Here is a 54350-nt window from a genome sequence, read left to right on the forward strand (position 1 = left end):
GCCTTGCTGACGCAGCTTGACGATGTCCGACATGGCCTTGGCCCCTGAAAATATGAAGTTGCACTTATGTAGCACCTGAAGAGAGGATTTTGAAGGCTCCGAATTTATTCTACCCGTTGCGTTGCTTCACCGCCTGCGGCGTCGCCCGGAAGCTGATGGCGAGGCGGTTGTAGGTATTCATCAGGCCGATGGCGATGGTGAGGTCGGCGAGTTCCCTTTCGTTGAAGATGGCCCGGGCGGCTTGGAACTCCGCGTCGGGCACGGCCGTCTCGGCCACCTTCGTCACCGTCTCCGCCCATCTGAGAGCGGCCCGCTCCTGGGCGGAGAACAACTCGCCGGCTTCGTGCCATACCGGCACGAGTGCAATCTTGTCGATCGAGACGCCATCCTTGATCAGGTCCCGTGTGTGCATGTCGATGCAATAGGCGCAGCCATTGATCAGCGAGACACGCAGATAGACGAGGTCGATCAGGGCCTTGGGCAGGCCGCTCTGGCTGACATAGCCATAGACGCCGCCGAGGGCCTTCATGCCGGCGGGTGCGGCTGTGTTGTAGTCTAGGCGATTGGTCATCTCACTTGTCCCGGTCATAGGTAGTCAGGGTTTTCTCGTCGCTGTCTGCGACGAAGACGGCGAGCAGCGAGGCAGGCTTGGTCTTGCTGGCATTCTCGCTCACCTTGTGATGGGCGCCGGGATCCTCGTACCAGCTCTCGCCGGCACGATAGACCTTGGCCGGCCCGTCATCGACCTGGCTGCGGATCGAGCCCGACAGCACGTAGGCCCAGACGAAGGCCGATCTGGCGTGGGTGTGGGAAGGCGAGGTGCCGCCCGGCTTGTAGGAGACGACGACGGCTGTCAGCGTCTTGCCGGGGATATTGGGGAGCTGGTGTTGGAAGGCAGGCGTAACGATGTCGCCGCCCTTAGTGTCGCTTGCGCTGGCAAGACCTGCGCCTGCAAGGGCGAAGGACACAGCCAGAAGTAACGTCTTGAGGGTCATCATCTTGTTCCCGTTGATGCCGATGGGGCGAAGATGCGCTTCTTTCGGATCATGAAAAAGCACCAAGTCTTGCATAGAATGCTGTACCATGTGAGGCATGACAGACAGGCTCGAGATCAGCATCGACCGAACCGCCCGGCAACCTCTGGCGGTCCAGATTCATCGCGGCATCAGCCAGGCTATCCGTGACGGGCGCCTTGTGGGCGGGGCTCGCCTGCCCTCCTGGCGCGACCTCGCCGCCCAGCTTGGCGTGGCTCGCGGCACAGTGCGCACGGCCTATGAGAAGCTCGCCGACGAGCAGTTGATCGCCGGCATGGGCGCGGCCGGCACCCGTGTCATCTCGCAGGGGGCACCCCGCCGGCCGGCCAACCCGGCCCGTGAGGCGACGCCGCTGCCGATGCTCTTCCACGATTTCGAGCGCCCGCCGGCCGCCTTCCAGATGGGCGTGCCGGCGCAGGATGCCTTTCCCTTCTCGCTGTGGTTGCGCCTGATGGCCCGCGGCGCCCGGGCGGCCGCCGCCGCGCCAGTGAGCTATCCGGACCCGCGCGGTCATCCCGAACTCAGGCAGGAGATCGCCGCCTATCTCGCCCTTTCGCGCGGCATCCAATGCTCGCCAGGGCAGATCCTGATAACCTGCGGCTATGCTGGTGCTCTCAGCCTGATCCTGCGCGCGCTCGACCTCGATGGTTGTCACGCCTGGATGGAAGATCCGGCCTTTCCGCTCACGCGTGTCGGGCTCGAATTCGCCCGCATCGCCATCGTGCCCGTCCCCGTCGACAAGGAGGGGCTCGATGTCGCGGCTGGCCAGCGTCTGGCCCCCAAGGCCAAGCTTGCGGTCGTCACGCCCGGCCAGCAGGCGCCGCTCGGAATCACCCTGTCGCTGACCCGGCGTCTCGCCCTGATCGACTGGGCCGGGCGAGCCGGAGCCTGGATCATCGAGGACGATTATCTCAGCGAATTGCAGTTGAAGGGCCGCGCGGCACCGGCTCTTGCCTCGCTCGACCCGCATGGCCGCGTGTTGCATGCGGGCAGTTTCAGCAAGACCATCAGCCCGGCGCTCAGGCTCGGCTTCCTGGTGGTGCCTCCGGAACTCGCCGCCCGTTTCGGCGATGTCGCCGCCGCCCTCTTCCCTGCGCCCGCGGCCTCGATCCAGCGGGCCGTCGCGGCTTTCCTGGCGGAGGGACACTATCTCCGGCACCTGCGCCACATGAAGCGCCTTTACGCGATCCGGCGCGAGCGGCTCGCCGAGCATATGCGCCAGCGCCAGCGTCCGGGCATGGCCGTGCATGTCACCGGCGGGCTCTCCGTTCGCCTCGACCTGCGCGACACCGCCGACGATCTCGCCATCGCCAGCCAGGCCCTTCCCTTCGGCCTGGCGCCCGTGCCGCTCTCGCCGTGGTACCAGGCATCGCGCCACGCCGGTCTCATGCTCGGCATCACCAACCAGAATGAACAGCGCCTCGCCGCCGATTGCGACCGCCTGATCGGGCTGATCGAGGCGAATGGCGGCTGATGTCCGCCCCGGACGGCAGGGTGTCGCCTGTGGGTAAGACTGGCGGAGGCGAGGGCGTAGCCTTTCCCGGAGGAGGCCCACGGCATGAGCGATCCCCAAGAAGACGACGCGCACGATTTTGCGTCCCCAGCCTGCTTCCTGCACGAACTCTCGCCGGGCGAGGGCGGCATGGGCGATCTCAGTCCGGCCGAGCGGCGGGCCAACATCTTCCGCTGGCGACGGGCCGAGCGCGAACGTCTCCTCGCCCAGCGCATGGCGATCCCCGCCGACCAGCGGGCGGTGGATGCCGAGCGCATCGCCGCGCATCTCGACACGCTCCTGCCGGCGCTGGAGGGCAAGGTGGTCAGCCTCTACTGGCCGATGCGCTGCGAACCGGACCTGCGTGCCTGGTTCGCCGCAATCCTCGGGCGCGGCGCCATCGGTGCGCTGCCGGTGGTGGCCGAGAAGAACGCCCCGCTGGTCTTCCATCTCTGGCAACCGGGCGAGAAGCTGAAGCGCGGCTTCTGGAACATCCCGGTGCCGGAGAAGGAAGAGGCGGTCACGCCCGACATTGCCTTCGCCCCCATCGTCGGCTTCGACGCGGAAGGCTATCGGCTCGGCTATGGCGGCGGCTATTTCGACCGTACCTTGGCTGTGCTGCCGGCGGGCCGGCGGGTGATCGGCGTAGGCTATTCGATGTTCAGGATCCGAACGATCTATCCGCTGCCGCATGATATCAGGATGGATGCCATTGTGACCGAGGCCGGGAGCGCGGACGCCCCAACGACATTCTAGTGAGTGTCGGGGATCCGCTCTTGAAACAGAGCTGTTGAGGACTGGGCGGGTTTGGAGTGGCGGTCTCCGACCGCCATCTTCCTCACCCGCAGACGTACGGTTTTCATGAATGGCGATCAGAGACCGCCACTCAGCGGCTGGCACGCCCTCTCTTCAACCGTTCCAACACTCAAGTGAGTGTCTTGGGGACGTCCGCGCTCCCCGCGAGGCGCGCCATCGCCGCGAGGAGATCCGTCTGCGTCACCAGGCCGACCACTCGTAGCTCCTCCGCTACGATCACCACCGCATGGGCGCTACCGTCTGTCAGGCGCGGGATCAGGCTCAGCGCCGGTGTCTCGGGCGTCGTGGTTACGGCTGCCCGCATCACCTCGCCGACGCGTTCTCCAAACCGTGCGAGTTCGCGCAGGCCCACCGTGCCGGCGAGCCGGCCGGCAGCATCCACCACGGGCAGGGTGCGGATATTGTGGTCGAGCATGAGGTCGCGCGCCGCGTGCAGCTCCGCCTCCGGCCCGACGGTGATCACGTCGCGAGACATGATGTCGGCGCAGGCAATGTCGCCATGGCTACGCAGCAAGGCGCGCTCCTCGACCCGCTGCAGCAGCCGGTCGAGATCGTCGCGATCGATGTCGAAGGCCTCCCCAATATCCTCCAGCGCGGCATCGACGTCCTCTGCCCGGAAGCCGACCCGCCGCGAGGGAGCGGGATCACGCGTGCCGTGATTGCTGGGAAGCAGAGGGGCGGGCACATGCGGATAGGCATGACGGGAGAAGCGGTGGAAGAGCCAGCCGAGCACCACCAGCAGGAGCGAGTTCAGGCCCACCGGTATGAGCGCGAAGCTGAAGCCGGCCGCCGCGACAGCGGGTCCACCGATCACCGCCGTCAGCGCGGCCGCTCCTCCGGGCGGATGCAGGCAGCGAGTGAGCGACATCACCGCGATGGCCAGGCCCACTGCAAGCCCGATGGCGGCGAGCGGCTCGTGCACGAACTGGCAGACGGTGATGCCTGCCAGCGCCGAGAGCGTATTGCCGCCGACGATCGACCAGGGCTGCGCCAAGGGGCTCGCCGGTACGGCGAAGAGCAGCACAGCCGAAGCGCCGACGGGGGCGACGATATAGGGCAGATTCGGATCCCGGCCGAAGACCAGCGTGCAGACAAGCCCGGTGAGGCCGATGCCGACGACGGCACCGAGACAGGCGAACAGCCGGTCGCGCAGGGTGGCGCCGGCGAGGATCGGCACGAAGAGCTTGGAGGGAAGGATCGACATCTTGGACCGGGCGGGACGAACAGGAGCGGCGGGATATATCGCGAAGCGATACTTGTGCTCAAGTATTGGGCATTGTGGCAGTTTGGCGCTGGGAGCGCGACGAGAACGTCCATAAGCGCTGACTTTTCCGACGGGAGAGCCAGATTGGAGTGTCGATCACCGATCGACAATCTTGGAACCGGCATATTTGCGGGTAAGGCAGATGGCGATCGGTGATCGCCACTCCCTGCTTGGCGCGCCTCGGCGAGCAAAGTTAGCGTACATGGACGAGGACGTCCGCGCTCCCAGCGAAAACCCTCGCATCACCGCACTGAATCACCTATCTGAGCAGCATGCCCTCCGTGACCGGCCCCGAAATCGAACGCCTGATCCAGCTTCTTGCCCGCCTGCCCGGCCTGGGACCCCGCTCCGCGCGCCGCGCCGCCCTCACGCTGATCAAGAAACGCGACCAGCTCATGTTGCCGCTCGCCTCCGCGCTGCAGATCGCGTGCGAGCGGGTGGTCGTATGCTCGAACTGTGGCAACATCGACACCGCCGATCCCTGTACGATGTGCTCGGACTCGCGCCGCGACAATTCCCTTCTCGTGGTGGTGGAGGACGTCTCGGATCTCTGGGCGCTGGAGCGGGCCGGCGTCGTCAATGCACGCTACCATGTGCTCGGGGGCACGCTCTCCCCGCTCGATGGGATCGGTCCCGAAGATCTTTCCATAGACAAGCTCATCTCCCGCGTTTCCGAAGGGGGTATCACCGAAGTCATGCTCGCCCTCAACGCCACGGTCGACGGCCAGACCACCGCCCATTATGTCACCGATCTTCTCGCGCCCACGGGCGTCAAGGTGACGAAACTGGCGCATGGCGTGCCGGTCGGAGGCGAGCTTGACTACCTCGACGAAGGCACTCTGGCTGCCGCGATCCGCAGCCGGACGCCGTTTTGACCTGGGAGCGCGGACGTCTCGTCCGCTCTTCCTCCCCGGTAGGCGTATCGTTTCCAAGAGCGGACAAGATGTCCGCGCTCCCAGTGAGGACCCATGCCCCAGCTCATCATCACCTATTGGCGCGACATTCCCACCATGGTGGTGGCCAAGCAGGGCCGCACCAGCGCCAAGCGCGAGTTGAGCTCGCGGTTTGGCGAGGCCGTCGACATGGCGGCCATGCGTTCGGATGCTGCGGCAACCGACGACTACCTCGCCGAATTCCGGCGCAGCGCGCCCGTCGAGTGCGGCGACGACCTCGAAGCGGAAGTTTCGGCAGCGGCGGCCAAGATCGAGGCGGAATATGACAAGGCCAGGCTTGTCGCTCTTGCCAAGAATGGCGGCAAAGAGAGCAGCTAGCTCTTCAACCCGAGTTCTGCCGACATGCGCACGCCCGCCGCCTTTGAAGCCACCGGTAAACAGCCGCGCGATGCGAAGAAATTTGCACTGCGCTTCTGGGCCATCCGCAACTCCGCCGCCATGGAGCGGATGTACAACGCACTGGAATGGACGCTGGTCAAGCTTGCCCCCGCCTTCACCGCCATCGGCTGGGAGCGTATGGAGAAGCCTGTCGCCAAGGTCGAGAGGCTGGTAAAGGGCGCGCTGTTCGACTGCAAGATGTGCGGCCAATGCGCCCTTTCCTCCACCGGCATGTCCTGCCCGATGAACTGCCCCAAGGGGTTGCGTAACGGACCCTGCGGGGGCGTGCGCGCCAATGGCAACTGCGAAGTCTATGCCGACATGCCCTGTGTCTGGGTGAAGGCCTATGAGGGGTCGCAGAAGATGGTGGATGGCGCTGCCATCGCGGTACCGGCCAAGCCCGTTGACCACCGCCTGAAGGGCACCTCCTCCTGGCTGTCGGTGGCCCGCGAGAAATCCGGCTACAACGCCCGCATCGCGTCCGAGAGGGCTGCCGCCGCGGCGGCAGTCAAGGCCAAGGCGGCCGTCACCAAGACGGACACTACCAAGAGCGGGGGAGCCAAGGCATGAGCATGGAAACCCGTCTGCCCCATCCCGATGATTTCGGTCCGCATCCAGCCGCCCCCCTGCCGGCACTGCCTGGCCACTCTTCGCGCGGACGCCTGGAGCGCGTGCTCCGCCGGGGCGAGTTCGCCGTTACGGCCGAGCTCAATCCGCCGGATTCAGCCAATCCCGACGATGTGCTGGAGCGCGTGAAGCCCTTCGAGGGCTGGGTCGACGCCATCAACGCCACCGACGGTTCCGGCGCCAACTGCCACATGTCGTCGGTTGCGATCTGCGCTCTCTTGACGCGTGTCGGCTATTCGCCGGTGTTCCAGATCTCCTGCCGGGACTACAACCGCATTGCCATCCAGGGCAACGTGCTGGGCGCGGCGGCGCTCGGCGTATGCAATGTGCTGTGCCTGTCGGGAGACGGCGTGCAGAGCGGCGACCATCCCGAGGCCAAGCCGGTGTTCGACCTCGACTCCACCGCCCTGCTCTCGACCATCAGGACCATGCGCGACGAAGCGCGCTTCCTTTCGGGCCGCAAGATCACCACGCCGCCGGCGATGTTCATGGGTGCTGCGGCCAATCCCTTCGTGCCGCCCTATGACTTCCGCCCTGTTAACCTCGCCAAGAAGGTCGAGGCCGGTGCCCAGTTCATCCAGACGCAGTACTGCTTCGACGTGCCTCTGCTAGAACGGTTCATGACGCGCGTCCGCGACATGGGACTTCACGAGAAGTGCTTCATCATGGTCGGCGTCGGCCCGCTGGCGTCGGCCCGCACTGCCAAATGGATGCGCTCCAACGTACCGGGGGTGCATGTACCCGACGAGATCATCAAGCGGCTCGAAGGCGCTGCCGACCAGAAGGAGGAAGGCAAGCGCCTGTGCATCGACATCATCCAGCAGGTGCGCGAGATCAAGGGCGTCTCGGGCGTGCATGTGATGGCCTATCGTCAGGAAGAATATGTCTCTGAGATCGTGCACGAATCCGGCGTCCTTGCCGGCCGCACGCCCTGGCGCCGCGACATGGTCGCAGGGCCGATGCCGCATGAGGAGATGGTAGCGGCACAGTAGGAGAGTTTCTGCCGCTGTTGACGTTCCGTCCCTATTTGGAGGCCGATACCTCGCGCCCAACTTACGTAGCGAGGCACAAGATTGCGGCGTCGATTGCCAATCGACATTTGTAGATAATATGAATCCTGCAAACTGCTCGTTTGCTGAAAAAGTAGACGACCCGCCTCTTCAAAAGGGTCGAAGACGCCGAGATCGTCACTCCGTCTTTGGCGCGAGCTAATCGTAGTGGTGCCGGCACGCCAGGATTTCCAACGCCTGTTCTTCGTTGCTTCCTTTCACGCGATATATCAGACGATGCTCCCGAGTGATTCTTCGTGACCACCAGCCCTTCAGATTGCCCGACAGAGGCTCTGGCTTGCCAATACCCTTGAAAGGCGACCGCGCAGTATCCCTGATCACCTCGTTGATGCGAACGAGGATCGCTCCGTCGTTTTCTTGCCAGTAGATATAGTCGTCCCAGCCGTCCGACGAAAAGACAATCTTCATGGATCGATCAGCACACGCTCAGCGCCACCGCCGGCATCAAGCTCAGCAATTGACCGTTGCAAGCGCTCGGCATTGGCGCGCGAACTAAGAAGATGCAGCGTCTCCCGTAGCCCCTCCAATTCCGCAAGCGGCAGGACAACCAGCGGCTCATGATCCTGCCGTGTTACGATCAACTCGGTCCTATCCGCCTCGACCTGATCAAAGTGCTTAGCCATGTTGGCGCGCAGTTCGGTGAAATTGACGTGCCCCATGGGGATAACTCCCTTTTATGTACGTGTATACGTACACCGAGAAAGCATCAATCGCAATTGCGATGGGGTCTCAATCTTCGATGCGATAAGGCCTAACCTTACGCCGCCGCAAACACCCTGAGGCGGTGACCGTCTGGGTCGAGGATCACGAAGGTGCGGCCAAAATCCAGGTCGACGGGCTTCTGCAGCACGCGAATGTCCTTGACGCTCCATTCGACATAGAGCTTGTCGACACTGGGGGCATCCGCCACTTCAATGCCGAGTTCCGCGCCGCCCGGGGCAGCACCCGGCAGGGGTTCGGCGGTGTGCCTCGACCACAGGCCGAGCCTCAGCCCGGATTCGAGCACGAACATAGCGAAGGTGGCCTGTTCTTCAACAGGTTCGAGGCCGAGAAGGTCGCGATAGAAGGCGGCACTGCGGCGCGGACTGTCGACAAAAAACAGCACGTAATGGGCGTTGGGCATGATGGGTTCCTCGGGTTGCGATGACGAGGATGTAGGGCATTGCCCTGCCAGTTTCTGTCAGGAGCATTCCTGAGTGCGCGGACATCGCGTCAGTAAGCCGAAGAAAGCGACATTTGAGCGAAACGAAGGGGTTCAGAAGGCCAACGGATTGTTGGTCAGCGCCTCGCGGTCCGGTGCGTCGAGCCTGATATCGCCAGTGAAGGCGGCGAACAGATCTTCGATGCGGCGCTGATCCAGGCCCTTGGTGATCACGACGATGCGGGTGCACTCGTCCCCATCCGGCCAGGCCGGCAGGCGCTCGGGCGGATGCAGCACATGCTGTACGCCCTGGATCAGCACGGGCCGCGCCGGCTCGTCGGCGAGCTTTACCAGTCCCTTCAGCCGCAGCAGGCCCTCGCCGTGGTGCTCGCGCAACTCGTCGAGGAAGCCGGCGAGGTGATACGGCTCCATAGCCTTGCTGGTGACGAGCACGAAGGAGGCAATCGAGGCGTCGTGGGCGCTGAAGAAGGGGCGGGGCTTCTGCGGCAGGGCAGCCGTGAAGGCTGGGCTGGCGAGCAGCTCGGCCGGCTGTACGTCCTGTACGCTGTCGATCCGGGCCCGCGGATTGAGCGCCGCCAGCCTCGCGATGAAGGGCGCGATGTCGGGCACGAGATCAGCCTTGCTGATGAGGATGCGGTCAGCCACCGCAAGCTGGGCGAGGCTCTCTGGATGCTCGTCGAGCAACGCCCCTCCCCGCTGGGCATCCGCTACGGCGACAACGCTCGCAAGCCTATAGCCGGCGGCGGCGAGCTGAGGCGCGAGCAGGGTCTGTAGCACCGGGGTCGGGTGGGCAAGGCCGGTTGTCTCGATCACCACGCGAGCGAAGGGCGGCAGGCTGCCGCCGGCGCGGCGTGCGGCAAGATCGGCAAGGGTATCGAGGAGATCACCGCGAAGGCTGCAGCACAGGCACCCCGAAGAGAGAAGCACCACGCCGTCACCGGACTTCTGCACCAGGAGATGGTCGAGGCCGGCATCGCCATATTCGTTGATCACAACCGCCGTATCCGCCAGCGCCCGATGCTTGAGCAGCCGGTTGAGCAGTGTCGTCTTGCCCGCGCCGAGAAAGCCGGTCAGAACGAAGGCGGGGATGGCTGTTGCGCTCATGCCGGCCTCGCCTGCTTGCGGCTTTCGGCAAGGACGGAGGCCATCACCGCGATGAGCACCAGGGCGCCGCCGCTAATCTGGACAAGTGTGAGGCTTTCGCGCAGCACCTGCGTCGCCAGGAGGATCGAGGCCACGGGCTCGGCGCAGAAGACAAGGCCGAGAGCGGCCGGCAGCGCCAGGCGGGCGGCGAGGAGATGGAAGCCGAAGGCCAGCACGAAGAGCAGGATATGCATGCCGGCCGGAAAAGCGGCAGCGACCAATACAGAAGGCGGGTTCAGCCTGCCGGCGAAGAGACAGGCGGCAAGCGCAATGGGAATGAGGATGAGCTGCGTCCAGAAGCCGGCGATCAGTGGCGTCGAACCGCGTGTTGCCCGCGCCGCGCAGAAAAACTGCACCGCCGCGGCCGCCCCTCCCACCAGCGCCAGCGCGAGGCCACGCCAGTCGAGCGAAGTGAAGTTCGGGCCAAGGGCGATGAACAGGCCGGCGAAGGCCAAGATGAAGATACCCAGCCGCGCCGGCGTCAGGCGCTCGCCGTCGACGAGCGGAGCCACCAGCAGGATCATCAGCGGGTAGGTGTAATAGAGGATGGTGGCGACACCCACCGGAATGAAGGCCACCGACGAGATATAGCACAGGCCCACGAAGCTGGTGGCGATGCCGAGGCCCAGCACGGGAAGGCGGCTGCCCACGGGCACCTCCAGCGAGCGGCTCTGGGCGAGCCCGAGCCCCCCGAGCAGCACCACCATCAGGAATGCGCGGTAGAGCACGAGCGTCGGGCCATCAGCCCCCGCCTGGGCGGCCAGCTTGGAATAGGGCACATTCGCGCCGTAGCAAAGCGCCGCCGTCAAGCCGATGCCCAGTCCGAAAATGGTGGTGTCACGAGACATGGAGATCCGGTGTGCCGGTCTGTGAACCGGTATCTTGGCAGTGCAAACAAGGGCAGAAAGAAAGCTTGGCCGAAGGGCTTGACCAAAAATCGCAGGCGACGGGACCTTTGTCCGCCACTGAGAGCGAAGCGAAGCAATGACGGTGTCCCATCGACTACTTCGGCTTCGTCGCCTCTTCACGTCAAACTTCGCAGCCCGGCACGCATCACCCTTGCGGCTGTGGCTTCTTTTTCTTCTTGGGATCGACCGGCTTCACGACCTTGGCGGGCTTGGCCTTTACGGCCTTCGTGTTCGCCGCCTTCTTCAGGCTCTTGCGGCCCTTGTTGAGCTTGGGGTCGGTGAGTTGCGGCGGCACGGCCAGGGCCTTGGCGGGGTCGGCATAGCCGGCGGCGGTTACCGCACCCTTCTTGCCGGCAACCTTGGTATTGGCCGGCCTGGCGGGCCTGTCGAGAAGGACCGGCGCGTCGGCGAAGGCGAACAGCGGCCGGCGCGTGCCCAGATAGGGACCGACGGCAATCGGCGGCGCCGTCACCCAACTCGACAGCAGCGGGCTCACCGTCACCGGGGGGCCGCCAGGCTCGCCCGGCAGCACCTCGGCGGTGTCGGCATTCTCGGCGGCGTCCGAACCGCCCTTCTTGCGGGAGCAGGCGACATCGCGGATGTCGGACGGGCCGGGATAGCCGGAGGGAGCGAGATCCGTCAGCAGCGGCGCCTTGCTGAAGAAGCCGCCACCCTGGTTGGTGTAGTTCGATTCGAACAGGGCCACGGCCTGGTTGGTGCGGTCCTTCGGGGTCGCCGCACCCATCACCACCGTGATCAGCTTGCGGCCGCTGCGCGTCGCGGTCGCCACCACATTGAAGCCGGAGGCGCAGATGAAGCCGGTCTTCATCCCGTCGGTGCCGGGATAACGGTAGACCAGGGCGTTGTGGGTGCGCAGCACACGGGCGCCGGACTGGATGGTCTGGATCTGGAACAGCGAGGCATATTGCGGGAACTGTGTGATGATCGCATCGGCGATGATAGCCATGTCGCGCGCCGAGGTGACCTGGCGGGGGTCCGGCAGGCCGTTGGGATTGACCCAATGGCTCTGCGCCATGCCGAGAGCGCGGGAATTGGCGTTCATCTCGTCGGCGAATTTGTCGATCGAGCCCGAAGTGCCTTCGGCGAGCGCCACCGCGATGTCATTCGCGGAATGGACGACCAGCATCTTGAGCGCGTCATCCACGGTGATCAGGGTGCCGACGGGATAGCCCATCTTCGACGGCGCCTGCCTGGCGGCGCGGGGCGTGATGACGATCGGCGTGCCGCCATCGATACGGCCGGCCTTGAGCGCCTTGAAGACGGTGTAGGCCGTCATCAGCTTGGAGAGGGAGGCGGGATACCAGGGCCTGGTCGCATCGCTCTGCTGAAGCACCCGGCCGGTGGCGGCATCGACGACGATGGTGGGGTTGGCGCTTGCGATGCTTCCGGCGAATCCGGAGGCAAGACTTGCCACGGCGATGGCGGCAATGGCGCGTTTCATCATACCCATCAGTTCCCCTTTCGGCTTCGGCGGCGGCCACACATCCTCCGCGAGGGGGGCGATTTGATGACCGCAAGACGGATCAATACATGAAATCCGTCCGCAGGGCGGCAAGTATCGCGGCAAAGAATTAACGGATCAATGGCTAATCGACCTGTGCGAACAGGCTTTTTCAGGTTGCATCATCGAGATTTCGCATCGGGAAATAGTCGGGCCAGCGGCTCATCCCTTGTGGCTGTTGCGTTTACACTGGCGAATGCGAACATTACTGCCAGTGAAGCATTACTTTGCGTGATGTGTCTCGAAATTCTGGCATTCAACCCCGAGACTTTATCTGGAGACGAGGGCTGCGGCCGATTTCTCAAGCCGGGTCCTGCTTCCTCAGCACCGCTTGCAGCACGTCCTTCACGCCGATGGCGCCGACGAAGCGGTTCTGCTCGTCGAACAGGGCCACAGGCGCGGTATCGGCATTGTGCATGGCAAGCATCACCGTCTTCAGCGAGGTGCCGGGGCTCGCCCAGTAGCAGGGCCGCTCGCCGGCCGGAACCGGTGTCTCGCATTCGGAGCAATGCACCCAGGCGCCATGCACGCCGTCCCGTTCGGCCGCCAGGACCTGGCCGTCGGGAGCGACCTTGAAGCGCGTGGTCTTGCGGCTGTCGAGCCAGATCCAGCCATCCTCGCCCTTTTCGAGGTCGCGGGCATCGCGCATCACATGCCAGGCCGTGAGCACGCTGAGCGGGTTCACATTGGCGATGAACTCCTGGACATAGTCATTGGCCGGACGCAGCACGATGTCTTCGGGCTTGCCGGACTGCACGATGCGCCCGCTCTCCAGGATGGTGATGGTGTTGCCGATCTTGAGGGCTTCCTCGAGATCGTGGCTGACGAAGATGATTGTCTTCTTCAGCTCTTTCTGCAGTTGGAGGAGTTCGTCCTGCAGTTTGGTACGGATCAGCGGATCGAGCGCCGAGAACGGCTCGTCCATCAGCAGGATCGGGGCTTCGGTGGCGAAGGCACGGGCCAGGCCGACACGCTGCTGCATGCCGCCCGAGAGTTCATGGGCGAATTTATGGGCCCACTTATCGAGATGGACCAGCTTGAGCTGCTTGTCGACGCGCGCCTTGCGCTCGGCTTCCGGCATGCCGGCGAGTTCCAGGCCGAAGCCGACATTCTCCGCCACCGTACGCCACGGCAGGAGGCCGAATTGCTGGAAGACCATAGCGACAGCGCCCTGGCGGACCTGCCGGAGCGTGGTGGCGTCGCAGGAAACGACGTCGACCATCTTATCGCCCGACTTCACCAGCACGGAACCGCGGGTGACCTTGTTGAGGCCGTTGACTGCGCGCATCAGGGTGGACTTGCCGGAACCCGACAGGCCCATCAGCACGCTGATCTCGCCCTCGTTGACGGTCAGGTTGCCATCGGCGCAGCCGAGCACCGAGCCCGTCTTTTCCAGGATCTCGGCGCGGGTGGAGCCCGCATCGAGCATCTTGAGAGCCTCGGCCTGCTTGGCGCCGAAGATGATATCGACATTCCTGAAATCGACGGCGACGTTCATCAGTGCGCTCCCTTCACTCGGCAGAGGCGGTCCAGCATGATCGCCAGGATAACGATGCAGGCGCCGGCTTCAAAGCCACGCGGAATGTTGAACTGGCCCATGGCGCGCACGACGTCGACGCCGAGGCCCTCGGCTCCGACCAGGCCGGCGATGACGACCATCGAGAGACTGAGCATGATGCATTGGGTGACGCCCGCCATGATGGTGGGCAACGCGTGCGGCAGCTCGACTTTCCACAGCAGCTGGCTCTTGGTGGAGCCGAAGGCTTCACCTGCCTCCTTCAGCGCAGTCGGCGTCGAGGTGATGCCGAGATAGGTCAGGCGCACGGGCGCCGGCAGGGCGAAGATCAGCGTGGCGATCAGGCCGGGAGCGTAGCCAAGACGGAACAGGGCGACCATCGGGATGAGATAGACCAGGGTCGGCAGGGTCTGCATCATGTCGAGAATCGGGTGCATGACGTGATAGAGCCTGGGTCGATGCGCCGCCATCACGCCGAGCGGAATGCCGATCGCCATGGCAACGGCGGCCGACCAGAAAACCAGCGACACCGTCTTCATGGTGTTGAGCCAATAGCCCTGGTTCCAGATGAACAGGCTGCCGAGCAGCACGAAGAGGCATAGTTCCCAAGAGCGCAGGCGCCACCAGGCGAAGGCCATGACGAGCACGATAACGATGATCGGCGGCGGATAGGTGAGGGCCTCTGACGTCCTGTTGACGACGAATTCGATGGCGATACGGAGCGGATCGAACAGCCATGTCGTGCAGTATTTCTGCAAGAACACGATGATCGTATTCATCAGCTGGCCGAATGGCAGCTTGTACGTCGCAACCCAATCGAACATTAAGTCCCCCGCATTCTAGATGGCCAGGCTGGATCGGGTCCCACCCTTGACGGGCATGTCTCTCGACCGACCCCCAGAGCAAAACGCGCTTAGGCGTAAACGCTTCTTTGCTCTAGTTCTTGCTTCGACGCGTCCCTGCGACTCTTGCTGATTCCGTCGCATCGCAAAACGCTTTTGTTTTTCGTCTCTCACCGGCATGGGCCGGCGGGCTGAATCGTCTGTCGCCGACAATGGAGAGGCCCGCTCCGCGATAGACCTGAGTAACGGGCCGAGGGGAAGGGCTATGCAGCCCTCCCCCATGCTGACTGGGATCAGAGACCGAGGCTCTTCTTCACGGCCGGAAGGCCGGGCTGACCGTCGAAGGTGGTCACGCCGTCGAGCCAGGCATCGAGCACGCCCGGATTGGCCTTGAGATATTTCTCGGCCGCCGCGGGGCCGTCCATGCCGTCGCCGGTGATCATCTGCATCACCTGGTTCTCAAGGTCGACGGTGAACTTCAGATTGGCAACGAACTTGCCGGCATTGGGGCAGTCGGTGGCGAAGCTGGCGCGCTCATTGGTGTAGACCTTGGCAGCACCGAAATTCGGCCCGAAGGTGTCGTCGCCACCCGTGAGGTACTGGATCTTGAAGTTGACGTTCATCGGATGCGGCGCCCAGCCGAGGAAGACGATGTCCTCGTTGCGGGCAACCGCGCCCTGCACCTGGGCAAGCATGCCCTGCTCGGAGGACTCGACCAGCTGGAAGTCGCCTAGATTGTCCTTCTTGCCGTCGATCAGGCTCTGCACCAGGCGGTTGCCGTCATTGCCCGGCTCGATGCCATAGATCTTGCTTTGCAGGGAATCCTTGAACTTGGTGATGTCGGAGAAATCCTTCAGGCCCTTGTCATAGGTGTACTGCGGCACGGCCAGCGTGTACTTGGCGCCTTCCGGCAGGTTGGCGCTGATTTCGACGACCGACTTGTCCGCAATATAGGCCTTGCGGTCGTTCTCCATGCTCGGCTCCCAGTTGCCGAGGAAGACGTCGATGTCCTTGCTCTTCATCGAAGCATAGGTGACGGGCACGCTGAGCACGGTGGTGGTGGGGGTATAACCAAGGCCGGTCAGGATGCGCGAAGCGATCGCCGTGGTCGAGGTGATGTCGGTCCAGCCCACATCCGAGAACTTGACCGTCTTGCAGGCATCGGAATCGCCTGCCAGCGCGACGCCCGTCGTGACCCCCATGGTCAGCGCGGCTATCGCGAAAATCTTAGCAAAACCCGTCATTTCATATTCTCCCGGAAAACGACGTAGATTGTGCACGGGCGCAGGCCCGAGCCAACCTGGTTGATACCCCTCTGACCCCATCTTGGTGGATCAAACTCTTGCCACGAGGTAGAACCCCCCGTGGCAATTCAGCACGAATGACGATCATTGTCCCCTTAATTCGCAGCGCTGGATGACGCTGCGGAGCCAATGGCGCCAGCCCCGTTCCGGCCGACTTTCCGGTCTCGAAACGGTGTCGTCTAGATACTTTATTGATTGAACATACAATCAATTAATGCCGCAAGGGCTTTGTATGTGCGCGACGCTCTGTGTCACGGCTGCGCCACTTTCACAGCGCTGTGATGCAACGCAATATCGCGGCTCGCCGGGAGCATCGACCGTTGCACCAGGGCAAGGCGGAGCCTTATGACGGACGGGTGACGGATTGGGGGCAGAACCTCATCCACCCGATCCCGCCCGAAGGAACTGGAACTCATGCTCAAGAACAAGGCGGCCGTGGTGACCGGCTCGACGTCGGGGATCGGCCTCGGCATTGCCCGGGCGCTGGCTCGCGAAGGCGCCTACATCATGCTCAACGGCCTGGGGGACGCAGGCGAGATCGAGAGGATCCGCGCTGGCATCGCGGCCGACTGCGGTGTGAGGGTGATGTTCTCCTCGGCCAATCTGATGGAGCCGGCGGCAGTGAGGACACTGATCGCCGATGCGGAGGCTGCCTTCGGTACCGTCGACATCCTGGTCAACAATGCCGGTATCCAGCATGTTGCGCCGATCGACGAGTTTCCCGACGACAAGTGGGAGGCAATCATCCACCTCAACCTGATGGCCGCCTTTCATGCCATCAAGGCTGCCCTGCCCGGCATGAAGAAGAAGGGCTGGGGTCGCATCATCAACACCGCCTCGGCCCATTCGCTGGTGGCCTCGCCTTACAAATCCGCGTATGTCGCCGCCAAGCACGGCATCGCCGGCCTCACCAAGACGGTGGCGCTGGAAGTTGCGCAGCAGAAGATCACCTGCAACGCCATCTCGCCGGGCTACGTCTGGACGCCGCTGGTGGAGAAACAGATCCCCGACACGATGAAGGCGCGCAACATGACCGAGGATGAGGTCAAGCGCGAGGTGTTGCTGGCGGCCCAGCCAACCAAGGAATTCGTCACAATCGAGGAGGTCGCGGCCATGGCGGTGTTCCTGTGCTCGGACGCAGCCGCCAACATCACCGGCGCCAACATGTCGATGGATGGTGGCTGGACAGCGGCTTGAGACGGAGCGGCCTTCCCCGATTGACTCGCCTGCCATAGGCGCGACACATTCGTTGCGAGAGCAGACAAATTGCTCGGCGACGGGAAGAGCGAGAGGAAGGGCCATGGCGAAGAAGCCGCTGGTGATGATCACAGGTGCGGGGACGGGTATCGGCAAGGCGACGGCACAGGCCTACGCCAAGGCGGGCTATCCGCTGCTGCTGATGGCAAGGCGGCAGGCTCCTCTCGAGGATCTCGACCTGCCCGACAGTGTCTGCCTCTCCGTCGACGTGCGCGACCGCGAGGCGGTGGTCGAGGCCATCAAGACGGGCGAAGCCGCGCATGGTCCCGTCGATTGCCTCGTCAACAATGCCGGCATCGCCGCCCTCTCCAAGCTCGACGAGCAGGACCCGAACGAGTGGCGTGAGCTGATCGGCATCAACTGCATCGGCGTGCTCAACTGCATGCATTCGCTGATGCCGGCGATGAAGGAGCGCCGCCACGGCACCATCATCAACATTTCCTCGATCGCCGGCCGCAAGTCCTACCCGTATCACGACGTCTATGGCGGCACGAAATTCTTCGTCCATGCCATCACCGAGGGTGCGCGGCGCAGCATGGCGCCGCATGACGTGAGGGTGATCGTGGTCTCGCCAGGCCTTACCGAGTCCGACATTGTCGGCACCATGCACAATGATGCCGCCCGCGAATTCTGGCAGGCCGGCAAGGATCATGTCGGCCCGATCAGCCCGGAAGCGGTGGCCGATACCGTGCTCTTTGCCTATCAGATGCCGCAGAACGTCATCCTGCAGGAACTGACGATTACGCCGACCCGGCAGGAATACTAAGTCTCATGCTCGGTGCGGCCCTGGTTGCACCGCCTGGCCGCACATGCGTCTATTCCGGATGTCGCCTCGGGACAAAATATGCAGCCAGCCGGAGACCCGGCCTGACGCAATCGAAAGATCGGCAAGAAAGATCGGCAAAATTGCTTTAAATACTAGGAATATTACTTATAGTACAGTGTCTTATCGAGAACTGAGGATCGGCAAAATTGCTTGAGACACCAGCCCGGATCGAGCCCTGTTTCTTCGAGGATGCCATCCCATCGGTGCTCGCGGACTTGGCGGTCGAACTCCAGCACGCCGCAGACGAACTCGGACGCAGCCTTCATCCCGAATCTGCCGCGGAGTTGGCCGACTTCGTTCGTGTTATGAACTGCTATTACTCGAACCTGATCGAGGGCCACAATACGCGTCCACGGGACATCGAGAGGGCGCTGGCAGGTGCCGAGGCAGATCTCGAAAACCGTCCCCTGGCACTCGAAGCGCGGGCCCATGTCATCGTCCAGCGCGAAATTGATCAGATGCAGGTCGCGGGCGGCATGCCGAGCGCGACATCGACGGCCTTCCTGCAATGGGTCCATCGTCGCTTTTATGAGGAGATGCCGGAAGAGTTCCGCTTCGTCGTACAGGCTGACGGGACGAAGGCTCCCATCATCCCGGGCGAGTTTCGCCGATCGAGCGATGTCGTAGTCGGCAGGCATCAGCCCCCGTCTTCGCATCATCTCGAAGCCTTCATGGCCTATTTTGCCAAACGGTTCGGCGCCGCCGAGCGCTGGGCGAGCACACGCATCATCGCGATTGCCTCAGCACATCATCGCATGAACTACATCCATCCCTTTCTGGATGGCAACGGCCGGGTCAGCCGCTTGATGTCTCATGCAATGGCACAGAAAGCGGGGCTTGGCGGTCAGGGACTGTGGTCTATTTCGCGAGGATTGGCTCGCGGACTGAAAGACAGAACTGAATACAAGCGCATGATGGACTATGCCGATAGCCCCAGGCGCGGCGATCTCGATGGACGGGGCAATCTGTCGGCTTCAGCGCTCAAGGACTTCTGTGAATGGTTTCTCTCAGTCGCGTTGGACCAAATCCGCTTCTCTACGCAGCTCTTTGAGCTCGACCATCTTGAGGAACGCTTTCATACCCTCGTTCGTGACATAAGCGGCGACAAACGAGCGCCGAACCTCATCGTCGCCGTGCTTCGGCATGGCCTGCTCGATCGGGGTGAGGCCGCTTTCTTCTTGAAGACCTCCGAACGGACAGCCCGCAACACCGTAGCCACCCTTGTCACCTTGGGCTTCTTGAAGTCCACCTCACCGAAGGCACCACTGCGCATCGCTTTTCCGCTCGATTATCGCGAACGGCTGTTCCCGAACCTCTTCACAGATGCGCCGATCACACCGCCAGCACCGCGAGAACTCTCGTTCTAGCGGCACTTTTCACATCAGCACCTGCGTGCCGATCTCCACCACCCGGTTGGACGGGATCGAGAAATAGTCGCTCGCATCATCGGCGTTCCGGGCAAGGATCATGTAGAGCCGGCGCTGCCAGCGCGACATCGTCGGCTTGCTGCCGGCGCGCAGATGGCGGCGCGACAGGAAGAACGAGGTGTCCATGATGTCGAAGGACCAGCCGGCCTTGCGGCAGAGCGCCAGCGCCTTCGGCACGTTGGGGCTTTCCATATAGCCGAATTGCACCCGCATCTTGGTGAAGGTGGCCGAGACCTCCTCCATCGAGATCCGCCCGCCGCCGGCGACCTTGGGCTCGTCCGTGGTCTGGATGGTAAGGATCGCCACCTTCTCATGCAGCGCCTTATAGTGCTTGAGGCTGTGCAGCAGGGCGGTCGGCGTGTAATCGGGATCGGAGGTCAGGAAGATCGCCGTGCCTGGCACGCGGGTCACCGAGCCCTTCTCGATGCTCTTCACGATGGTCATCAGCGGCACTTCGGTGCGCCGCGTCTTGTCGAGCACCAGGCGGGTGCCGACCCGCCAGGTGATCATGACCACCATGAGGGCGCCGGCGATCATCAGCGGCACCCAGCCGCCTTCAAAAACCTTCAGCAGGTTGGCCGAGAGGAAGACGAGGTCGATCAAGAGGAATGGCGCAATGATCAGGCCGGCAGCCAGCATCGACCAGCGCCAGACCTTCCAGATCACCAGGAAGGCCATCATGGCGGTGACCACCATCGTGGTGGTGACGGCGATGCCATAGGCCGAGGCCAGGCGCGAGGAGCTCTCGAAGACCAGCACAAGGATGAGCACGCCGATGAGCAGGATGGTATTGACCTGCGCGATATAGATCTGACCGGACTGGTGCTCGGAGGTGTGCAGCACCTTCATGCGCGGCAGCAGGCCGAGCTGGATGGCCTGGCGCGTCAGCGAATAGGCGCCGGTGATCACCGCCTGGCTGGCGATGATGGTGGCGATCGTGGCGAGCACGACCATCGGCACCAGGAAGAGCGGGTTCTGCGGCACCATCATGTAGAAGGGGTTGTCGAGGATCTCGGGCGTCGGGCTTTTCAGCACGAGAGCGCCCTGGCCGAGATAGTTCAGCGCCAGCGAGGGCAGCACCAGCACCATCCAGGCCATCTGGATCGGCTTGCGGCCGAAATGGCCGAGATCGGCGTAGAGCGCCTCCGCTCCGGTGACGGCGAGAAAGACGGCGCCCAGCGCCACGAAGCCGATATGGCCATGGCTGAGCATGAAGGCGACGGCATGCCAGGGATTGAAGGCGGTGAGCACCACCGGTGCGTCCTTGATGTGCCAGAGGCCGGCGAGGCCCATCACCAGGAACCAGACCACCATGATCGGGCCGAAAAAGGCGCCGACGCGCGCCGTGCCGTGGCTCTGAACCAGGAACAGGCCGACGATGATGACAACCGTGATCAGCACCACGAACTCGTTTAAGGCCGGCGTCACCAGCTTCATGCCCTCGACAGCCGACAACACCGAGACGGCGGGCGTGAGGATGGCATCGCCATAGAACATGGCGGCGCCGATGGTGCCAAGGATCAGGAGCGTGGTACCCGAACGGCCGAGCGCCCGCTGGGCCAGCGCCATCAAGGTGAGTGTGCCGCCCTCGCCCTTGTTGTCGGCACGCAGCAGCAACAGCACATACTTGAGGGTGACGATGACGATCAGCGCCCACAAGATTAGCGAGACCACGCCGAGCACGGCCTCCTGGCTCATATTGGCGCCGCCGCTGGTCGCGGCATGCAGCGCTTCGCGGAAGGCATAGAGGGGGCTGGTGCCGATGTCGCCATAGACGACACCGATCGATCCCAGGGTCAACGCCCAGAAACCGGCGCTGCGGCCTTGATCGCTGCTGTCTTCGCCGCTCGAGGCGGCGGTCATGAGCCCCATTCTGGGCCTCCGTTGGTCGTGGTGGGATCGATCGGTCAGCAACCGGCAGACTGAGGTCTCTGGCTCGGATTCAGTCGTTTTGGATCTAGTCTTTCTTGAAGGGACGCGCCATCGAACCTTGGGTGCGATGCAGCAAGCGCGGCCTCATACACTGTTCCTGGTGTACGGCAAAGGGGGACTCGCATTAACTCCGCGCTGGCCTGCCCGGCGAAAATCGCGGGGCTGACACTATCCGAATACGCTCATTCGTGCACATTTCGCACGATACTCTCTCGATGCTGATCCTTTTATGTAAAATCGGCCAAGCTTACTCATCCTGGCGTTCTTTCTCCATCACACTCAAGTGGGGATCGAACCGAGAAACCTTCAGATTCCCGAACAAGCCTCAAGCCAAAGATCAACTCGCTCCACCGTGTCCGCTCGAAGGATAGGCCCTGCCTTTACAGGGGCTTGCATCCTCCACTGCGGCCGTTGGTCGACAAGGAGTATTGATAATGTTCACCTATTTCACGCCAGATACAGCGCCGCCCGAGTCAGGACCACAGATCCAGGCATCGATTGCCGCGTTTGGATTCTTTCCAAAGCTTCACCAAATCCTGGCTGCGGCTCCGGCCACTTACGAAACCTACAATCGGGCCTTCGAGCTGTTCCAGTCCAATACGACCCTCTCGCCACTGGAACAGCAAATCGTGATGATGACGGCGAACTTCGAAAATCGTTGTCACTACTGCACCGCCGGCCATTCCATGCTGATGAAAATGGCGAAGATGCCGGTCGAGATCATCGAGGCGCTGCGGGAGGGGCAACCCCTCGCCGACCCGAAGCTCGAGATACTGCGCAGTTTCACGCGGCAATTGATCGAGACGCGAGGACATGTCGGCGATGACATGCTTCGTCTCTTCCTGGAAGCCGGCTATGATCAACGGCAGGCTCTGGAGATCTTGACAGGCCTTGCCGCCAAACTGATCTCCAACTTCACCAACGCGCTTGCCCATACAGAACTCGACGAACCGATCAAGGCACTGGCCTGGACTCATCCGGCCGACAGGAATCCCGCTGCCGCATGACCAGCGATTGCCGTAGTCTCCGCAGGCGGAGGCAGCACAGGCTGTCGCCGCCTCGCACGACTATTTATTAAGCGCTTGCCCGCTTGGGGACTTCCTCTCTCAAGAAATTGATCATCGCCCTGACCTTGCGAGGAAGGAAAGACTTGCTGGGATAAAGCAGCCAGGCAGCGGTTTCGACCGTAGCTGCAGCAATCTTGTGGTCTGGAAACAGATCCACCAGCCGCCCCTGAGCAATATCCTCATCCACGAGCCAGTCGGCCAGCAAGGCCGGTCCCATTCCGGCGACTGTCAAGGCATGCTGCGCCAGGGCACTGGAAACGACCACGCTTCCGTGGACGGGGACTTCCGCCACGGTACCGGCGAGGTCCGTAAAGACCCATTGCGACCGAAAACTCGGAAGCCTGAAAAGCACGCAATCGCACTTCCCCAACGCTGAGGGCGTCGACGGCCGGCCATGGCGCAGGAGATAGTCCGGGCTGGCACAGACGCGGTAGGCCGTATCGATCAACTTGCTGACCACCATGTCGCCCGAGATGTTAGCCGCCAGTCGGATGGCAAGATCGATGCGGTCGTGGACCAGGTTCAGATTACTGTCGGATAGAATAAGGTCCAGAACGACCTTCGGATGGAGAGCGCGGAACCGAGGCACCAGCGGCATGAGTATCCGCTGCCCGAAGCCGACAGAGGTCGTCATGCGCAACACGCCAGTCGGCCCTGCGCTGACGGCCAGCGCCTCGTCCTTCGCCTGTTCGAATTCCTCCGCTATCGCTTCGATGCGCTGAAGGAAGATCTCGCCCGCTTCCGTCAGGGCGAGACGTCGCGTGGTACGCTGAAACAGCCGAAAGCCGAGATCCTCCTCGATCGCGGCAATTGTACGCGAGACCCATGACGGGTCGGCGTCGCGGCTGCGCGCAACCGCGGCGAAACTGCCCTGATGGGCGACATCGATGACGAGGTCCATGAAGCGCGCATCCATTGATGCGGATTCAACATGAATATGATGCCTCTGCAAGCCTTTATGGAAGAGAGGGTCATGGATATCCACGGAGAGCGCGAAAGACCTCACCGGAACTGCATCCCTTCCAAGGGCGATGGTCGGGGCTGACAACATACGGAAAATGCCATGCGGGACCGACCCATCTCCGAGCCAGGAAGCACGACCGCCCACGGACGGGGTATAGTCTACGCGTGCGGATCGGTGGCTTTGTTCTCCAGCTTCGTCATTGTCTCTCGCCTTGGCCTCACCACCAGCCTGGCGTTACCCGACATTGCCGCGCTGCGTTTCGGCATCAGCGCCCTGGTTCTGTCACCGGTTCTGCTCAAGCACGGCATCGGGCAACTACACCCCTCACAGGCGATCGCGTTGGGGCTTCTCGGCGGCCTTGCGTTCGCCCTGCTCGCCTATGCCGGTTTCGCACTGGCTCCTGTCGCCCATAGCGCCATAGCACTTCACGGCACGCTGTCGCTGACGACGGCCTACCTGCTCTCCCTACTTTCTCCCTCCGGAAGACGAGACCTTCAACGAGTCGGCCTTGGGGTGATCGTTCTTGGCGTGGGGATGGCGACATGGGACGGGCTGGCCCATGCATCGATCGGGCTGCTACTCGGCGACATCTGCCTGCTGCTCGCGTCGCTGTGCTGGTCGGGCTACGGCATCTATGTCCGGCGACTTGGCCTGCCGGCGCCCCACGCCGCCGCGATAGTCGCCGCCGTTTCAGCGCTGTTGTTCCTTCCCGTCTATGCCATGTTGCCCGGTACGCACTTGTTGCGGGCTAGCTGGCCGGATCTTCTGATACAGGCCATCTTCCAGGGTCTTCTGACCGGCGTCGTCTCGATCCTTGTCTACACGAGAGCAGTTGCTCTTCTGGGGCCCACCAAAGTGTCGATCTTCACCACCGCGGTGCCGGCCGTCACCACGATGGCTGGGCTGGCTTTGCTGGGAGAACGGCCCGGCGTGCCTATCCTGGCAGGCGTAGCTCTCGTGACGCTGGGCGCGCTCATATCCCTCCGGGATCAGATCAGAACCTGCGTGCCGATCTCGACCACCCGGTTGGAGGGAATCGAGAAATAGTCGCTGGCGTCGTCGGCATTGCGCGCGAGGATCATGTAGAGCCGGCGCTGCCAGCGCCACATGGCGGGATGGCTGCCGGCGCGCAGATGCCGGCGAGACAGGAAGAAGGAGGTCGCCATGATATCGAATGACCAGCCAGCCTTGCGGCAGAGCGCCAGTGCCCGCGGCACGTTCGGGCTTTCCATATAACCGAACTGTACCCGCATCCTGGTGAAGCTGGCCGAGACCTGCTCGATCGACACCCGTCCTCCACCCGGCACGACGGGATCGTCCGTCGTCTCGATGGTGAGGATTGCCACTTTCTCATGAAACGCCTTGTAATGCTTCAGGCTGTGCAGCATGGCGGTGGGCGCGTAGTCGGGATCCGAGGTGAGGAAGATCGCGATGCCCGGCACGCGGGTCACCGAGCCCTTTTCCAGGCTCTTGACGATGGTCATCAGCGGCACCTCGGTGCGCCGCGTCTTCTCGAGCACCAGGCGCGTGCCGCGCCGCCAGGTTACCATCAGGTTGATGAGGCCCAGAGCGATGAGGATCGGCAGCCAGGCCCCCTCCAGGAGCTTGAGCAGGTTGGCCCCGAGGAAGATGAGATCGATGCACAGGAAGGGCACGATAAGGGCGGCGGCGACCCAGGGCTTCCACAGCCACACTCGCCAGATCACCACGAAGGCCAGGATGGTGTCGACCACCATGGTGGTGGTGACGGCGATGCCATAGGCTGAGGCGAGACGCGAGGAACTCTCGAACACCAGCACCAGCAGCACCACGCCGATAAGCAGGATGCCGTTGACCTGCGCGATGAAGATCTGGCCGGACTGGTGCTCCGAGGTATGCGAGATCTTGACCCGCGGCAGCAGGCCGAGTTGCACGGCCTGGCGCGTCAGCGAGAAGGTGCCGGTGATCACGGCCTGGCTGGCGATGATGGTGGCGATCGTCGCCACGAGCACCATCGGGATCAGGAAGAAGGGCGAAGCCGGTACCAGGCGGTAGAACGGATTTTCCAGCGCGCTGGGATCGCCGAGCACCAGCGCGCCCTGGCCGAGATAGTTGAAGGCGAGGGCCGGCAGCACCAGGCAGAGCCAGGCCATCTGGATCGGCTTGCGGCCGAAATGGCCGAGATCGGCATAGAGCGCTTCGCCACCGGTGACGGCGAGAAACACGGCGCCGAGCGTCACGAAGCCGATATGGCCGTGGGTGAGCAGGAATTGGGCCGCGTAGATGGGGTTGATCGCCGCGATGATGCCGGGGTGGCTGAGGAAGTTGACAAAGCCGATCATGCCGATCAGCACGAACCACAGCGCCATGATCGGGCCGAACAGCGCCCCCACGCGGGCCGTGCCGTGGCTCTGCACCATGAACAGGACGACGATGATCGCGACGGTGGTCGGCACGACGAAGCCACCGAAATTGGGGGCGACCAGCCTGAGGCCCTCGACGGCGGACAGTACGGAAACCGCCGGCGTTATCATGGCGTCGCCATAGAACATCGATGCACCGACGATGCCGAGGAAGACGATGGGGATGCCCGAACGCCCAAGCGCGCGCTGCGCGAGCGCCATCAGGGTAAGCGTACCGCCCTCGCCCTTGTTGTCGGCGCGCAGCAGCAGCAGCACATATTTGAGGGTGACCACAATGATCAGCGCCCACAAAATCAGCGAGATGACGCCCAGAATGGCGGCGGGCGTCACATTCTCTCCGCCCTGGGTGGCAGCATGGGCGGCTTCGCGGAAGGCGTAGAGCGGGCTGGTGCCGATATCGCCGTAAACCACGCCGATGGAGCCCAAAGTGAGGGCGGTGAAGCTGCCGGTGTGTTTATGACTGGCCTCTTCGCTGGTTTCGACGGCGCTCACGAGCCCCATGCGGGCAACTCCGTTTGGTATTGTGGGTGATTGCGATCCAGAGCCTGTGCTCCAAAATGCGGCCGCCTCTTGCAGACCGGATTTCCCGTAGGTCCCATTGATGGAACCCGCAACGCATTACGTCAACGATGCGGCGTCTTACACGGTTCCGCCACAATGTCACAGGGGCCGTCACCTTCATGCACACCCGCGTGATCGGGATCACCGGGAACGTCGCGAAGGCGACACATCCTGCGACGGTTTCGGACAAGCGAATTCGACGTCAATAGGCTACCTATCTGGTATACGACACCCTGTCGTATTCAGGACATTCCCGCCATTTCTTCCTTGGACGCACTATGACCAGGACGGTCCACTGTGAAGAAATTTATTTTCATTCCCGTGAAAATATGTCTCAACTCACCTGAACAAAATCCTCGGGGAAACACCAAGAGTACACCATGGCCCAAGATCCAAAGAAGCCCCTCAGCGACATTGAAATCGCGCGTCAGGCCAAGATGCAGCGCATCGAGGCGATTGCCGAGAAGGCCGGCATTCCCGACGAAGCTTTCGAGCCCTATGGCAAACATATCGCCAAGATCGACCTCGACAAGATCCCTGGCCTGGCTGATCGCCCCGATGGCAAGCTGATCCTGGTCACCGCCATCAACCCGACCCCGGCCGGCGAAGGCAAGACCACCACGACGGTGGGCCTCGGCGACGGTCTCGCCGCCATCGGCAAGAAGACGATGATCTGCCTGCGCGAACCCTCGCTCGGCCCCTGCTTCGGCGTCAAGGGCGGCGCGGCCGGCGGCGGCTATGCGCAGATCGTGCCGATGGAGCAGATCAACCTGCACTTTACCGGCGATTTCCACGCCATCACCTCGGCCCACAATCTGTTGTCGGCGATGATCGACAACCACATCTACTGGGGCAATTCGCTCGGCATCGACACCCGCCGCGTCGCCTGGCGCCGCGTGCTCGACATGAACGATCGGTCGCTCCGCCAGATCAACTCCTCGCTCGGCGGCGTCTCCAACGGCTTCCCGCGCGAAGACGGCTTCGATATCACTGTTGCCTCCGAAGTCATGGCTGTGTTCTGCCTCGCCAAGGACCTCGCCGATCTCGAGGCGCGCCTCGGCAAGATGATCATCGGCTATACCCGCGACAAGAAGGCGATCACCGCCGCCGACATCAAGGCCTCCAGCGCCATGACGGTGCTGCTCAAGGATGCGCTCAAGCCGAACCTGGTGCAGACGCTCGAGGGCAACCCGGCTTTCGTGCATGGCGGTCCCTTCGCCAACATCGCCCATGGCTGCAACTCGGTGACGGCGACCCGCGCCGGCCTCAAGCTCGCCGACTATGTGGTGACGGAAGCCGGCTTCGGCGCCGATCTCGGTGCTGAGAAGTTCTTCGACATCAAGTGCCGCAAGGCCGGTCTCACCCCGGCCGCGGCCGTGATCGTTGCCACCGTGCGCGCCCTCAAGATGCATGGCGGCGTACCCAAGGATCAGCTCGGCAAGGAGAACCTGGAAGCCCTCAAGAAGGGCCTGGCCAATCTCGGCCGCCATGTCGAGAACGTGCGCAAGTTCGGTGTGCCGGCGATCGTCGCCATCAACTATTTCACGGCCGACACCGCCGCCGAGCACGAATTGCTCCAGTCCCATTGCAAGGAGCATTTCGGCGTCGACGCCGTGGTCTGCAGCCACTGGGCCGAGGGTTCCAAGGGCACGGCGGAATTGGCCCGCCGCGTGGTGGCACTGGCCGAAGCGCCCCACCCGCTCGACGGTCGCGGCTTCCGCCCGCTCTACCCGGACGAAATGCCGCTCTGGGACAAGATGAAGACCATCGCCAAGGAGATCTACCGCGCCTCCGACATCATCGCCGACCAGAAGGTCCGCGATCAGTTCAAGGAGATCGAGGCGGCCGGCTACGGCAACCTGCCGATCTGCGTGGCGAAGACGCAGTACTCATTCTCCACCGACCCGAACCATCGCGGCGCGCCGGTCGACCATGTCGTGCCGATCCGCGAAGTGCGCCTGTCGGCCGGCGCCGGCTTCCTCGTCGTCATCTGCGGCGAGATCATGACGATGCCCGGCCTTCCCCGCGTGCCTTCGGCTGAAGTCATCCGCCTCAATTCGGAAGGGCTGATCGAAGGCCTGTTCTGACCGCAGATTCCGTTCCAAGCAGAACCCCGGCCTCTCGGCCGGGGTTCTATTTTTTTGGCCGCACGCGCCTGATGCGGTCACCACACCATCACGCAAGGATCCTATTCTGTGTGCCGTCGCGCACGGCAGGGGGACGATTCGGTGGCTAGGCTTGCTTGCACGTCAGCCCTGCACCTGCCTTGGAAGGATCAACCGATGTTTGCCGCCGCCTCGATCGCACTGCTTGTCGGCAAGCTCATACCCAATCTCGGAGAGCCCGTGCCTTTCGCCCGCTGGCGCCCGGCGCGGCCGACGCTCGACCAAGTGCTCTGGGACGCCATCCGCCAGAAGACCTCGCACGCCTCGTGGCAGCGCCTGCTGAAGCAGCTTTTTTCGAAAGACAAGGGCAAGCGTTGAAGTCCGCTCGCCGCATCGCCTACAGCTTCCCCTTCACGAAACCCAGCAGATAAACCTGCCAGATCACGATCGCGAGCACGATGACCGAAACGATCCATCGGCCATAGACCGGCAGCAACTGGTCGCTGATGATCGGCGAAAAGATCTGGACATAGACGGTGGCCGGCAGGATCAGAGCTATCTGCGCGGGCTTGCCGAGATCGTTGCAGCGCTTGGCGCCGACGAAATAGATGCAGACAGAGATCAGGATCATCAGGACATAGCTGACATCGATCACGAACAGCGAAGCGTAATAGGGCACCGACAGGAAGCCGTTATGGGTCTCGGCCGCCCGGTTGACCAGCGCCTCGGCCGCTTCCGGGGTCTTGGGCAGGAAATCGTCAAGCGCCATCACCAGCCCGCCCATGATTGCCAGCGCAAGCACGAGCACCACCATGGCGCGCCACCAGCTCGCCCTCTCGATGCTGCCCTTGTCGTCGCGAAACAGAAAGCGGGCGCTGTGGGCGCCCAATAGACCAGCCATGGCTCCTCCAGGCGCAGCCTGCGCCGTCAGCCAGCCTCTTTGCATGCCGGGCCTGGCAGGATCAAGGCGCTACTTTTCAACCACGCCCACAAAAGGCAGTTCGCGGTAGGAGTGCGCCACATCCATGCCATAGCCCACGACGAAGACATCGGGGCATTCGAAGCCAACGAAATCGGCATGGATCTGCACGGCGGACTTGCCCGGCTTTTCCAGGAGCACGCAGGTCAGCACCTCCTTGGCGCCCCGCGCGGTAAGCAGGTCCTTGGCGAAGGCCAGAGTGCGTCCGGATTCGAGGATATCATCGACCAGGAGGATATTGCGTCCACGCACATCGCTCTCGACATCATGCATGATGTTCACGGTGCCGGAAGAGACGGTCGAGTCCCGATAGCTCGACAGGTGCACGAACTCCACCTCCGGCGACATGCCTGCCTTATGCATGGCGCGCAGGAGATCGGCGGCGAACACGAAGGAGCCCTTCAGCACGGCGACCACGAGGAGATTATCGAGTTCGCGCGCCTTGATCTCTTCCACCAGTGCGGCATTGCGCTTGGCGATCGTTTCGGCGTCGAACAGTATTTTGATTTTACGCGGCGTGGACATCGAACCTCTCTTCTAGTCCGCCCAGCATAGACATATGGAGAGGGGCGCGACAATGGGGACGCGGCTCGAGGCGCCGGCCCTTCAGGGCCTCGATTTCAGCAGGCCAAAGAACCGGGCTGACTTTTCGGCGATGGTGACGCCCTCGGTTTTCATAATCGCAGCTTCGATGTGATCGAGCGGATGATCGGCGCCAGGCACGATCTGCAGCGTGTAGGTGGCTCCGGAATTCAGGAAGATTCGCCTGGAGCGATCCTCGGAATTGAAGGCGGTGAACGACAGTCCCTTCGACCCCTGGCCACCCGCGACGGGGACATTCTGGTCATTGGCGCCATGAAGGGCCAGGATGCGGGTGCCCCGTGCGGCCGGGCAGCTGGAAACCTGCAGATTGAGCGGTCCGGAAATCGCCACCACGGCCGCAAAGAGGTGGGTTTCGCAGGCCACACGCTGGGACATCATCGCCCCGTTGGAGTGCCCGATGCCATAGACCCGCGCGCGGTCGATGCCATACCATCCCGCCAGGGTGGCGACGGCGCCCTTGATATAGGCGACATCGTCGACATTGTTCGCCGCCGACATGCCGCAGCAACCGCCGCCCGCGTTCCAGCCAAGAAACCGGCTTCCGAACCACCGCGTTACCGGCGTTCCGTTCAGATAGACGACGATGAAACCGTTGCGGTCGGCGACGGCATCCATGTTGAGCCCGCTTTCCGCTTGCCGGCCCGCGATACGCTGAGCGTTGCCCAGCCCGCCATGCAGGACGACGACGAGCGCGCGCGATCCCGAAGGTGGCAATCGATCCGGCACATGCACGATCATCTGCCGTCCGTCGTAACTGTCCATGGTGGAGGCACATGCCTGGGCGATCACGCCGGAAAGGCCAGTCAGCAAGATCCCGGCGGCGAGCATCCAGTGAAGGAGGTTCCTGAATATTGCATTGATCACGACCGAGGTTCCCGATTGGCCGTCGCCGGCGACAAACGTTCGATGTTCGCTCTACCCATAGGACCTGACGGCATACGACAGAAGTGGGGAGAATCTTGCGTGGTCCGGAAGTCCGTGGGCACCGGCCATGCGGATTCCGGCGCGGCGCTGATACCTGGGAGTATCCGTGTTCGGTCAAGCAGCTTTAGGCGTCCAAATCCGATTATCTCGCAAGAGGGCGTTAGCGAGGATGATGAGCTTGCGCATGATGGCGACGATGGCGATTTTTTTGGGTTTTCCGGCGGCGACCATGGCCTGGTATTTAGCGGCGAGGTCGGGGTTCCATCGGATAGCGGCGACCATGGGCATATAGAGGGCTCGTCGCAGAAGGGCTCTTCCCCCGCGAATGAAGCGCTTGCCATTTTTGCTGCCGCTGTCGCGTGGGACAGGGGCGAGGCCGGCCAGGCTTGCGGCTTGAGGGGGAGACAGGGTGCCCAGTTCAGGCATGTGGATGAGCATGGCGTGAGCTGTGATGGGTGCCACGGCGGGGATGGAATCGAGGATTTCGGCTCTGCGCTTGAAGGCGGGATCCTTGTCGGCCCGCCTGGCGATCTCCTCGTCGATGGCGTTTATCTGCGCTTGGGTCAGAGCCAGTGTCTTGGCGAGTTGGCGCTTGATCAGGGGGAGTTCGGCGGTTTGCTGGCGGGTCTGGGTTGCCACTTTGATCTTCATCAGGGCGTCCCGCGCCGCGGCCAATTGCTTCATCTCCTCAAGGGCCTGGCTGACGATGAGGGTCGGCTCGGGCTGGACGGCCTGGCCATAGCGGGCCAGGGTCATGGCATCGATGCGATCGGTCTTGGCCAGCCTGCCAATACCTTCGGCAAAGCGTCGGGCCTGGCGCGGGTTGAGCTTGACGGCCGGCAGGCCGGCCTGGTTGAGCGCGCGTTCGAAGGCGCGATGATAGGCCCCCGTTGCTTCGAACACCACACGCTCGACAGTCCAGGAAGAAAGCCAGGCAAGCAGGGCGCGATGGCCCGCCTGGGTGTTGGCAAAGCGCTTGATGAGGCCTGCCGGGTGGACAGCCACATCCAAATGATCCTTGCCGATGTCGGTGCCGACATTGTGTGCTAGGCTGCTCGTCATCTTTTCCAAGTCCTCTGCTTGTCTCCGGAGCAATGCCGGTATCCGTTCAGGCCTCATGGAAAAGAGAGGGGTGGTCAGACTCCTAAGTCAGTCCTTCGATTATCGCAGGCACGACCCGTCCCCTCCCGCCTCCAGCTCGGCGGCCACCGAGCTGGAGGCATCCAAAAGCTAGGCTTGCACGATGGGATTGAAATAGACAATCGCAGGCATCCTTGCCTGCTCTTGGAAACGACAAGCCTTCCGATAAAGGAGAGCGGGCAGGGATGCCCGCGATCCCAGGGACGGGCGATCCCAGAAAAGTTAAATTCGTTGTCATTTCGTTAACGTTAATACCTCGTTAACCGGCCCCTCTGCACAGTGCTCCGGATGCGGGGAGACTCAAGACTTGGTCCGGTTCGAAAATGTGGGATTGCGCTACGGGATGGGCCCGGAAGTGCTGCGCGACGTCAGTTTCGACGTTCCCGCCAATTCGTTCCAGTTTCTCACCGGCCCGTCCGGCGCCGGCAAGACCACGCTGCTGCGCCTGCTCTTCCTGACGCTGAAGCCCACCCGCGGTCTCGTCCACATGTTCGACCGCGACGTGATGACGCTTTCCAAGCACGATCTTGCCGAGACGCGCAGGCGCATCGGCATCGTCTTCCAGGATTTCCGGCTGCTCGACCACCTCACCACCTATGAGAACATTGCCCTGCCCTTGCGCGTGCAGGGCCAGGACGAAGCACGCTACCGGGCGGAGGTTGTGGAACTCCTGCACTGGGTGGGCCTTGGCGAGCGCATGCATGTGCTGCCCCCGGTGCTCTCGGGCGGCGAGAAGCAGCGCGCCGCCATCGCTCGCGCCCTCATCGTTCGACCCGAATTGCTGCTGGCCGACGAGCCCACCGGCAATGTCGACCCGGCGCTGGCCCGCCGCCTGCTACGCCTGTTCATCGAGCTCAACCGTTCCGGGACGTCGGTGGTGATCGCCACCCATGACGAGAGCCTGATGGAGCTCTTCCCCGCCCGGCGCCTGCGCCTGGAGGACGGCCATGTCACCGTTCAGGAGCCGGCGGCATGGTCATGACAGACCAGAACGGCCAGCATTCGGCGCAGCGCTCGAGCACGCGGCGGGCGGAGACGCTGATCCGCCCCTCGGCGCCGATCGTCCCCTCGGGCTCGATCGCCGGCCGCTCGCTGATGGCGGTGGTGGCGATCATGACCTATCTCGCCGCCCTCACCGCCGGCTGCGTGCTGCTGATCGCTGCCGCTGCCTCCGACTGGGGCTCGCAGGTCTCGCGCGAGGTCACCATCCAGGTCCGCCCGGTGGAGGGGCACGACATCGAGACTGAGATCGGCAAGGCCGTGGTGGCGGCGCGTGCCACCGACGGCATCACCGACGTACAGGTCTACACCCGCGAGGAAACCGAGCGCATGCTGGTGCCCTGGCTTGGTGAGGGGCTCGACATGAGCGACCTGCCGATACCCAGGCTCATCGTTGTAAAGATAGCGTCGGGTGCCTTGCCCGATCTCGCCAGCCTGCGCAAAACCTTGGCCGACAGCGTGGTTGGCGCCAGCCTGGACGACCACCGCTTCTGGATCGCCCGCCTTGCCGCGATGGCTCAGGCCATGGTGCTGGCCGGCCTCGCCGTGCTCATCCTGATGATCGTCGCCACCGCCCTTTCGGTGGTGTTCGCCACGCGCGGCGCCATGGCCGGCAACAAGGACGTGGTCGAGGTGCTTCATTTCGTCGGCGCGCATGACTCCTTCATCGCCAACGAGTTCCAGCACCATTTCCTCTGGCTCGGCCTCAAGGGCGGCCTGATCGGCGGTGGCGCTGCCGTGCTCACCTTCATCGGCGCCCATCTCCTCTCCACGCGCTTTACCGCGACGGCGGCAGGCGATCAGGTGGAGGCCTTGTTCGGTTCCTTCAACATGGATTGGCGCGGCTATGCAGCCATCGTCGCGTCAGTCGTTCTCATCGCCGTCATCACGGGCGTGACCTCCAGGATGACGGTCCATCGCGTTCTCAGCGGCCAGGTATAGAAAGTCAGAGGGACCCATGAGTGTCTGGCAGGGCTCCGTGCCCATACCGCTCCACACCCGCCCCGCCGATCCAATTTTTGCCCAACGCGTGCGCAAGAATTTCTTTCTCGATAAGGCAAGGCGAGTAAATCCCGTGCGGCGGGCATCGGCATCAGATCCGGCATCCCCGTCCATGGCGGAGCAGCCGCCGCATCGCTCGCGCCGCTGGCTGCGCTGGGCCATGGAGATCACCGGTGCGTGCATGCTCTTCCTCACCGCCGCCGTGGTGACGGACTTTGCCTATTTTGTCGCCACCCTGCAGGCCGAAGCACCAAGCCCGGCGGTGCGGGCCGATGGCGTGATCGCCCTCACCGGTGGGTCCGACCGCATCAGCGAAGCCTTCGACCTGCTCACAGAGGGCCGCGCCAAGCGCATGCTGATCACCGGCGTCAACAAGGCGACCAGCCCTGAGGCTCTTTCCGGTCATACGGCTGCTGGCGCAGAGGTGATCGACTGCTGCGTCGACATCGACCGCAACGCGCTCAACACGGTCGGCAACGCCCTGGAGGCGGCGCGCTGGGTGCAGGACAAGCAATTCAAATCGATCATCGTGGTGACCTCGAACTACCACATGCCGCGTTCGCTGCTTGAACTGCGCCGCGTGCTGCCCGACACCACCCTGATCGCCTATCCGGTGATCTCCCAGAACCTCAAGCTCGACACCTGGTGGACGGATCCCACCAGCATCCGCCTCCTGGTCTCCGAATATGTGAAATATGCCAGCGCCACCTTCCAGCTCAGGGTCGAACAGCCCACCCTGCAGGCCATGGCGCGGGCGGAGTAAGAGAGCGGAGTGAGGCGCAACGCGGAAACCTCTCCAGCGAAGCTGGCGGAGGCCCAGCGTCGCGGGCTATCACTTCTCCAGGCGTATCCCGCGCGGTTCTGCTATAGCGGGGCCAAGTCCGCCTCGAAGTCCGCATCTCGAACGATTCCGGCTCATGATTGTCCTGCGCTCCCTCCTGTTCAACCTGGTCTACTACACCAACATCATCCTCTGGATGATCTGCGCCCTCCCCTCGCTGCTGCTGCCGCGCATCGTGCTCCTGAGAATCGTCAGGGCCTGGGCGCGGGTGAACTTCTTCCTGATGCGCACCCTCGCCGGCATCGACTGCGAGATTCGCGGGCGCGAGAATGTGCCGCAGGGCGGCGTGCTGGTCGCCTCCAAGCACCAGTCCGTCTGGGACACCTTTGCGATGTTTCTGGTGTTCGACGACCCTTCCTATGTGCTGAAGCGCGAATTGATGTGGCTGCCTTTGTTCGGCTGGCTCGCCTCCAAGGCAGAGATGATCGCCGTCGATCGCGGCGCGCGCTCCAAGGCGATGAAGCAGATGCATACCGATGGCGCCGCACAGCTTGCCCGAGGGCGCCAGATCATCATCTTCCCTGAGGGTACCCGCCGGGCGCCCGGCGCCGAGCCGGCGTATAAATACGGCGTGGTCTATCTCTACAGTGAATTCGGCGTGCCCTGCGTACCCATCGCCCTCAATTCCGGTTATTTCTGGCCGCGCCGCCAGTTCATCCGCCGGCCCGGCACACTGGTGATGGAAATCCTGCCGCCCATCCCGCCGGGTGGCGACAAGACGGCATTTTTCGAGGAGCTGCAGGCTCGCATCGAGACTGCCTCAGACAGACTGCTTGCAGAGGCCCGTGGCCACACCATGCAGGAACAAACCAGAATCGCTTGACGCCCGAGAGTCTCGTGTTCTAATTTTGTTCTATGACACAAGTCGCGATTCGTTCTCATATTTCGAACGCCGAGAATCGGCTCTGCGCTCCCCTCGCTGCATTGGGCCGCGAGGCACCGCATGCGGCCTCGCGCTTCCGCCGCTGGGTCGGCGCTTCGGGCCGGTCCTACCTGGTTTCGGTCTATCCGATCGGCCAATGCCCCGATTATGTCGACGCGGTGGTGATCGCCGTGGAAGGGTCGAGCGGCGCCTGCGTGTGGATCGGCGAATCCGGCCAGGGCGGCGAAACCCTTGCCGCAATCCTGCGCGCCGCCGCCGAGGCGGGCGCCAGCGAGGTGCATGTGCACCTGCTCGCCGGAGCGGCAGTCGAGCGTGTGGCCGCCGTGAAGGATCTCGATGGACGGCATTGACGAACCTGCCGGTGGCTGCGCTTTGGTGTGCCGATCTCCAGATCGGCATGGAAACGTATGATCCAAAGAAGAGGTGCCGACCTGGAGGTTGGCACACCGGCCAGCGCCTCTATCGGCACCCAACCTAACTTCAAGAATGTAAGTTCCGAAATCCCGCGCTCGCTCGACATTCATTCCGCGCAGGCCGAATAATTCGGGCTCGTTGCTCCATTATTCAGGCGGCCTGCACCGCGAAGCCGCCACGGTTGAGGATGAAATCTTCCACCGTCTGCACGCCCGCGCCCGCCCGTACATTGGTAAAGACGTGAGGACGACCCTTACGCATCGCAGTGGAGTCGCGGTCCATCACCTCCAGGCTCGCCCCGACCATCGGCGCGAGGTCGATCTTGTTGATTACGAGAAGGTCGGAGCGCGTCACCCCGGGGCCGCCCTTGCGCGGGATCTTGTCGCCGGCCGAGACATCGATGACGTAGAGGGTGAGATCGGCCAGTTCCGGCGAGAAGGAGGCGGCCAGGTTGTCGCCGCCCGATTCGATCAGGATGATATCGAGATCGGGGAAACGCTGGTTCATCGCCGCCACTGCGGCGAGATTGGCCGAGGCGTCCTCGCGGATGGCGGTATGGGGGCAGCCGCCCGTCTCCACGCCCATGATGCGCTCCGGCTCCAGCGCGCCCGAGCGTGTCAGAAACTCGGCGTCCTCCTTGGTGTAGATGTCATTGGTGATGGCGGCGATGTCGTATTTCAGGCGCAGGCTTTTACACAGCGCATCCACAAGCGCTGTCTTGCCCGAGCCCACCGGTCCGCCGACACCCACACGCAGCGGACCATGCTTCGATTTCGCCATCGTTCTTCCTCACCACCAGAGTCGAAAACTGCGATCCATCGAAGCAATTTTCGTGCCGGCCAATGAGACCTTATTGCGAGGGTAAAAGTGCTGTGCTCCGGCTTAGGTGCGGAACAGCCTCGTGGTCTGAGTTTCATGCCGCATGGAGGCAATGTCGGAGCGTATGGCGCAGCCGCCGATATCCTCCAGTGTCGCCCCCTCGGCCCGGGCGGCGAGCTCGGCAATCGTCGCCTCCAGCGCGGCGAGGACGCGCAGCCCGTCGCTCTGGCCGATGGGGGCAAGACGGATGGCGGCGGAAACGAGATTGGCGGCAAGGCCCGTGAGATAGGCCGCAAGCACCGCCCGCGCCTCGATGCCGTTGGCCGCTGCCGCGACGCCAACGGCGACGGGCAGCGCGATGGGATCGCGCCACATCCGGCGGAAATGGGCGATGGCGGGATGGCCCCAGCCGGTCTCGACTGCCTTCAGGAAGGCTTCGCCCTGCACGGTCGATTCAAGCCGCCGCTCCAGCGAGGGTTGCAGAGCCAGGGCAAGTTCGGCCGCCTCCAGGAGCGCCCGCTCGTCATCGGCACGGGCAGCGCGATGGATAGCCGAGATCAGCACCGCATCCGACCAGCCCGCGCCGTGGCGCAGCACACCCTCGATCCAGGCCTGCAACGAGGTGCGGTCCTGCACATCCTCGGCCTCCACCGCCCATTCCAGGCCATGCGAGAAGCTGAAGGCACCGGTGGGAAAGGCCGGCGAGAACCACACAATCAGGCGCGAGGCGCCGGCAGGACCATCCATCGTCATCGATCAGTCGTGATGATGCTTGCCGTGATGATGGTCATGATCGTGGCCGTGCTCATGCTTATGATCATGGTCATGATGATGGTGCCGGTCGTCATGCGCGTGGGCGTGATGATCATGGCCATGGTCATGGTGATAGGCCCCACCTTCGGGCTGGAACGGCCCTTCAATCTCCGTGACCTTGGCGCCCAGGCCCTTGAGCATGTCGGCGATGACATGGTCCTGGCGAATGCGCAGCCATTTCGGCCCGATCTCGGTCTCCAGGTGCCTGTTGCCGAGATGCCAGGCAAGCCGCATCTGGTGCAACGGGTCGCGCCCCTTCACCTCGAGCAGCGGCTCTGCCTCCGCCACGATCTCGATCAGGCGGCCGTCTTCCAGGAGATAGGCATCGCCATGGGCAAGCGCCGGCGCCTCGGCAAGATCCACCAGCACCTCCAGCCCACCCACCGTGGTGATGACGCCCCGGCGGCGGCGGCGATCCTCGAAGGTCAGCACGACGCTGTCGGCGATGGACTTGGCCTCGACCTTGGGGGCGGGCACGAAGGAATGGCTGTGAAGCATTGGGGGGTTCCTGGGAGCGCCGACGTCCCTGCGACACTCAGGTGAGTGTCGGACGATCCGCTCTTCCTATCCTGCGAGCGCCGTGTTTCCAAGAGCGACGAGGGCGTCCGGGCTGCCAGCTAGAACAGGAAATACCGCTGCGCCATCGGCAGGCTGGTCGCCGGCTTGCAGGTCAGCAGTTCCCCGTCCGCCCGCACCTCATAGGTCTCGGGGTCGACCTCGATATGGGGCGTGGCGCTGTTATGGATCATCGAGGCCTTCGAGATGCCACCACGTGTGTTCTTCACCGGCAGCAACGTCTTGGAAAGGCCATAGCGCTGGCCGATGCCGGCATCGAGCGACGCCTGGCTGACAAAGGTCACCGCGCTCTTGACGATGGAGCGGCCGAAGCCGCCGAACATCGGGCGGTAATGCACCGGCTGCGGTGTCGGGATGGAAGCGTTGGGATCGCCCATGGCGGCAGCGGCGATGGTGCCGAGCTTCAGGATCAGGTCCGGCTTCACGCCGAAGAAGGCCGGTGACCACACCACTAGATCGGCGAGCTTGCCCATCTCAACCGAGCCGATATGGGCGTCGAGCCCATGGGCGATGGCCGGGTTGATCGTCACCTTTGCGATATAGCGCTTCACCCGGAAATTGTCGTTGCCGATGCCGTCCTCGGAGAGGCGCCCGCGCTGCACCTTCATCTTGTGGGCGGTCTGGAAGGTACGGATGATCACCTCGCCCACGCGCCCCATCGCCTGGCTGTCGGAGGCGATGATGGAGAGCGCCCCCACGTCGTGCAAGATATCCTCGGCCGCGATGGTCTCCTTGCGGATGCGGCTTTCGGCGAACGCAATGTCCTCGGGAATGGACGGGTCGAGGTGGTGGCAGACCATGAGCATGTCGAGATGCTCTTCCAGCGTGTTCACCGTGTAGGGACGCGTGGGGTTCGTCGAGGACGGGATGACGTTGGCGAGCCCCGCCACCTTGATGATGTCGGGCGCATGGCCACCGCCCGCACCCTCGGTGTGGAAGGCGTGTATGGTGCGGCCCTTGAAGGCGGCAATGGTATCCTCCACGAAGCCGGACTCGTTCAGCGTGTCGGTGTGAATCATCACCTGCACGTCATAATCGTCGGCGACGGCGAGGCAATTGTCGATGGCGCCGGGCGTGGTGCCCCAGTCCTCGTGCAGCTTGAGGGCGCAGGCGCCTGCCTCGATCTGCTCGACGAGGCCAGCCGGCAGCGCCGCATTGCCCTTGCCGGAAAAGGCGAGGTTCATCGGGAACGCCTCTGCTGCCTGCAGCATGCGCTCCAGATGCCATGGGCCGGGCGTGCAGGTGGTGGCGTTGGTGCCCGTCGCCGGACCGGTACCGCCGCCCAGCATGGTGGTGACGCCCGACATCAGCGCCTCCTCGATCTGCTGGGGCGCGATGTAATGGATATGTGTGTCGATGCCGCCGGCCGTGACGATCTTGCCTTCGCCCGCAATCGCTTCGGTACCGGGGCCGACGATGATGGTGACGCCCGGCTGTATGTCGGGATTGCCGGCCTTGCCGATCCCGACGATGCGCCCGTCCTTGATGCCGATATCGGCCTTGATGATGCCGGTGTGGTCGATGATCAGCGCATTGGTAATCACGGTATCGACTGCGCCCTGCGCCCTTGTGGTCTGCGCCTGGCCCATGCCATCACGAATCACCTTGCCGCCACCGAACTTCACTTCCTCGCCATGAATGGTGAAGTCCTTCTCGACCTCGACGATCAGTTCGGTATCGGCGAGGCGGACCTTGTCGCCGACCGTGGGCCCGAACATGTCGGCATAGGCGGCGCGGGGCATCTTGAAAGGCATGGATCAATTCCCGGGTGCGCGGACGTCTCGTCCGCATCTTCCTCAACAACAAACGCATCGATTCCCAGATGCGGACGAGACGTCCGCGCACCCGGGAATCACAGCTTCCCCATCACATCCTGGCGGAAGCCGTAGACCTCCCGCTTGCCACGGAAGGGCACGAGATGGACATCGCGGCTCTGCCCCGGCTCGAAACGCACCGCCGTGCCGGCCGGGATGTCGAGCCTCTTTCCGCGCGCCTGGTCGCGGTCGAAGGAAAGGCCAGGATTGATCTCGAAGAAATGATAGTGGCTGCCGACCTGGATCGGCCGGTCGCCGGTATTGGCGATGGTAAGCGTGGTGATATCGAGCCCGACGTTGAGCTCGATATCACCGTCGGCAGGGATGACTTCACCGGGGATCATGATCTCTCCTTGGAATGCGGACATCCTGTCCGCTCTTGGAAACGTCACGCTTGGGAGCAAGGAAGAGCGGCATCACCGTATCGGATGATGCACGGTCACCAGCTTCGTCCCGTCGGGGAACGTCGCCTCGACCTGCACGTCGTGGATCATCTCGGGGATGCCCTCCATGACCTGGTCGCGGGTGATGACGCCGGCCCCAGCCTGCATCAGGTCTGCCACGGAACGTCCGTCGCGGGCGCCCTCGACGACGAAATCGCTAATCAGGGCAATCGCCTCGGGATAGTTCAGCTTTACGCCCCGTTCGAGCCGCTTGCGGGCGACGATCGCCGCCATGGCGATCAGGAGCTTGTCTTTTTCACGCGGCGTCAACTGCATTGCTACGACCTTCTACGCATGGTCCAGAAAAAGTAATGGGCATTTCGGTTGGGATTGTGCGTCACCATGAATCACCTGAAAGGCATGTCTCTCAAGCAAGAGACATGCCTTTCAGGCGTGCCAGACGCGGGGGAGTTCGCCACCGAGCGCCCCGAGCAGTTGGATGAGGACACGGCGCAGCGCGGCGCCATCCTGCGCGATGAGGCGGGCAACGCAAAGCCCGTCAAATGTGCTGATTCCGCCCTCCGCTGCCTCTTTGGTGAGCACATCGCGGGCTGCCTGGAGATACGAGGCCGCACCGGGGGTGACGAGCAGCACGGTGGCATAGGCGGCTGCGCCCCTCAGCGTCGCCGCAGCTGCCAGGCGGGCCGCAAGATCGCCCTCGAACGCCGTTTCCTCGGCGAACACCAGCTTGCCCGCGCGCCGCACCCGCCAGGAATCGCGGAACAAGCCCTGCCTCAGGCTCTCGCCCGAAGCCTTGCGGCCGAGCAGCACGGCTTCCATGGCGAGGAGCCTGGCATCCTCCTTCATCTCGACGGTGAGCCTGCGCCTGAGGCGCGCGCGGTCGAACAGGATGGTCTCCTGCGGCAGCCAGGCAAGCGAGGCGCCCTCCCCCAGGGAGAGACGCGTTTGGACCAAGGCATCGCTGCCATCGGAGCGGTAGATCTTCTCGCAGGCCTGCGTGATCGCCAGCGCCCGTGCGCCGGGCGCGAGGCTCAGCGCCGCATCGAAGCGGTCGCCGCCGGTCAGGCCGCCGGAGGTGTTGACGATCACCGCCTCGAGGGGACGGCCTGCGGCAATGGCGGGAAACAACAGCCGTCCGCAGCCGGACTGCGCCAGCTCCGCAACGGCGTGGCGCTCGCCGCGTCTGGCGACATCGAGGGATATAGAGCCTCGCGCCCGCTCGAGCACAGGTTGTTGGAGGGGCGGCACAGTCATTGCACGTTCTGATCCTTTTGTTCCGATCATGCAGGAAACGGGCCAGCCCGTCCGAGACGAGATTCCTGCAAAACACCCCTTGAAACCCGCAAATCCCTCACCAAATCCTGCTTTGTGCAGGCCCAGGAGGGATGCACATGTCAGCTCCGGCCCTTGCGGCGGAGCAACCATTCGGCTTGTCGCTTCAAAGGAGGATAGCCATGCGTCAGTTTGATTTCTCGCCCCTCTACCGTTCTACCGTCGGCTTCGACCGTCTCTTCTCGGCGCTTGACCAGGTTGCCGGGTATGATGGCTCCGCCACCACCTACCCGCCCTACAACATCGAGCGTACCTCGGATAACTCCTATCGCGTCTCCGTGGCCGTCGCCGGCTTTGGCGAGAGCGATATCACCATCGAGGTGAAGGAGAATGCCCTCACCATTCGCGGTGAAAGGGCCGAGAACAAGGAAGAGAAGAAGGGCGAAATCCTGCATCAGGGCATTGCCGCGCGCGCCTTCGAGCGCCGCTTCCAGCTTGCCGACCATGTGCAGGTAACCGGCGCCAGCCTCGAGAACGGCCTGCTCCATGTCGACCTTGTCCGCGAGATCCCGGAGGCCAAGAAGCCCCGCCTGATCCCGATCAACGGCTCGGCTCCCAAGCAGGTTGAGACCAAGGCTGCTGCGTAAGCTTCAGTGGTAGAATAAGCTTCAGTGGTAGAAATTGTATGAAGGGCGCTCCGGGCAACCGGGGCGCCTTTTTTACTGAGAGCGCGGATATCCCGGCAACATTCAAACATCTCGCGCTGATGTCCGCGCCCTCAGTCAGCATCCCGGAGCATTTGCCTGGAAGCGGCACCAGCCGGGCTGGAGCTGGCCGGCGGAATTGAACGGATACTGGATAATACCTATCGGATGCGGCGGCTTGGGCGCCTGATAGGGCGAGAACATCATGCGCGGCGGTGGCGCTGCCGTAATGGGCGGCACACCAGCCTGCTCGGTCCCCTGCGATGGCGTGACGATTCCCGACGTCCCGGAGCCGCGCAGTGGCACGACCGCAACGATCTTGCCGGTCTCCTCGTCCACCGTCACGCGCACGCGCTTGCGCTTGGCGTCGATGGCGGCTGCATAATAGAAGTTGCGGTCATGCGTCACGCCACCGATACCGGAATAGCCGGCCTGCGTCATGACACGGATAGCCTGTTTGGGCGTCAGCGTATCGGCGAGCGCCGGAGAGGCCGCACACAGGCCCAGCAGAACTGCCAGCACGATGCCAGCGGCCTTGCTCTTTCCGGCTTGAGGAAAGTGGCAGGCATGAGAGCGTGAAGCTTTCCTCAAAAATACCATTGCCATTTCAGTTGCTCGTTTCGGCCAGGCCGTAGTGCGTTCCGAGACCGGCCTCAGGGTTGCCAGGTATTGTTCTTCTCCAAAACCGGCTTTTCAATGATCGCATCGGTGGATTTTGCCGTCCCGATGATATCGAAGAGCTGGCGAAGGGCCTCCTGGATACCTTCGCCGGAGGCGGAGGAAAGGGCGATCGGGGCTTTCTTCGCCGCCCGCTTCAGGCGCGCCAACTGCTCCTTCAGGAGTTCGGGCGAAAGCGAGTCCACTTTCGACAGCGCCACGATCTCCGGCTTGGCGGCGAGATCCTCGCTATAGGCGGCAAGCTCGTTGCGGATTACCTTATAGGCCTTGCCCGCATGCTCGCAGGTGCCGTCGACCAGATGCAGCAGCACGCGACAGCGCTCGACATGGCCGAGAAAGCGGTCGCCAAGGCCATGGCCCTCATGCGCGCCCTCGATCAGGCCGGGAATGTCGGCGAGCACGAATTCGCGTCCGTCGACGCGCACCACGCCAAGGCCCGGATGCAGAGTGGTAAAGGGATAGTCCGCGATCTTGGGCTTGGCCGCCGTTACCGTGGCGAGGAAGGTCGACTTGCCGGCATTGGGCAGGCCGACGAGGCCGGCATCGGCGATCAGCTTGAGGCGCAGCCAGATCGTCTTCTCCTCACCTGGCAGGCCGGGATTGGCCCGGCGCGGCGCCTGGTTGGTCGATGTCTTGAAATAGGCGTTGCCGAAGCCGCCATTGCCACCCTTGCAGATCACCGCGCGCTGGCCGACCTCGGTGAAGTCGGCGATCATGGTCTCGCCGTCTTCCTCATAGATCTGCGTGCCCACCGGCACTTTCAGGATCACGTCGGGCGAATTGGCGCCGGCGCGGTTGCGGCCCATGCCATGCACGCCGGTGCGAGCCTTGAAATGCTGCTGGTAGCGGTAGTCGATCAGCGTGTTCAGGCCGTCGGTGCATTCGGCCACGATCGAGCCGCCTCTACCGCCATCACCGCCATCGGGGCCGCCGAACTCAATGAATTTTTCACGCCGGAAGGAAACGCAGCCCGCGCCCCCATCACCGGCTTTCACATAGATCTTGGCTTGGTCGAGAAATTTCATGGCCTTGGCTTTGTTCTTGAGGAAGACAAGTCCGTTGCGTCGGCCAATTCTCCCACGGCGCGAGCCCCACGGCTCACGCCTTCGCTATCGATGCTGTCGAGTTGATCGCGCTCACATAGTGGTTCCAGCGGGAAAAAGCGAGGATATTCCTGCGTTCTTCCCTTAAACGCGCATCACGGGAGGTTCCTGGCCTTCAACGAAAGCTCCCCCGCCGCCATCATTACGTCGAAGCGAGCGAGAAACGACATGCCGATGAGGTCTCCCATGCCGTTGCCCTGGGAAGGCTTTTGCACCACCAGGACAACGTTGCTTGGCTGGGCATGGCCGAATCGCGTCACTCTCCATCGGCCGAAGTTTTTACCAACCATGCAGAGTGATCTCGTTACCCTTGCTCTCAAGGGCCGCATTACCCTCGAGGAGTTCCTGCCCGCCTGATCACCCCCGCCACCACCAGCCGATCATCGAACCGATAGTTCACGAAACCGCAGGGAACTTTCCTGTTGCGTCCGCGGCAGCGCGATGCTGAGAACTGCGGCCGGGCAATTCGGAGGTACTCATGTTCGTTCCCAAGGCGGTCTCGAGAGGCTCCCTGCGTTTCGTGCCTGGCGTCCTGGCCGGCCTCGTCCTTCTCTCAGCAGCGGCGGCCCAGCAGGCGCCGGCGCCCGACCCTGCGCCGCAGTTCGGCAGCTGGCAGCTACAATGCGATCCGCCCGCAGGCCCCGGCAAGCAATGCGCCCTGGTGCAGACGGCAAGCCCGGCGCAAAACCCGGACCTCTATGCCAATGTCCTCCTGATCCGGCTGGACAAGAGCCGGCTCCTGCTGCGCATCATAGCCCCGCTCGGGGTGCTGGTGCCGACGGGGGTCGGTCTGAACATCGACGGCAATGATGTCGGCACCACCGGCTTCACGCGCTGCCATCTCTCCGGCTGCCTCGCCGATGTGCTGGTGACCGAGGCCCTGCGCAAGAGCCTCCTGGCCGGCAGCAGCGCCTCCCTCACCCTGCACCAGACGCCCGAGACCGCGCTCGACTTCATCTTCAAGCTGGATGGGACGGGCAGGGGTCTCGCCGCCCTGCCTCCACCACCGGCGGCGCGAGCGGGCACTCAGCCCTGAGAGCGAGATTGAAAACTGCGAAGCGGCCAAAAGTTGCAGTTCTGTGTCGACCTGGAGGTCGGCACACCGACGAGCGCCCCTGGCAAGCCTTACCGCTGTTTCGTCTGCCAGTCCTGCGCCTGATAGAACGGTGCGTTGGACGGCGGCAGCATGGTCTTGCCGAGGATGTGATCGGAGGCCTTTTCGCCAATCATGATCGAGGGCGCGTTGAGGTTGCCATTGGTGATCAGCGGGATGATCGAGGAATCGGCGATGCGCAGGCCTTCGATGCCGACGACGCGGGTTTCCGGATCCACCACCGTCATCGGGTCGGAGGGGGCGCCCATCCTGCAGGTGCCGGAGGGATGGAAGGCGCTCTCGACATGCTGTGCGATGAAGGCATCGATGGCCTCGTCCGAGGTCACGTCCGGGCCCGGCTGGATCTCACGGCCGCGATAGGGCTCGAAAGCTTTCTGCTGGAAAATTTCGCGCGTCAGCCGCACGCAGGCCCGCATCTCGGTCCAGTCATCGGGGTGGCTCATATAGTTGAAACGGATCAGCGGCGCCTCGCGCGCATCCTTCGACCTCAGCCGGACATGACCGCGGCTCCTGGAGCGCATCGGGCCGACATGGGCCTGGAAGCCGTGCTCGCTGGCGAGGGAAGCGCCGTTATAGCTCACCGCCATCGGCAGGAAGTGATACTGGATGTCGGGATAGGCAATGCCGGCGCGTGACCGGATGAAGCCGCAGGTCTCGAAATGGTTGGTGGCGCCCAGGCCCGTATTGCGCAGCAGCCACTCCGCGCCCACCATCGCCTTTGACAGTGGATTGACCACCGAATAGAGCGTGATCGGCTGGATGCTCGCCATCTGGAAGTAGAATTCGAGATGGTCCTGCAGGTTCTCGCCGACTCCTGCCAGGTCATGCAGCACCTCGATGCCCGCGGCTTGCAGTTCGGCTGCCGGGCCGATGCCGGAGAGCTTGAGGAGCTGGGGATCGTTGATCGGTCCGGCCGAGAGAATCACCTCGCGGCGCGCCCTGACGCGCCTGAGCTGCGAGCCCTGCCAATATTCGACGCCTACCGCCTTCCGGCCCTCGAACAGGATGCGGCTCGCCAGCGCATGAGTCTCGACCGAGAGGTTCGGGTGTTTCATAGCCGGCTTAAGATATGCATTGGCAGCTGACCAGCGGCGGCCCTTGTAGACCGTCATGTCCATGCGGCCGAAGCCTTCCTGCTGGTAGCCATTGACATCCGGTGTCGCGGGATAGCCGGCCTCGACAGCCGCATCGACGAAAGCCTGGTAGAGCGGGTTCTTGAGCGCTCCGTAGGAAGTCTTGAGCGGGCCGTCGCTGCCGCGATATTCGTTGCCGCCCTCCTCGCGGCCCTCGGCGCGCTTGAAATAGGGCAACACGCTCGCATAGTTCCAGCCGTGCGCGCCGGCCTCCGCCCAGGCTTCGAAATCCATGGCGTGGCCGCGGATATAGACCATGCCGTTGATCGAGGAGGACCCCCCCAGCACCTTGCCACGTGGCGTGTGCAGGCTGCGCCCGCCGAGCGCCGGCTCGGGCTCGGCATGGTAGCGCCAGTCATATTTCGGCGAGTTCATCGGGATGGAGAGCGCGCTCGGCATCTGGATGAAGACAGAACCATCCTTGCCACCAAATTCCAGCACCTTGACGGTGCGCGCGCCGTCCTCGGTCAGGCGGCCCGCCATCGCGCACCCCGCCGAGCCGGCGCCGACAATGATGTAGTCGAAGGTATCGGTCATGGTTCAATCCTGGAAGCGCGGACGTCCTCGCCCGCTCTTCCTCTCCCACAGGTGTGTCGTTTCAAGAGCGGATCGTCCTACACTCACTTGAGTGTCGTAGGGACGTCCGCGCTCCCAGCAATCAGTACGGCGCGTCGATATCGCCCAAGGCGACATAGACGCTCTTGATCTGCGTGTAATGCTCCACCGCCGCGCGGGAATTCTCACGACCCAGGCCCGACAGCTTCACGCCACCGAAGGGCAGCTCGATCGGCGTGACGTTGTACTGGTTGATCCAGCAGGTGCCGGCCTCGAGATTGGCGATGACGCGGTGGCCGCGGGCAAGGTCCGTGGTGAAGACGCCAGCGGAGAGGCCATATTCGGTATCGTTGGCGCGCGCCACCACCTCGTCCTCGTCTTCGAAACTCAGCACCGTCATCACGGGCCCGAAGATCTCCTCGCGCACGATGGTCATGTCGTCCTGGCAGCCATCGAACACCGTGGGGGCGACGAAGGCACCCTTGGCGAGCGCGCCGGTGGTGACACGGCTACCGCCGGTGAGCACCCTTGCCCCCTCTTCCCGGCCCTTCGCGATATAGGACATCACCTTTTCGAGGTGCTCCTGCGAGACGAGGGCGCCGACATGCGTGTTGGGATCCAGGGGATCGCCGATCACCATCTTCTCGGTGCGAGCCTTGAGCCTGGCGAGGAATTCGTCCTTCACCTTCCTGTGCACGAAGACGCGTGTGCCGTTCGAGCAGACCTCGCCGGCCGAATAGAAATTGCCGAGCAGGGCGCCCGACACGGCGTTGTCGAGCTTGGCGTCGTCAAACACGATCAGGGGCGACTTGCCGCCGAGTTCGAGCGTGACATGCTTCAGCGTCTTGGCCGCGTTGGCCATGATAATGCGGCCTGTGCCGGCCTCGCCGGTGAGCGAGACCTTCTTGATGGCGGGATGGGCGACCAACGCCTTGCCGACGCGGGCATCGCCCTGCACCACGTTGAAGACGCCGTCCGGCAGTCCCGCTTCCTTGAAGGCCTCGGCGAGATAGGGGGCGGTGAGAGGCGTCTGCTCGGACGGCTTGAAGATCATGGCATTGCCGCAGGCAAGCGCCGGGGCCGACTTCCAGCAGGCGATCTGGATCGGATAGTTCCAGGCGCCGATGCCGGCGACCACGCCAAGCGGCTCGCGGCGGGTATAGCCGAAGGCGGCAGGGCCGAGATCGACATGCTCGCCCGTCAGAGTCGCTGCTATGCCGGCAAAATATTCCAGGCAATCAGCGCCGGAGAGCACGTCGACGGCGATCGTCTCCTGGATCGGCTTGCCGGTATCGCGCGTCTCGATCTCCGCGAGCGCCTGGTTCCGCTCACGCAGGATGTCGGCCGTGCGCCTCAGAATGCGGCCGCGCTCGGCGCCCGTCATGCGGCACCAGACCGCGAAGCCTGCCTTGGCGGCATCCACCGCGCGCTCGATGTCGGCATCGCTGGCCTGCTGGATCTCGGCGATCGTCTCGCCGGTGGCCGGATCGATCGAGGGGAAAGTCTCGCCTGAAGTGGCATCGACGAAATCGCCGCCGATATGGTTCTTCACAACGCCGTAACGCATGGTTTCAAGGACTCCCTGGCTACCGGCCGATGCCGAGCAGCATGAATTGACTGTCGACGAAGCCGCCCGCGACCATGCGGGCCATGCGTCCGTCGGGATCGTTGGCGAGGGTGGCGCGCAGCCAGAGCCCATCGATCATCGAGGCGATCGCCTCGGCGAGCGCCCGGGCCGGATCCCGCATCAGGATGGGGCGAAGCGCATAGGAAAGGTTGCCGGAGAGGCGCCGGTGATAGGCGCGCTGCACGCGGGCGAAGTTCGGCGAATGCGGGACCTGCGCCCAAAAGGCAAGCCAGACCGTGCCGATACGCCGCTCGAACTGGCTGGCGCCGAGCATTGTATCGATCACCGCCTGCACGCGCGCGCGCGGCGTGGTGGCATCGCGCATCCGGGCAGCCGCGGCGCGTGACAATTCACGGGCGAGATGGCGCAGCGTCGCTTCCAGCAGTCCGTCCTTGTCGCCGAAATAGAAAGAGACCAGGCCGGTGGAGACATCCGCCCGGCGGGCGATCTCGGCGATGGTGGTCGCGTTGAAGCCCACTTCCGCAATGGCGACGATGGTGGCCTCGATCAGCTGGCGCCGCCGCACATCGCCGGCATCCACGCGGCGGAGCCGCAGGGGGCGATCAGGCGAGGAGGGAAGGCTGCTGGGCATCCAGGCACATTATTTTGAACGTTCAATCAGTCAAGAACAGATCGCGGGCAAAGTGCCGATTGTGATGACAGGCGGCATCTCAAAGGGGATGGCTTGCGATTCCCCTTTCCCTTTCGGCGGGAACTCGGGCTATGCTGTCAGACAGCCTAATGCGCGGAACCAAAAAAATGGGAGGAAAACCTGAATGCGCGACAAGACCACGGAAGGCCAGCTCGTACCCGGATTGAATGTCATTGAGACGACGGAGACCGACAATATCCTGCGCTGGGACGGCCATATGGTCTATGTCGAGCACAAGGTCTTCCACAACGGCCAGATGGTGCATGAGCGCTACAAGCGCCGGGTCACCGCCGAAGTGGCGAAGGCGCTGCTGGCAACGATCCAGCTGAACGCATAACCGCCTTGCAGACAAAAGCGCGGGATCCCCTGGGACCGCAGGCGAGACGCCTGCGGTCCCAGGGGATCCCGCGCCGTTATCGGAAATGCGGGTGTTCCCGAAAATCAACCTTCGGCCAACGATTTGTAATAGGCGCTCCAATGGCGCGCGAGCGCGTCGGCGTCCTCACCTATGTCATAGACCGGTGAGCGCAGGAATTTGGCGTCGGCGACCTCGATCAGCACAAAGCCCTTCATCATGCCCGCCAGTTGCGGCCATTTTTCCGTGAAGCGCCCATGCAGTCCGTCCGGGAGCTCCGCGGCAGTGCACAGGCGGGCGGCACCGCGAATCCGGCAGGCCGTGCGATGGAGGACATCGATGAAATTGACCTCGACAGCCGGATTGTGGGCGATATTCCTCACCGTGCCGGGCGAGCGAATATTGGAGAAGGCGAGCGTCCTGTCGTCATGAATGAGGAAAGTGCCCTTGGGCGATACAGCCGGCGCGCCCTCCGGCGTCACCGTGGCCACCAGGCCGAGGCTGTGATGGGCAATCAGGTCCCGCATCTGCGCTGTGAGCATGACCTTCTCCTTCTCAAAGGCGGATTGCAGCGCAATTGAAAGCTGGTTGCCCAATTTTCCAACAAAAAAGCGCGCCGAGGCGCGCTTTTCTCAATATCGAGACTCGAGGCGAAATCAGCTCAGCGTCTTCTGCAATTCCTTGAGCTGGCCGACCTTGAGGTCGGCGTTGGCCTTGGCGATGTCGCCATTAGTCGCGCTGGCCTCGGCCTCGGCTGCGGCAACCTCGCTCCGCAGCTTATCGGCGGTAAGATCCTCGACTGCAACAGCCTGCTCGGCGAGGATGGTGAGGCCGGCCGGGTTCACATCCGCGAATCCGCCGCGCACGAAGAGACGGCGGGGCGCGGCTGCGCCGGGTTCCCTCATCACGATCACGCCGGGGCGGATGGTCGACATCAAAGGCGCATGCAGCGGCAGCACCTCGAAATCGCCCTCGGTGCCGGGTACGACGACGGAATCGACCGGGCCGGAGAACAGCAGCTTCTCAGGCGTCACGAGTTCGAATTGGAAGCTGGCCATCGGAGCGGTCCTTGTTCGATCTTCACCTTCCCCTCTATGGGGAGGGTCGGCCTGCAGGGCCGGGGTGGGGTGCTTTCACGCGTGAGAAGTCCCCGTCAAATTTGATATCCCGAGAAGCCAGGGCGCGGTTCTCATCCGACCCCGGCCTTTCGGGCCGACCCTCCCCATCGAGGGGAGGGTGAAGAGGCGCCACGCCTCGTCTTGCTCGTCGCTTACGCGGCCTCGGCGGCCAGCCGCTTGCCCTTCTCGACAGCCTGCTCGATGGTGCCGACCATGTAGAAGGCGGCTTCCGGCAGGTAGTCATACTGGCCCTCGACGATGCCCTTGAAGCCCTTGACGGTATCCTCGATCGAGACCTGTTCGCCGTCCGAACCGGTGAAGACCTTGGCCACGTCGAAGGGCTGCGACAGGAAGCGCTCGATCTTGCGGGCGCGCGCCACGGTCATCTTGTCGTCCTCAGACAGTTCGTCCATGCCGAGAATGGCGATGATGTCCTGCAGCGACTTGTAGCGCTGCAGGATCTGCTGCACCGAACGAGCCACCGAATAGTGCTCCTCGCCAACCACGGCCGGGGTGAGCATGCGCGAGGTCGAGTCGAGCGGGTCCACCGCCGGATAGATGCCCTTTTCGGCGATCGAGCGCGACAGCACGGTCGTGGCGTCGAGATGGGCGAAGGAGGTGGCCGGCGCCGGGTCGGTCAAGTCGTCGGCCGGCACGTAGATGGCCTGCACCGAGGTGATCGAGCCCTTGGTCGTGGTGGTGATGCGCTCCTGCAGGGCGCCCATGTCGGTGGCGAGCGTCGGCTGGTAGCCCACGGCCGAAGGAATACGGCCGAGAAGCGCCGACACTTCCGAACCTGCCTGGGTGAAGCGGAAGATGTTGTCGACGAAGAACAGCACGTCCTGGCCCTTGTCGCGGAAGTTCTCGGCGACGGTGAGGCCGGTGAGAGCGACGCGCGCGCGGGCGCCCGGCGGCTCGTTCATCTGGCCGAACACCAGGGCACACTTCGACTGGATGCCCTTGGGATTGTGCGGATCGTCGTTGACGCCGGCTTCGATGAACTCGTGATAGAGGTCGTTGCCCTCGCGGGTGCGCTCGCCGACACCGGCGAACACCGAGAAGCCGCCATGGGTCTTGGCGATGTTGTTGATCAATTCCTGGATGAGCACGGTCTTGCCGACGCCGGCGCCGCCGAACAGGCCGATCTTGCCGCCCTTGGCGTAGGGAGCCAGGAGGTCGACGACCTTGATGCCGGTGACCAGGATCTGGGCTTCGGTCGACTGTTCGGCAAAGGAGGGAGCCGGTGCGTGGATCGGGCGCAGACCCTCGCCATTCACCGGGCCGGCCTCATCGATCGGCTCGCCGATCACGTTCATGATGCGGCCGAGCGTGGCGTCGCCGACAGGCACGGCGATCGGCTTGCCGGTATCGGTGACAGCCTGGCCACGGACCAGACCCTCGGACACGTCCATGGCGATGCAGCGGACGGTGGACTCGCCCAGATGCTGGGCGACTTCCAGCACCAGACGCTGGCCGTTGTTGGTGGTTTCGAGGGCGTTCAGAATCTCTGGCAGATGGTCGTCGAAATGGACGTCGACGACGGCGCCGATGACCTGCGAAACGCGTCCGGTCGGATTGGCCATGAGTGTCTCCTTAATGCGTTCGGTCAGACGACGGTCAGCGTGACAGGCACGTTGTTTCGCGTCGCCCGGGAATAGGGGCAAATCTGGTGGGCTTCTTCGACGAGCGCCTTGACCTTTTCGAGGTCGGCGCCGGGGATATGGACCATCAGCTCCACCGAGAGGGCGAAGCTGATATCGTCCTTGGTCAGGGTGACGGCACAAGTGATCTTGGCGGCACCGCCGTCAAGGCCGTGCTTGCGGCCGAGGGCTACGATCGCCTGGCCGTAGCAGGCGGAGTAGCCGAGCGCGAAGAGCTGTTCGGGATTGTGGCCGGCGCCATCGCCGCCGAGCTCCTTCGGGAAGGCCATGGCCAGAGCCAGCCCGCCATTGTCGAGAACAGCCCGGCCCTCGCGGCCACCCTTGGTCGATCCAGAAGTCGTATAGGACGTCATCGTGATTCTCCCTGGGAGTGGCTTAGAGCGCTTCCGCACCCGAGATGATTTCGATCAGTTCCTTGGTGATCATCGCCTGGCGCGTGCGGTTGTAGGTGATCGTTTGCTTCTTGATCATCTCGCCAGCGTTGCGGGTGGCGTTGTCCATGGCACTCATCTGCGAACCATAGAAGGAGGCATTGTTCTCGAGCAGAGCGCGCAGCACCTGCACCGAAATGTTGCGCGGCAGCAGCTCGGCAAGGATGGCCGTTTCATCCGGCTCGTACTCATAGGCGATCTTCTGGCCGCTCTCGCTCGCCTTTGGATCTCGCTCCGGCACTTCGGCCGGAATCAGGCGCTTGGCGGTCGGGATCTGCGAGATCACCGACTTGAACGTGGAAAAGAACAGGGTACAGACGTCGAACTCGCCGTCGGCATAGAGCTTGCGGATCTTAGAGCCGACAAGATCGGCCTGTTCGAAGCCGAGCGTGCGCACGGCGCGGAAATCGACGAGCTCGATGATGTTCTTCTCATATTGGCGCTTGAGCACGTCATAGCCCTTGCGGCCAACGCAAAGGATCTTGACCGTCTTGCCCTGGCCCAGCAGGGTCATGACATGCTCGCGGGCAAGGCGGGCGATCGAGGTATTGAAGGCGCCGCAAAGGCCGCGCTCGCCGGTGCAGACCACCAGGAGGTGTGTCTGGTCCTTGCCGTTGCCGGCCAGGAGCGGCGGCGCCTGGCGCGGGTCGGCGATCGAGCCGGCGAGGTTCGCCAGCACCGCATCGACTCGCTCGGCATAGGGACGCGCCGCCTCGGCTGCGCTCTGGGCGCGGCGCAACTTGGCGGCCGCTACCATCTGCATGGCCTTGGTGATCTTCTGCGTCGCCTTCACCGAGGCAATGCGGTTTCTGAGGTCCTTAAGCGAGGGCATCGCTTCGCCTTCCTAACGAGAACAGAGCGATCAGGCGAAGGTCTTGGCGAACGCCTCGACCTGGTCCTTGAGCTTGGCACCGACGTCGTCGCTGAGGTCGCCCGAAGCGCGGATGGCTTCGAGGATCGAACCTTCGGCCCGCAGCTTGGCGAGCAGCCCGTTTTCGAAGCTCTTCACCTTGGAAACGTCGACCCTGTCGAGGTAGCCGTGGACACCGGCATAGATCACCACGACCTGCTCTTCCATCTTCAGCGGCGAGAACTGGGCCTGCTTCAGGAGCTCGGTGAGGCGGGCGCCGCGGGCCAGCAGACGCTGGGTGGTGGCGTCGAGGT

General features: G+C 63.4%; 60 protein-coding genes (2 of these 60 only partly in view). 21 read left to right on the plus strand and 39 right to left on the minus strand.

Going from position 1 to position 54350, the window contains the following annotated elements:
• From ACMDCR_RS30695 to ACMDCR_RS30705, 3 genes are all read right to left on the minus strand, one after another.
• Positions 1-33: the 5' end (the start) of a PbsX family transcriptional regulator gene (locus ACMDCR_RS30695; RefSeq protein ID WP_413990242.1), read on the minus strand. The gene continues 243 nt to the left of window position 1, outside the view; the window shows 33 of its 276 coding nt (coding positions 1-33); the start codon lies at positions 31-33; the stop codon falls past the left edge of the window.
• Positions 34-109: 76 nt separating this feature from the next.
• Complete coding sequence (locus tag ACMDCR_RS30700) at positions 110-571, minus strand: carboxymuconolactone decarboxylase family protein (protein WP_413990243.1); 462 nt, start codon at positions 569-571, stop codon at positions 110-112.
• Position 572: 1 nt separating this feature from the next.
• Positions 573-995 (minus strand): cupin domain-containing protein, encoded by a 423-nt coding sequence (locus ACMDCR_RS30705; RefSeq protein ID WP_413993772.1) that lies wholly within the window; start codon positions 993-995, stop codon positions 573-575.
• Between the two features lie 97 nt (positions 996-1092).
• Between ACMDCR_RS30705 and ACMDCR_RS30710 the strand changes: the two genes are divergently transcribed.
• Complete coding sequence (locus ACMDCR_RS30710; protein ID WP_413990244.1) at positions 1093-2508, plus strand: PLP-dependent aminotransferase family protein; 1416 nt, start codon at positions 1093-1095, stop codon at positions 2506-2508.
• A gap of 84 nt (positions 2509-2592) precedes the next feature.
• Positions 2593-3282, plus strand: coding sequence for a 5-formyltetrahydrofolate cyclo-ligase (locus ACMDCR_RS30715; RefSeq protein ID WP_413990245.1), 690 nt, complete (start codon positions 2593-2595; stop codon positions 3280-3282).
• Positions 3283-3451: 169 nt separating this feature from the next.
• Here the strand turns inward: ACMDCR_RS30715 and ACMDCR_RS30720 are convergent, their stop codons facing one another.
• Positions 3452-4546, minus strand: coding sequence for an HPP family protein (locus ACMDCR_RS30720; RefSeq protein WP_413990246.1), 1095 nt, complete (start codon positions 4544-4546; stop codon positions 3452-3454).
• A 332-nt stretch (positions 4547-4878) separates the two neighbouring features.
• Between ACMDCR_RS30720 and recR the strand changes: the two genes are divergently transcribed.
• The 4 genes from recR to ACMDCR_RS30740 all read left to right on the plus strand — a co-directional run bounded on the left by recR (position 4879) and on the right by ACMDCR_RS30740 (position 7556).
• Positions 4879-5481: a recombination mediator RecR gene (gene recR / locus ACMDCR_RS30725; RefSeq protein WP_413990247.1), complete on the plus strand. Its 603-nt coding sequence runs from the start codon at positions 4879-4881 to the stop codon at positions 5479-5481.
• A 93-nt stretch (positions 5482-5574) separates the two neighbouring features.
• Complete coding sequence (locus ACMDCR_RS30730) at positions 5575-5877, plus strand: virulence factor (RefSeq protein ID WP_413990248.1); 303 nt, start codon at positions 5575-5577, stop codon at positions 5875-5877.
• A gap of 24 nt (positions 5878-5901) precedes the next feature.
• Positions 5902-6507, plus strand: a complete 606-nt coding sequence (locus tag ACMDCR_RS30735; RefSeq protein ID WP_413990249.1) for a methylenetetrahydrofolate reductase C-terminal domain-containing protein — start codon at positions 5902-5904, stop codon at positions 6505-6507.
• The gene (locus ACMDCR_RS30740; RefSeq protein ID WP_413990250.1) at positions 6504-7556 is read left to right on the plus strand and encodes a methylenetetrahydrofolate reductase; all 1053 of its coding nucleotides are present in this window, start codon (positions 6504-6506) and stop codon (positions 7554-7556) included. The genes ACMDCR_RS30735 and ACMDCR_RS30740 overlap by 4 nt, the downstream gene beginning before the upstream one ends.
• 216 nt (positions 7557-7772) lie before the next feature.
• Here the strand turns inward: ACMDCR_RS30740 and ACMDCR_RS30745 are convergent, their stop codons facing one another.
• The 9 genes from ACMDCR_RS30745 to ACMDCR_RS30785 form a co-directional block, all read right to left on the minus strand.
• Positions 7773-8042, minus strand: a complete 270-nt coding sequence (locus ACMDCR_RS30745; RefSeq protein ID WP_413990251.1) for a Txe/YoeB family addiction module toxin — start codon at positions 8040-8042, stop codon at positions 7773-7775.
• Positions 8039-8293, minus strand: coding sequence for a type II toxin-antitoxin system Phd/YefM family antitoxin (locus tag ACMDCR_RS30750; RefSeq protein ID WP_413990252.1), 255 nt, complete (start codon positions 8291-8293; stop codon positions 8039-8041). Before ACMDCR_RS30750 ends, ACMDCR_RS30745 begins: the two co-directional genes overlap by 4 nt.
• 98 nt (positions 8294-8391) lie before the next feature.
• Complete coding sequence (locus ACMDCR_RS30755; protein ID WP_413990253.1) at positions 8392-8757, minus strand: VOC family protein; 366 nt, start codon at positions 8755-8757, stop codon at positions 8392-8394.
• 132 nt (positions 8758-8889) lie between these two features.
• Complete coding sequence (locus ACMDCR_RS30760; RefSeq protein ID WP_413990254.1) at positions 8890-9900, minus strand: CobW family GTP-binding protein; 1011 nt, start codon at positions 9898-9900, stop codon at positions 8890-8892.
• Entirely contained in the window at positions 9897-10787 is an 891-nt protein-coding gene (locus tag ACMDCR_RS30765; RefSeq protein WP_413990255.1) for a DMT family transporter, read from the minus strand. Before ACMDCR_RS30765 ends, ACMDCR_RS30760 begins: the two co-directional genes overlap by 4 nt.
• A gap of 205 nt (positions 10788-10992) precedes the next feature.
• Positions 10993-12318 carry a D-alanyl-D-alanine carboxypeptidase family protein gene (locus ACMDCR_RS30770; RefSeq protein ID WP_413990256.1) on the minus strand — a complete coding sequence of 442 codons (1326 nt, stop codon included), beginning with the start codon at positions 12316-12318 and terminating at the stop codon, positions 10993-10995.
• Between the two features lie 352 nt (positions 12319-12670).
• The gene (gene choV / locus ACMDCR_RS30775; protein ID WP_413990257.1) at positions 12671-13867 is read right to left on the minus strand and encodes a choline ABC transporter ATP-binding protein; all 1197 of its coding nucleotides are present in this window, start codon (positions 13865-13867) and stop codon (positions 12671-12673) included.
• Complete coding sequence (gene choW / locus ACMDCR_RS30780; RefSeq protein WP_413990258.1) at positions 13867-14709, minus strand: choline ABC transporter permease subunit; 843 nt, start codon at positions 14707-14709, stop codon at positions 13867-13869. The genes choV and choW overlap by 1 nt, the downstream gene beginning before the upstream one ends.
• Positions 14710-15020: 311 nt before the next feature.
• On the minus strand, positions 15021-15971 hold the full coding sequence (locus ACMDCR_RS30785) for a choline ABC transporter substrate-binding protein (RefSeq protein WP_413990259.1): 951 nt from the start codon (positions 15969-15971) through the stop codon (positions 15021-15023).
• 474 nt (positions 15972-16445) lie between these two features.
• Between ACMDCR_RS30785 and ACMDCR_RS30790 the strand changes: the two genes are divergently transcribed.
• From ACMDCR_RS30790 to ACMDCR_RS30800, 3 genes are all read left to right on the plus strand, one after another.
• The gene (locus ACMDCR_RS30790) at positions 16446-17228 is read left to right on the plus strand and encodes a 3-hydroxybutyrate dehydrogenase (RefSeq protein ID WP_413990260.1); all 783 of its coding nucleotides are present in this window, start codon (positions 16446-16448) and stop codon (positions 17226-17228) included.
• A gap of 103 nt (positions 17229-17331) precedes the next feature.
• On the plus strand, positions 17332-18054 hold the full coding sequence (locus ACMDCR_RS30795; RefSeq protein WP_413990261.1) for an SDR family oxidoreductase: 723 nt from the start codon (positions 17332-17334) through the stop codon (positions 18052-18054).
• A gap of 206 nt (positions 18055-18260) precedes the next feature.
• Positions 18261-19481 (plus strand): Fic family protein, encoded by a 1221-nt coding sequence (locus ACMDCR_RS30800; protein WP_413990262.1) that lies wholly within the window; start codon positions 18261-18263, stop codon positions 19479-19481.
• Between the two features lie 9 nt (positions 19482-19490).
• On the opposite strand, the gene ACMDCR_RS30805 is transcribed toward ACMDCR_RS30800, so the two are convergent.
• On the minus strand, positions 19491-21413 hold the full coding sequence (locus tag ACMDCR_RS30805; RefSeq protein ID WP_413990263.1) for a potassium transporter Kup: 1923 nt from the start codon (positions 21411-21413) through the stop codon (positions 19491-19493).
• 494 nt (positions 21414-21907) lie between these two features.
• Here ACMDCR_RS30805 and ACMDCR_RS30810 point away from each other — a divergent pair, with 494 nt between their 5' ends.
• Positions 21908-22480: a carboxymuconolactone decarboxylase family protein gene (locus tag ACMDCR_RS30810; RefSeq protein WP_413990264.1), complete on the plus strand. Its 573-nt coding sequence runs from the start codon at positions 21908-21910 to the stop codon at positions 22478-22480.
• A 67-nt stretch (positions 22481-22547) separates the two neighbouring features.
• Here ACMDCR_RS30810 and ACMDCR_RS30815 read toward each other — a convergent pair whose 3' ends face one another.
• Positions 22548-23441, minus strand: a complete 894-nt coding sequence (locus ACMDCR_RS30815; protein ID WP_413990265.1) for a LysR substrate-binding domain-containing protein — start codon at positions 23439-23441, stop codon at positions 22548-22550.
• 162 nt (positions 23442-23603) lie between these two features.
• Between ACMDCR_RS30815 and ACMDCR_RS30820 the strand changes: the two genes are divergently transcribed.
• A complete protein-coding gene (locus ACMDCR_RS30820) occupies positions 23604-24551 on the plus strand; it encodes a DMT family transporter (protein WP_413990266.1) in 948 nt (315 codons plus the stop codon).
• Here ACMDCR_RS30820 and ACMDCR_RS30825 read toward each other — a convergent pair.
• Positions 24494-26407 carry a potassium transporter Kup gene (locus tag ACMDCR_RS30825; RefSeq protein ID WP_413990267.1) on the minus strand — a complete coding sequence of 638 codons (1914 nt, stop codon included), beginning with the start codon at positions 26405-26407 and terminating at the stop codon, positions 24494-24496. The genes ACMDCR_RS30820 and ACMDCR_RS30825 overlap by 58 nt on opposite strands.
• A gap of 440 nt (positions 26408-26847) precedes the next feature.
• On the opposite strand from ACMDCR_RS30825, the gene ACMDCR_RS30830 reads away from it, so the two are divergent.
• Together ACMDCR_RS30830 and ACMDCR_RS30835 are read left to right on the plus strand one after the other, a co-directional pair.
• On the plus strand, positions 26848-28554 hold the full coding sequence (locus ACMDCR_RS30830; RefSeq protein ID WP_413990268.1) for a formate--tetrahydrofolate ligase: 1707 nt from the start codon (positions 26848-26850) through the stop codon (positions 28552-28554).
• Positions 28555-28749: 195 nt separating this feature from the next.
• Complete coding sequence (locus tag ACMDCR_RS30835; protein ID WP_413990269.1) at positions 28750-28950, plus strand: hypothetical protein; 201 nt, start codon at positions 28750-28752, stop codon at positions 28948-28950.
• 19 nt (positions 28951-28969) lie between these two features.
• Here the strand turns inward: ACMDCR_RS30835 and ACMDCR_RS30840 are convergent, their stop codons facing one another.
• The 4 genes from ACMDCR_RS30840 to ACMDCR_RS30855 all read right to left on the minus strand — a co-directional run bounded on the left by ACMDCR_RS30840 (position 28970) and on the right by ACMDCR_RS30855 (position 32140).
• Positions 28970-29473, minus strand: coding sequence for a hypothetical protein (locus ACMDCR_RS30840; RefSeq protein WP_413990270.1), 504 nt, complete (start codon positions 29471-29473; stop codon positions 28970-28972).
• 69 nt (positions 29474-29542) lie between these two features.
• On the minus strand, positions 29543-30076 hold the full coding sequence (gene hpt, locus ACMDCR_RS30845) for a hypoxanthine phosphoribosyltransferase (protein ID WP_413990271.1): 534 nt from the start codon (positions 30074-30076) through the stop codon (positions 29543-29545).
• Positions 30077-30157: 81 nt separating this feature from the next.
• Positions 30158-31018 (minus strand): alpha/beta hydrolase family esterase, encoded by an 861-nt coding sequence (locus ACMDCR_RS30850; protein ID WP_413990272.1) that lies wholly within the window; start codon positions 31016-31018, stop codon positions 30158-30160.
• Between the two features lie 174 nt (positions 31019-31192).
• Complete coding sequence (locus ACMDCR_RS30855; protein WP_413987661.1) at positions 31193-32140, minus strand: IS110 family transposase; 948 nt, start codon at positions 32138-32140, stop codon at positions 31193-31195.
• Between the two features lie 385 nt (positions 32141-32525).
• On the opposite strand from ACMDCR_RS30855, the gene ftsE reads away from it, so the two are divergent.
• The 5 genes from ftsE to ACMDCR_RS30880 all read left to right on the plus strand — a co-directional run bounded on the left by ftsE (position 32526) and on the right by ACMDCR_RS30880 (position 36293).
• Positions 32526-33200: a cell division ATP-binding protein FtsE gene (gene ftsE, locus ACMDCR_RS30860; protein WP_284310437.1), complete on the plus strand. Its 675-nt coding sequence runs from the start codon at positions 32526-32528 to the stop codon at positions 33198-33200.
• Positions 33191-34159: a cell division protein FtsX gene (locus tag ACMDCR_RS30865; RefSeq protein WP_413990273.1), complete on the plus strand. Its 969-nt coding sequence runs from the start codon at positions 33191-33193 to the stop codon at positions 34157-34159. Before ftsE ends, ACMDCR_RS30865 begins: the two co-directional genes overlap by 10 nt.
• Positions 34160-34175: 16 nt before the next feature.
• Entirely contained in the window at positions 34176-34982 is an 807-nt protein-coding gene (locus ACMDCR_RS30870) for a YdcF family protein (protein WP_413990274.1), read from the plus strand.
• A gap of 154 nt (positions 34983-35136) precedes the next feature.
• Positions 35137-35883, plus strand: a complete 747-nt coding sequence (locus ACMDCR_RS30875; RefSeq protein ID WP_413990275.1) for a lysophospholipid acyltransferase family protein — start codon at positions 35137-35139, stop codon at positions 35881-35883.
• Between the two features lie 32 nt (positions 35884-35915).
• Positions 35916-36293 carry a hypothetical protein gene (locus ACMDCR_RS30880; RefSeq protein WP_413990276.1) on the plus strand — a complete coding sequence of 126 codons (378 nt, stop codon included), beginning with the start codon at positions 35916-35918 and terminating at the stop codon, positions 36291-36293.
• A gap of 214 nt (positions 36294-36507) precedes the next feature.
• On the opposite strand, the gene ureG is transcribed toward ACMDCR_RS30880, so the two are convergent.
• From ureG to ACMDCR_RS30915, 7 genes are all read right to left on the minus strand, one after another.
• Positions 36508-37137 (minus strand): urease accessory protein UreG, encoded by a 630-nt coding sequence (gene ureG, locus ACMDCR_RS30885; protein ID WP_413990277.1) that lies wholly within the window; start codon positions 37135-37137, stop codon positions 36508-36510.
• A 102-nt stretch (positions 37138-37239) separates the two neighbouring features.
• Positions 37240-37929: an urease accessory protein UreF gene (locus tag ACMDCR_RS30890; protein ID WP_413990278.1), complete on the minus strand. Its 690-nt coding sequence runs from the start codon at positions 37927-37929 to the stop codon at positions 37240-37242.
• Between the two features lie 3 nt (positions 37930-37932).
• The gene (locus tag ACMDCR_RS30895) at positions 37933-38487 is read right to left on the minus strand and encodes an urease accessory protein UreE (RefSeq protein ID WP_413990279.1); all 555 of its coding nucleotides are present in this window, start codon (positions 38485-38487) and stop codon (positions 37933-37935) included.
• Positions 38488-38606: 119 nt separating this feature from the next.
• Complete coding sequence (gene ureC / locus ACMDCR_RS30900) at positions 38607-40319, minus strand: urease subunit alpha (RefSeq protein ID WP_413990280.1); 1713 nt, start codon at positions 40317-40319, stop codon at positions 38607-38609.
• A 98-nt stretch (positions 40320-40417) separates the two neighbouring features.
• Positions 40418-40723, minus strand: a complete 306-nt coding sequence (locus tag ACMDCR_RS30905; protein WP_413990281.1) for an urease subunit beta — start codon at positions 40721-40723, stop codon at positions 40418-40420.
• A 72-nt stretch (positions 40724-40795) separates the two neighbouring features.
• The gene (locus tag ACMDCR_RS30910) at positions 40796-41098 is read right to left on the minus strand and encodes an urease subunit gamma (RefSeq protein ID WP_284310427.1); all 303 of its coding nucleotides are present in this window, start codon (positions 41096-41098) and stop codon (positions 40796-40798) included.
• Between the two features lie 111 nt (positions 41099-41209).
• A complete protein-coding gene (locus ACMDCR_RS30915; RefSeq protein ID WP_413990282.1) occupies positions 41210-42037 on the minus strand; it encodes an urease accessory protein UreD in 828 nt (275 codons plus the stop codon).
• Between the two features lie 200 nt (positions 42038-42237).
• Between ACMDCR_RS30915 and ACMDCR_RS30920 the strand changes: the two genes are divergently transcribed.
• Positions 42238-42702 carry an Hsp20 family protein gene (locus ACMDCR_RS30920; protein ID WP_413990283.1) on the plus strand — a complete coding sequence of 155 codons (465 nt, stop codon included), beginning with the start codon at positions 42238-42240 and terminating at the stop codon, positions 42700-42702.
• A 135-nt stretch (positions 42703-42837) separates the two neighbouring features.
• On the opposite strand, the gene ACMDCR_RS30925 is transcribed toward ACMDCR_RS30920, so the two are convergent.
• From ACMDCR_RS30925 to ACMDCR_RS30935, 3 genes are all read right to left on the minus strand, one after another.
• A complete protein-coding gene (locus tag ACMDCR_RS30925; protein ID WP_413990284.1) occupies positions 42838-43365 on the minus strand; it encodes a hypothetical protein in 528 nt (175 codons plus the stop codon).
• Positions 43366-43412: 47 nt separating this feature from the next.
• On the minus strand, positions 43413-44462 hold the full coding sequence (gene obgE / locus ACMDCR_RS30930) for a GTPase ObgE (protein WP_413990285.1): 1050 nt from the start codon (positions 44460-44462) through the stop codon (positions 43413-43415).
• Positions 44463-44635: 173 nt separating this feature from the next.
• Entirely contained in the window at positions 44636-44830 is a 195-nt protein-coding gene (locus ACMDCR_RS30935) for a hypothetical protein (RefSeq protein WP_413990286.1), read from the minus strand.
• Positions 44831-45018: 188 nt separating this feature from the next.
• Between ACMDCR_RS30935 and ACMDCR_RS30940 the strand changes: the two genes are divergently transcribed.
• Positions 45019-45576, plus strand: a complete 558-nt coding sequence (locus tag ACMDCR_RS30940; protein ID WP_413990287.1) for an invasion associated locus B family protein — start codon at positions 45019-45021, stop codon at positions 45574-45576.
• Positions 45577-45665: 89 nt separating this feature from the next.
• Here the strand turns inward: ACMDCR_RS30940 and betA are convergent, their stop codons facing one another.
• The 3 genes from betA to betI form a co-directional block, all read right to left on the minus strand.
• Positions 45666-47324, minus strand: coding sequence for a choline dehydrogenase (betA, locus tag ACMDCR_RS30945; protein WP_413990288.1), 1659 nt, complete (start codon positions 47322-47324; stop codon positions 45666-45668).
• A 121-nt stretch (positions 47325-47445) separates the two neighbouring features.
• Positions 47446-48909 (minus strand): betaine-aldehyde dehydrogenase, encoded by a 1464-nt coding sequence (betB, locus tag ACMDCR_RS30950; RefSeq protein WP_413990289.1) that lies wholly within the window; start codon positions 48907-48909, stop codon positions 47446-47448.
• 19 nt (positions 48910-48928) lie between these two features.
• Entirely contained in the window at positions 48929-49561 is a 633-nt protein-coding gene (betI, locus tag ACMDCR_RS30955) for a choline-responsive transcriptional repressor BetI (RefSeq protein WP_413990290.1), read from the minus strand.
• A gap of 184 nt (positions 49562-49745) precedes the next feature.
• Between betI and ACMDCR_RS30960 the strand changes: the two genes are divergently transcribed.
• Entirely contained in the window at positions 49746-49958 is a 213-nt protein-coding gene (locus ACMDCR_RS30960) for a hypothetical protein (RefSeq protein ID WP_413990291.1), read from the plus strand.
• Between the two features lie 104 nt (positions 49959-50062).
• Here the strand turns inward: ACMDCR_RS30960 and ACMDCR_RS30965 are convergent, their stop codons facing one another.
• The 6 genes from ACMDCR_RS30965 to atpA form a co-directional block, all read right to left on the minus strand.
• Positions 50063-50518, minus strand: coding sequence for a pyridoxamine 5'-phosphate oxidase family protein (locus ACMDCR_RS30965; protein ID WP_413990292.1), 456 nt, complete (start codon positions 50516-50518; stop codon positions 50063-50065).
• Between the two features lie 114 nt (positions 50519-50632).
• On the minus strand, positions 50633-51034 hold the full coding sequence (locus ACMDCR_RS30970; RefSeq protein WP_413990293.1) for a F0F1 ATP synthase subunit epsilon: 402 nt from the start codon (positions 51032-51034) through the stop codon (positions 50633-50635).
• A gap of 212 nt (positions 51035-51246) precedes the next feature.
• On the minus strand, positions 51247-52677 hold the full coding sequence (atpD, locus tag ACMDCR_RS30975) for a F0F1 ATP synthase subunit beta (protein WP_413990294.1): 1431 nt from the start codon (positions 52675-52677) through the stop codon (positions 51247-51249).
• 23 nt (positions 52678-52700) lie between these two features.
• The gene (locus ACMDCR_RS30980) at positions 52701-53108 is read right to left on the minus strand and encodes an organic hydroperoxide resistance protein (RefSeq protein WP_413990295.1); all 408 of its coding nucleotides are present in this window, start codon (positions 53106-53108) and stop codon (positions 52701-52703) included.
• Between the two features lie 22 nt (positions 53109-53130).
• Entirely contained in the window at positions 53131-54018 is an 888-nt protein-coding gene (locus ACMDCR_RS30985) for a F0F1 ATP synthase subunit gamma (RefSeq protein WP_413990296.1), read from the minus strand.
• 30 nt (positions 54019-54048) lie between these two features.
• Positions 54049-54350: the 3' portion of a F0F1 ATP synthase subunit alpha gene (atpA, locus tag ACMDCR_RS30990; RefSeq protein ID WP_413990297.1), read on the minus strand. It continues 1225 nt past the right edge of the window; 302 of the gene's 1527 nt are visible here — the last part of the coding sequence; its start codon lies beyond the right edge, outside the window; the stop codon is at positions 54049-54051.

This window comes from Labrys okinawensis, assembly GCF_047345005.1.
Taxonomy (GTDB): domain Bacteria; phylum Pseudomonadota; class Alphaproteobacteria; order Rhizobiales; family Labraceae; genus Labrys; species Labrys okinawensis.

Coding starts and splice junctions, on each gene's coding strand:
- ACMDCR_RS30700 (WP_413990243.1), bottom strand. CDS start 571: ATGACCAATCGCCTAGACTACAACACAGCCGCACCCGCCGGCATGAAG.
- ACMDCR_RS30705 (WP_413993772.1), bottom strand. CDS start 995: ATGACCCTCAAGACGTTACTTCTGGCTGTGTCCTTCGCCCTTGCAGGC.
- ACMDCR_RS30710 (WP_413990244.1), top strand. CDS start 1,093: ATGACAGACAGGCTCGAGATCAGCATCGACCGAACCGCCCGGCAACCT.
- ACMDCR_RS30715 (WP_413990245.1), top strand. CDS start 2,593: ATGAGCGATCCCCAAGAAGACGACGCGCACGATTTTGCGTCCCCAGCC.
- ACMDCR_RS30720 (WP_413990246.1), bottom strand. CDS start 4,546: ATGTCGATCCTTCCCTCCAAGCTCTTCGTGCCGATCCTCGCCGGCGCC.
- recR (WP_413990247.1), top strand. CDS start 4,879: ATGCCCTCCGTGACCGGCCCCGAAATCGAACGCCTGATCCAGCTTCTT.
- ACMDCR_RS30730 (WP_413990248.1), top strand. CDS start 5,575: ATGCCCCAGCTCATCATCACCTATTGGCGCGACATTCCCACCATGGTG.
- ACMDCR_RS30735 (WP_413990249.1), top strand. CDS start 5,902: ATGCGCACGCCCGCCGCCTTTGAAGCCACCGGTAAACAGCCGCGCGAT.
- ACMDCR_RS30740 (WP_413990250.1), top strand. CDS start 6,504: ATGAGCATGGAAACCCGTCTGCCCCATCCCGATGATTTCGGTCCGCAT.
- ACMDCR_RS30745 (WP_413990251.1), bottom strand. CDS start 8,042: ATGAAGATTGTCTTTTCGTCGGACGGCTGGGACGACTATATCTACTGG.
- ACMDCR_RS30750 (WP_413990252.1), bottom strand. CDS start 8,293: ATGGGGCACGTCAATTTCACCGAACTGCGCGCCAACATGGCTAAGCAC.
- ACMDCR_RS30755 (WP_413990253.1), bottom strand. CDS start 8,757: ATGCCCAACGCCCATTACGTGCTGTTTTTTGTCGACAGTCCGCGCCGC.
- ACMDCR_RS30760 (WP_413990254.1), bottom strand. CDS start 9,900: ATGAGCGCAACAGCCATCCCCGCCTTCGTTCTGACCGGCTTTCTCGGC.
- ACMDCR_RS30765 (WP_413990255.1), bottom strand. CDS start 10,787: ATGTCTCGTGACACCACCATTTTCGGACTGGGCATCGGCTTGACGGCG.
- ACMDCR_RS30770 (WP_413990256.1), bottom strand. CDS start 12,318: ATGGGTATGATGAAACGCGCCATTGCCGCCATCGCCGTGGCAAGTCTT.
- choV (WP_413990257.1), bottom strand. CDS start 13,867: ATGAACGTCGCCGTCGATTTCAGGAATGTCGATATCATCTTCGGCGCC.
- choW (WP_413990258.1), bottom strand. CDS start 14,709: ATGTTCGATTGGGTTGCGACGTACAAGCTGCCATTCGGCCAGCTGATG.
- ACMDCR_RS30785 (WP_413990259.1), bottom strand. CDS start 15,971: ATGACGGGTTTTGCTAAGATTTTCGCGATAGCCGCGCTGACCATGGGG.
- ACMDCR_RS30790 (WP_413990260.1), top strand. CDS start 16,446: ATGCTCAAGAACAAGGCGGCCGTGGTGACCGGCTCGACGTCGGGGATC.
- ACMDCR_RS30795 (WP_413990261.1), top strand. CDS start 17,332: ATGGCGAAGAAGCCGCTGGTGATGATCACAGGTGCGGGGACGGGTATC.
- ACMDCR_RS30805 (WP_413990263.1), bottom strand. CDS start 21,413: ATGGGGCTCATGACCGCCGCCTCGAGCGGCGAAGACAGCAGCGATCAA.
- ACMDCR_RS30810 (WP_413990264.1), top strand. CDS start 21,908: ATGTTCACCTATTTCACGCCAGATACAGCGCCGCCCGAGTCAGGACCA.
- ACMDCR_RS30815 (WP_413990265.1), bottom strand. CDS start 23,441: ATGGACCTCGTCATCGATGTCGCCCATCAGGGCAGTTTCGCCGCGGTT.
- ACMDCR_RS30820 (WP_413990266.1), top strand. CDS start 23,604: ATGCGGGACCGACCCATCTCCGAGCCAGGAAGCACGACCGCCCACGGA.
- ACMDCR_RS30825 (WP_413990267.1), bottom strand. CDS start 26,407: ATGGGGCTCGTGAGCGCCGTCGAAACCAGCGAAGAGGCCAGTCATAAA.
- ACMDCR_RS30830 (WP_413990268.1), top strand. CDS start 26,848: ATGGCCCAAGATCCAAAGAAGCCCCTCAGCGACATTGAAATCGCGCGT.
- ACMDCR_RS30835 (WP_413990269.1), top strand. CDS start 28,750: ATGTTTGCCGCCGCCTCGATCGCACTGCTTGTCGGCAAGCTCATACCC.
- ACMDCR_RS30840 (WP_413990270.1), bottom strand. CDS start 29,473: ATGGCTGGTCTATTGGGCGCCCACAGCGCCCGCTTTCTGTTTCGCGAC.
- hpt (WP_413990271.1), bottom strand. CDS start 30,076: ATGTCCACGCCGCGTAAAATCAAAATACTGTTCGACGCCGAAACGATC.
- ACMDCR_RS30855 (WP_413987661.1), bottom strand. CDS start 32,140: ATGACGAGCAGCCTAGCACACAATGTCGGCACCGACATCGGCAAGGAT.
- ACMDCR_RS30865 (WP_413990273.1), top strand. CDS start 33,191: ATGGTCATGACAGACCAGAACGGCCAGCATTCGGCGCAGCGCTCGAGC.
- ACMDCR_RS30870 (WP_413990274.1), top strand. CDS start 34,176: ATGAGTGTCTGGCAGGGCTCCGTGCCCATACCGCTCCACACCCGCCCC.
- ACMDCR_RS30875 (WP_413990275.1), top strand. CDS start 35,137: ATGATTGTCCTGCGCTCCCTCCTGTTCAACCTGGTCTACTACACCAAC.
- ACMDCR_RS30880 (WP_413990276.1), top strand. CDS start 35,916: ATGACACAAGTCGCGATTCGTTCTCATATTTCGAACGCCGAGAATCGG.
- ureG (WP_413990277.1), bottom strand. CDS start 37,137: ATGGCGAAATCGAAGCATGGTCCGCTGCGTGTGGGTGTCGGCGGACCG.
- ACMDCR_RS30890 (WP_413990278.1), bottom strand. CDS start 37,929: ATGACGATGGATGGTCCTGCCGGCGCCTCGCGCCTGATTGTGTGGTTC.
- ACMDCR_RS30895 (WP_413990279.1), bottom strand. CDS start 38,487: ATGCTTCACAGCCATTCCTTCGTGCCCGCCCCCAAGGTCGAGGCCAAG.
- ureC (WP_413990280.1), bottom strand. CDS start 40,319: ATGCCTTTCAAGATGCCCCGCGCCGCCTATGCCGACATGTTCGGGCCC.
- ACMDCR_RS30905 (WP_413990281.1), bottom strand. CDS start 40,723: ATGATCCCCGGTGAAGTCATCCCTGCCGACGGTGATATCGAGCTCAAC.
- ACMDCR_RS30910 (WP_284310427.1), bottom strand. CDS start 41,098: ATGCAGTTGACGCCGCGTGAAAAAGACAAGCTCCTGATCGCCATGGCG.
- ACMDCR_RS30915 (WP_413990282.1), bottom strand. CDS start 42,037: ATGACTGTGCCGCCCCTCCAACAACCTGTGCTCGAGCGGGCGCGAGGC.
- ACMDCR_RS30920 (WP_413990283.1), top strand. CDS start 42,238: ATGCGTCAGTTTGATTTCTCGCCCCTCTACCGTTCTACCGTCGGCTTC.
- ACMDCR_RS30925 (WP_413990284.1), bottom strand. CDS start 43,365: ATGGCAATGGTATTTTTGAGGAAAGCTTCACGCTCTCATGCCTGCCAC.
- obgE (WP_413990285.1), bottom strand. CDS start 44,462: ATGAAATTTCTCGACCAAGCCAAGATCTATGTGAAAGCCGGTGATGGG.
- ACMDCR_RS30935 (WP_413990286.1), bottom strand. CDS start 44,830: ATGGTTGGTAAAAACTTCGGCCGATGGAGAGTGACGCGATTCGGCCAT.
- ACMDCR_RS30940 (WP_413990287.1), top strand. CDS start 45,019: ATGTTCGTTCCCAAGGCGGTCTCGAGAGGCTCCCTGCGTTTCGTGCCT.
- betA (WP_413990288.1), bottom strand. CDS start 47,324: ATGACCGATACCTTCGACTACATCATTGTCGGCGCCGGCTCGGCGGGG.
- betB (WP_413990289.1), bottom strand. CDS start 48,909: ATGCGTTACGGCGTTGTGAAGAACCATATCGGCGGCGATTTCGTCGAT.
- betI (WP_413990290.1), bottom strand. CDS start 49,561: ATGCCCAGCAGCCTTCCCTCCTCGCCTGATCGCCCCCTGCGGCTCCGC.
- ACMDCR_RS30960 (WP_413990291.1), top strand. CDS start 49,746: ATGCGCGACAAGACCACGGAAGGCCAGCTCGTACCCGGATTGAATGTC.
- ACMDCR_RS30965 (WP_413990292.1), bottom strand. CDS start 50,518: ATGCTCACAGCGCAGATGCGGGACCTGATTGCCCATCACAGCCTCGGC.
- ACMDCR_RS30970 (WP_413990293.1), bottom strand. CDS start 51,034: ATGGCCAGCTTCCAATTCGAACTCGTGACGCCTGAGAAGCTGCTGTTC.
- atpD (WP_413990294.1), bottom strand. CDS start 52,677: ATGGCCAATCCGACCGGACGCGTTTCGCAGGTCATCGGCGCCGTCGTC.
- ACMDCR_RS30980 (WP_413990295.1), bottom strand. CDS start 53,108: ATGACGTCCTATACGACTTCTGGATCGACCAAGGGTGGCCGCGAGGGC.
- ACMDCR_RS30985 (WP_413990296.1), bottom strand. CDS start 54,018: ATGCCCTCGCTTAAGGACCTCAGAAACCGCATTGCCTCGGTGAAGGCG.